This window comes from Clostridia bacterium, assembly GCA_017394805.1.
GTDB lineage: Bacteria > Bacillota > Clostridia > Christensenellales > CAG-1252 > RUG14300.
On sequence record JAFPXC010000012.1, the window covers coordinates 1 to 57,671 of the forward strand.

At 53.3% G+C, this 57,671-nt stretch carries 43 protein-coding genes (1 of these 43 running past the window's edge); 6 read left to right on the top strand and 37 right to left on the bottom strand.

Going from position 1 to position 57,671, the window contains the following annotated elements:
* The first annotated feature begins 409 nt into the window (after positions 1-409).
* Positions 410-1,201, top strand: a complete 792-nt coding sequence (locus tag II896_02845) for an HAD family hydrolase (GenBank protein ID MBQ4443583.1) — start codon at positions 410-412, stop codon at positions 1,199-1,201.
* A gap of 107 nt (positions 1,202-1,308) precedes the next feature.
* On the opposite strand, the gene II896_02850 is transcribed toward II896_02845, so the two are convergent.
* Both II896_02850 and II896_02855 read right to left on the bottom strand, forming a co-directional pair.
* Positions 1,309-4,719, bottom strand: a complete 3,411-nt coding sequence (locus tag II896_02850; GenBank protein MBQ4443584.1) for a UvrD-helicase domain-containing protein — start codon at positions 4,717-4,719, stop codon at positions 1,309-1,311.
* On the bottom strand, positions 4,716-7,982 hold the full coding sequence (locus II896_02855; GenBank protein MBQ4443585.1) for a PD-(D/E)XK nuclease family protein: 3,267 nt from the start codon (positions 7,980-7,982) through the stop codon (positions 4,716-4,718). The genes II896_02850 and II896_02855 overlap by 4 nt, the downstream gene beginning before the upstream one ends.
* Before the next feature lie 173 nt (positions 7,983-8,155).
* Here II896_02855 and II896_02860 point away from each other — a divergent pair, with 173 nt between their 5' ends.
* Entirely contained in the window at positions 8,156-9,034 is an 879-nt protein-coding gene (locus tag II896_02860) for a hypothetical protein (protein ID MBQ4443586.1), read from the top strand.
* Between the two features lie 193 nt (positions 9,035-9,227).
* Here the strand turns inward: II896_02860 and deoD are convergent, their stop codons facing one another.
* From deoD to uvrC, 28 genes are all read right to left on the bottom strand, one after another.
* Positions 9,228-9,935, bottom strand: a complete 708-nt coding sequence (deoD, locus tag II896_02865) for a purine-nucleoside phosphorylase (GenBank protein ID MBQ4443587.1) — start codon at positions 9,933-9,935, stop codon at positions 9,228-9,230.
* Positions 9,936-9,975: 40 nt separating this feature from the next.
* Positions 9,976-10,635, bottom strand: coding sequence for a deoxyribose-phosphate aldolase (deoC, locus tag II896_02870; GenBank protein ID MBQ4443588.1), 660 nt, complete (start codon positions 10,633-10,635; stop codon positions 9,976-9,978).
* A gap of 212 nt (positions 10,636-10,847) precedes the next feature.
* Positions 10,848-11,342, bottom strand: a complete 495-nt coding sequence (locus II896_02875) for an NUDIX hydrolase (protein ID MBQ4443589.1) — start codon at positions 11,340-11,342, stop codon at positions 10,848-10,850.
* On the bottom strand, positions 11,291-11,803 hold the full coding sequence (locus II896_02880; GenBank protein ID MBQ4443590.1) for a thymidylate synthase: 513 nt from the start codon (positions 11,801-11,803) through the stop codon (positions 11,291-11,293). The genes II896_02875 and II896_02880 overlap by 52 nt, the downstream gene beginning before the upstream one ends.
* A gap of 77 nt (positions 11,804-11,880) precedes the next feature.
* Positions 11,881-12,195, bottom strand: a complete 315-nt coding sequence (locus II896_02885) for a TIGR04076 family protein (protein ID MBQ4443591.1) — start codon at positions 12,193-12,195, stop codon at positions 11,881-11,883.
* A 28-nt stretch (positions 12,196-12,223) separates the two neighbouring features.
* Positions 12,224-12,661, bottom strand: coding sequence for a hypothetical protein (locus tag II896_02890; GenBank protein ID MBQ4443592.1), 438 nt, complete (start codon positions 12,659-12,661; stop codon positions 12,224-12,226).
* A 177-nt stretch (positions 12,662-12,838) separates the two neighbouring features.
* Entirely contained in the window at positions 12,839-13,129 is a 291-nt protein-coding gene (locus II896_02895; GenBank protein MBQ4443593.1) for a GNAT family N-acetyltransferase, read from the bottom strand.
* Between the two features lie 279 nt (positions 13,130-13,408).
* Positions 13,409-13,891, bottom strand: coding sequence for a GNAT family N-acetyltransferase (locus tag II896_02900; GenBank protein MBQ4443594.1), 483 nt, complete (start codon positions 13,889-13,891; stop codon positions 13,409-13,411).
* Between the two features lie 33 nt (positions 13,892-13,924).
* Positions 13,925-15,154 carry a HAMP domain-containing histidine kinase gene (locus II896_02905; GenBank protein ID MBQ4443595.1) on the bottom strand — a complete coding sequence of 410 codons (1,230 nt, stop codon included), beginning with the start codon at positions 15,152-15,154 and terminating at the stop codon, positions 13,925-13,927.
* On the bottom strand, positions 15,151-15,825 hold the full coding sequence (locus II896_02910) for a response regulator transcription factor (GenBank protein ID MBQ4443596.1): 675 nt from the start codon (positions 15,823-15,825) through the stop codon (positions 15,151-15,153). The genes II896_02905 and II896_02910 overlap by 4 nt, the downstream gene beginning before the upstream one ends.
* A 1-nt stretch (position 15,826) precedes the next feature.
* A complete protein-coding gene (locus II896_02915) occupies positions 15,827-16,417 on the bottom strand; it encodes a GTP pyrophosphokinase family protein (GenBank protein ID MBQ4443597.1) in 591 nt (196 codons plus the stop codon).
* Positions 16,418-16,818: 401 nt separating this feature from the next.
* Complete coding sequence (locus tag II896_02920; GenBank protein MBQ4443598.1) at positions 16,819-22,023, bottom strand: carbohydrate-binding domain-containing protein; 5,205 nt, start codon at positions 22,021-22,023, stop codon at positions 16,819-16,821.
* A 40-nt stretch (positions 22,024-22,063) separates the two neighbouring features.
* Positions 22,064-22,756 (bottom strand): DUF4956 domain-containing protein, encoded by a 693-nt coding sequence (locus tag II896_02925; GenBank protein MBQ4443599.1) that lies wholly within the window; start codon positions 22,754-22,756, stop codon positions 22,064-22,066.
* Between the two features lie 19 nt (positions 22,757-22,775).
* Positions 22,776-23,486, bottom strand: a complete 711-nt coding sequence (locus II896_02930; protein MBQ4443600.1) for a polyphosphate polymerase domain-containing protein — start codon at positions 23,484-23,486, stop codon at positions 22,776-22,778.
* Between the two features lie 10 nt (positions 23,487-23,496).
* Complete coding sequence (locus II896_02935; protein MBQ4443601.1) at positions 23,497-24,615, bottom strand: HAMP domain-containing histidine kinase; 1,119 nt, start codon at positions 24,613-24,615, stop codon at positions 23,497-23,499.
* A gap of 134 nt (positions 24,616-24,749) precedes the next feature.
* The gene (locus II896_02940) at positions 24,750-25,325 is read right to left on the bottom strand and encodes a response regulator (protein ID MBQ4443602.1); all 576 of its coding nucleotides are present in this window, start codon (positions 25,323-25,325) and stop codon (positions 24,750-24,752) included.
* Positions 25,326-25,338: 13 nt separating this feature from the next.
* Positions 25,339-27,096, bottom strand: a complete 1,758-nt coding sequence (locus tag II896_02945; protein ID MBQ4443603.1) for a carbohydrate-binding domain-containing protein — start codon at positions 27,094-27,096, stop codon at positions 25,339-25,341.
* Between the two features lie 185 nt (positions 27,097-27,281).
* Positions 27,282-28,553 carry a HAMP domain-containing histidine kinase gene (locus II896_02950; GenBank protein MBQ4443604.1) on the bottom strand — a complete coding sequence of 424 codons (1,272 nt, stop codon included), beginning with the start codon at positions 28,551-28,553 and terminating at the stop codon, positions 27,282-27,284.
* Positions 28,543-29,226 carry a response regulator transcription factor gene (locus II896_02955; protein MBQ4443605.1) on the bottom strand — a complete coding sequence of 228 codons (684 nt, stop codon included), beginning with the start codon at positions 29,224-29,226 and terminating at the stop codon, positions 28,543-28,545. The genes II896_02950 and II896_02955 overlap by 11 nt, the downstream gene beginning before the upstream one ends.
* Before the next feature lie 162 nt (positions 29,227-29,388).
* Entirely contained in the window at positions 29,389-31,191 is a 1,803-nt protein-coding gene (rlmD, locus tag II896_02960; protein ID MBQ4443606.1) for a 23S rRNA (uracil(1939)-C(5))-methyltransferase RlmD, read from the bottom strand.
* Positions 31,192-31,257: 66 nt separating this feature from the next.
* Complete coding sequence (gene galE, locus II896_02965; protein ID MBQ4443607.1) at positions 31,258-32,271, bottom strand: UDP-glucose 4-epimerase GalE; 1,014 nt, start codon at positions 32,269-32,271, stop codon at positions 31,258-31,260.
* A gap of 40 nt (positions 32,272-32,311) precedes the next feature.
* On the bottom strand, positions 32,312-33,556 hold the full coding sequence (locus II896_02970) for a 6-phosphofructokinase (protein ID MBQ4443608.1): 1,245 nt from the start codon (positions 33,554-33,556) through the stop codon (positions 32,312-32,314).
* Positions 33,557-33,590: 34 nt separating this feature from the next.
* Positions 33,591-34,550 carry a 6-phosphofructokinase gene (pfkA, locus tag II896_02975; protein ID MBQ4443609.1) on the bottom strand — a complete coding sequence of 320 codons (960 nt, stop codon included), beginning with the start codon at positions 34,548-34,550 and terminating at the stop codon, positions 33,591-33,593.
* A 331-nt stretch (positions 34,551-34,881) separates the two neighbouring features.
* Positions 34,882-38,634: a DNA polymerase III subunit alpha gene (gene dnaE, locus II896_02980; protein ID MBQ4443610.1), complete on the bottom strand. Its 3,753-nt coding sequence runs from the start codon at positions 38,632-38,634 to the stop codon at positions 34,882-34,884.
* Position 38,635: 1 nt separating this feature from the next.
* Positions 38,636-39,562 (bottom strand): DNA-binding protein WhiA, encoded by a 927-nt coding sequence (gene whiA, locus II896_02985; GenBank protein MBQ4443611.1) that lies wholly within the window; start codon positions 39,560-39,562, stop codon positions 38,636-38,638.
* A gap of 295 nt (positions 39,563-39,857) precedes the next feature.
* Positions 39,858-40,730: a UDP-N-acetylmuramate dehydrogenase gene (gene murB / locus II896_02990; GenBank protein MBQ4443612.1), complete on the bottom strand. Its 873-nt coding sequence runs from the start codon at positions 40,728-40,730 to the stop codon at positions 39,858-39,860.
* Positions 40,731-40,748: 18 nt separating this feature from the next.
* Positions 40,749-41,579, bottom strand: coding sequence for a Cof-type HAD-IIB family hydrolase (locus II896_02995; protein ID MBQ4443613.1), 831 nt, complete (start codon positions 41,577-41,579; stop codon positions 40,749-40,751).
* A gap of 48 nt (positions 41,580-41,627) precedes the next feature.
* The gene (uvrC, locus tag II896_03000) at positions 41,628-43,439 is read right to left on the bottom strand and encodes an excinuclease ABC subunit UvrC (GenBank protein ID MBQ4443614.1); all 1,812 of its coding nucleotides are present in this window, start codon (positions 43,437-43,439) and stop codon (positions 41,628-41,630) included.
* A gap of 480 nt (positions 43,440-43,919) precedes the next feature.
* On the opposite strand from uvrC, the gene II896_03005 reads away from it, so the two are divergent.
* Positions 43,920-44,210, top strand: coding sequence for a hypothetical protein (locus tag II896_03005; GenBank protein ID MBQ4443615.1), 291 nt, complete (start codon positions 43,920-43,922; stop codon positions 44,208-44,210).
* 124 nt (positions 44,211-44,334) lie between these two features.
* Positions 44,335-46,041: a DUF1508 domain-containing protein gene (locus tag II896_03010; protein ID MBQ4443616.1), complete on the top strand. Its 1,707-nt coding sequence runs from the start codon at positions 44,335-44,337 to the stop codon at positions 46,039-46,041.
* A 207-nt stretch (positions 46,042-46,248) separates the two neighbouring features.
* Here II896_03010 and II896_03015 read toward each other — a convergent pair whose 3' ends face one another.
* The 3 genes from II896_03015 to mscL form a co-directional block, all read right to left on the bottom strand.
* Positions 46,249-47,130 carry a hypothetical protein gene (locus II896_03015; GenBank protein MBQ4443617.1) on the bottom strand — a complete coding sequence of 294 codons (882 nt, stop codon included), beginning with the start codon at positions 47,128-47,130 and terminating at the stop codon, positions 46,249-46,251.
* Positions 47,131-47,322: 192 nt separating this feature from the next.
* On the bottom strand, positions 47,323-48,231 hold the full coding sequence (locus tag II896_03020; protein ID MBQ4443618.1) for a helix-turn-helix transcriptional regulator: 909 nt from the start codon (positions 48,229-48,231) through the stop codon (positions 47,323-47,325).
* A gap of 239 nt (positions 48,232-48,470) precedes the next feature.
* Positions 48,471-49,055 carry a large conductance mechanosensitive channel protein MscL gene (gene mscL / locus II896_03025; GenBank protein MBQ4443619.1) on the bottom strand — a complete coding sequence of 195 codons (585 nt, stop codon included), beginning with the start codon at positions 49,053-49,055 and terminating at the stop codon, positions 48,471-48,473.
* 133 nt (positions 49,056-49,188) lie between these two features.
* On the opposite strand from mscL, the gene II896_03030 reads away from it, so the two are divergent.
* The gene (locus II896_03030; protein ID MBQ4443620.1) at positions 49,189-50,808 is read left to right on the top strand and encodes a hypothetical protein; all 1,620 of its coding nucleotides are present in this window, start codon (positions 49,189-49,191) and stop codon (positions 50,806-50,808) included.
* Positions 50,809-50,835: 27 nt separating this feature from the next.
* A complete protein-coding gene (locus II896_03035; GenBank protein MBQ4443621.1) occupies positions 50,836-51,567 on the top strand; it encodes a sugar phosphate isomerase/epimerase in 732 nt (243 codons plus the stop codon).
* A gap of 97 nt (positions 51,568-51,664) precedes the next feature.
* On the opposite strand, the gene gltA is transcribed toward II896_03035, so the two are convergent.
* From gltA to II896_03055, 4 genes are all read right to left on the bottom strand, one after another.
* On the bottom strand, positions 51,665-53,050 hold the full coding sequence (gltA, locus tag II896_03040; protein ID MBQ4443622.1) for an NADPH-dependent glutamate synthase: 1,386 nt from the start codon (positions 53,048-53,050) through the stop codon (positions 51,665-51,667).
* A 2-nt stretch (positions 53,051-53,052) separates the two neighbouring features.
* On the bottom strand, positions 53,053-53,892 hold the full coding sequence (locus II896_03045) for a sulfide/dihydroorotate dehydrogenase-like FAD/NAD-binding protein (GenBank protein ID MBQ4443623.1): 840 nt from the start codon (positions 53,890-53,892) through the stop codon (positions 53,053-53,055).
* A gap of 138 nt (positions 53,893-54,030) precedes the next feature.
* Positions 54,031-55,689: an AMP-binding protein gene (locus II896_03050; protein MBQ4443624.1), complete on the bottom strand. Its 1,659-nt coding sequence runs from the start codon at positions 55,687-55,689 to the stop codon at positions 54,031-54,033.
* Positions 55,667-57,671, bottom strand: the 3' portion of a protein-coding gene (locus tag II896_03055; protein ID MBQ4443625.1) for a hypothetical protein. The gene runs 1,352 nt beyond the window's last position; the window shows 2,005 of its 3,357 coding nt (coding positions 1,353-3,357); the start codon falls outside the window, past its right edge — the gene reads right to left on this strand; the stop codon is at positions 55,667-55,669. The genes II896_03050 and II896_03055 overlap by 23 nt, the downstream gene beginning before the upstream one ends.

A 57,671-nucleotide genomic window follows, 5' to 3' on the forward strand; every position in this document is an offset into this window, starting at 1 on the left:
CATTCCCAAAATTGTTTGGATTGCACCCATAAAGTGTTGTCAAGCCATATCTCTGGCGGGGGATATACAAACCAAGGGACGAATGTTGGGCATAAAACAAACTGCAGTGTTTGTGGTTTTGATTACATAGAAGCCCATAGTTGGTTGTATAACAATGCATTCGGTTGCTATATTTGCCGCAAATGCCCCGCACGATCATACAACGGACAATCTCCTTATGGCTATCATGATAAAGAAATGCAATAGCCGTCGGAAACATAAAATAGTTTCGTTCCTCACACCAATGAGCACAGCTGTAAATAATGCATGTTATTGCGAAATAGAGGCGGCAAACGTTTGCCGTCTTAAAAGGTTTATGGTATAATGAGGCCGAAACCAAAAGTTCGCCAAGCGAGCAAAAGAGGATTGTATGGAAATCTTACGCAACCGCAAATACTTTATATGCGATATGGACGGCGTCATCTACCACGGCAACAAATTGTTGCCCGGCGTCAAAGAGTTCGTCCGCTGGATGAAGGACGAAGGCAAGGAGTTTTTGTTCCTCACCAACGGCAGCGGCAAATCCCCCAAGGAATTGCACATGAAATTGTTGCGCATGGGGCTGGACGTAGGCGAGGATCACTTCTACACCAGCGCGTTGGCCACCGCCAAATTCCTCTCCAATCAACTGCCCGGTTGCAGCGTCTACGCCATCGGCGAGCCGGGGCTTCTCAACGCCCTCTACAACGAGGGGCTCACCTACAACGACGTAGATCCCGACTACGTAGTGGTGGGCGAGACTTTCTCCTACAACTGGGACCACATCTGCAAGGCCATGCGCTTGGTGCAGAACGGTGCCAAACTCATCGCCACCAACTCCGACCTCACCTACCCCGAGGAGCAAGGCATCGCCCCCGCCTGCCGCGCCCTCTGCGCCCCCATCGAGATCACAACGGGCCGCCAAGCCTACTACGTAGGCAAGCCCAACCCCCTGATGATGCGCACCGCCCTGCACATGATGCACGCCCACGGCCACGAGACGGCCATGATCGGCGACAATATGAAGACGGACATCATAGCGGGCATCGAGAGCGGTCTCGACTCCATTCTCGTCCTTTCGGGCGTCTCCACCAGGGAGAATATCGCGGAGTTCCCCTATCGCCCCCGCCTCATCATCAACGGCGTAGGCGACATAGTCCCCGGCTATAGCGACCGCGACTGATACCGTTACCGCCAAAAACGACGGGCTGTTGAGAATCGTTTTCTCGACAGCCCGTTTTTCGTACATATGCGCGAATATTGCTTTGTATCCTATTTACTATCGCAAGATTATCTCGCCTCGTCCGTGGCGACTTCTATCACCGTTGCCCCGTTTATCTCCACCAAGTAGCAGGCTTTCACCTTGCGCCCGAAGGCGTTTGCCGCCGCCTTGGCGTACAGTTCGAGTTGCATTCGATAGGTCTCGGCGAGCTTGTCGGGGCGCGAGGACAACTTGAAGTCCACCACGGTCAACCCGTCGTCCTCCACCATCAACAGGTCGATAACGCCCTGCACCAGCACGGTTTCGTCCGCATCAAAACAAATATCCCGCGCGTTCTCGCCCGACACGAAGCGCAGTTCGTGGTACGTCTTCACGCTCTCCTCGTTTACCTTTTGCATGAGGGGCAGCACCAAACACCGCGCCACTTTCTCGGCGTCTATGCCCTCGGCCTCTTCCGCCTCCAGCAGGTGTTCATCGACCAATCGCGCCAATTCCTCTTTCACGGCGTCGGCGTCCACGGCGCGGTAGGATATATGCTGAAATACCGTATGATACGCCGTGCCGCGCTGCATTTCTTCCTTGCCTTCGAGGAAGGATGGCAAGGGCAACTCTTTTTCGTAATGCCGATGATTGAGGGCGGTGACGGTGTACTTCTTTTCCAACTTTATCGCGTTCTCGTATCGATACGCCCTATCTTCCCGCACGTCGTCGAATTTACCCGATTCGTCCACGACTTTCACGCTTTCCGACGCGGGCGTATAATCCAATTCGTACGGCCACATATAACCTCTCAAAGACGGATCGCAATCCATCGCGTAGTTCAACCAGGTCATGAAGTTGTCGGTCGTAGCGGGGAAGTGATTGATTTCTTGCGTTTTCTCCCCCGTTTTTTTGTTCTTTTTCAAATCGACTTTTGCGCCCGTCATAAACAGATAGCATTGCGCTCTCGTCATCGCCACGTACAGTAGGCGCAGTCTGTCCTCGTTTTCTTTTAGGCTCTTGTTCAGTTTGATCACCGCTTTGGCAAAGGTATCGCTTTGTGTGCGCTCGGCCTTGTCGTAGTACACCATTCCCAAGCCCAAATCCTTATCCAATTCGATGGACTGCGCGCCGCCAGTGCTCCTATCGTCGTCCAACGCGGGCAGAATGACCGCGGGATATTCCAATCCCTTGCTCGCGTGTATCGTGCTCACCATCACGCGATCCAACGACGCGTCGACCGACACGTTTTTCAACTCGGTCACGGGAAATTTGTTGTAATAGGAGCAGAACGAGGTCAGGTTTTGCCCGAAATTCTTGCCCTCGATACCGGCGATAAAGAGTTCCAGCGCCGCCATACGCTCGGGGCCGTCCGGCTGCGCGTAGAGATAATCGACGTACCCCATGTCCACGATGCAGTCGCGGAACAAGGTAGATAGCGGCGTAAATGAAGCCGCGAAGGTGTATCTCTTCACGTTTTCGAGGAATTTTCTTACCCGTTCGGCAAGGGCGTCGTCCTTTTTCGCATACGCCGCGAAGGCTTGCCAATACGGCGCATACGTATCCGCGGAGGCCTTGCGTATCGCGGCCAATTCCGCGTCCGAGAAGCGACCGAACGCCGAACGAAGCACGGTCAACAATGGATAATCCTGCATGGCGTTGTCCAACACGTTGGCCAAGGCGATGAGGACGTTGACGTCTTTGATGCCCGTATCTCCCGCGAACGTGTCCATATTGAGGGGAATGCCCATTTGCAATAGCGTAGGAACGATACGCTTGTGCAAATTGCGCTTTTTCAACAGGATGGCGAAATGCCGATAGCCCATATACACTTCTTTCCCCTTGATGAGCACCTTTTCGTGCAAGTGGTTGCGGATGAAGTTGGCTATCGCCACGCCCTCTTTGTGTTCGACCGTTTTTTCGGCAAAAGCCGCCTCTTTCACGCTATACGTGCCCGTGCTCGGCTCGTCGTCTTCTTTCTCCTCGTCGTAGAAATAGAATTGCACGGCGTCTTTGTTAAAAGGCGTTTCTTCGAGCAACTCGAACCGCGACTCTTTTTCGTAATCGACGCCGCCGAATTCCTCGGTCATCAAGCGATCGAACACGCGATTGACCACGGAAAGGATGCACCTGTCCGAGCGGAAGTTCCTGCCGAACGTAATCGCCCGCTCGCGGTCTTCCGCCGACCAAGTGCGGAGAAGCCGCAGGAATATCTCGGGTTCCGCCTCGCGGAAGCGGTATATGCTTTGTTTGCTGTCGCCCACCACAAAGAGCCGCCCTACGGGGGCAATATAGCCGATAATGACGCTCTGCACGTGGTTGGTATCCTGAAATTCGTCCACAAAGACGTAATCGTGACGGGCGCGTATTTCCTCGCGTATCTTCTCATCCGACAGTATTTTGGTGGCGTACAATTCCAAATCGGCGAAGTCCACCACGGACAACTCTTTCTTTTGTTTGGCGTACAGCGCGGCAAACTCCAAGGTCAAATCACACAACTGCTTCACGAAGCCCGCGCTACCCATGTGCCTTTTGACCAATTCTTCGTACGTCCCCAATTCGGCGACGCTTTTTACTCTCTCTTTCAAGAACGATACGTACGCCTCTTTCCACAAATTGAAATTCGGATACGGTTTGCACGGGTAGAATCTATGTGCCTCGTCGGCAATTTCTCTATACGCCGCCAATATTTCTTTTACGCTCGTGGCGTCGGCGTATTTTCGGACGTACTCGTCGAGGCGCACGACGTGCTTCCAATAGGTCTCCTTCTCATATTTGGGCACTTCGCTTTTGATTGTCAACACGAGGCTCTCCACGCCTTGGCGGATCTCCACGGCCTTGTCGTGGATCAACGCGTAAAAATACTTCGCCAAACGCGTGTTTTCAAAGTTCACCCCGTACTCGTCGTTATAGATATCCCACAACCACTTCTCTCGGTCTGGTTGATTGGTCATGCGCTCGTAGATGTTTTTCAGCAAATCGAAAAGGTCGTCGTCTTTACGCAGATTCACCATCATACGCAAATCGTAGAACGAGTCGTCCCCCGTTTCTTCGCGCAGTTTTTCCTTTTCCTCGATCAACGCGTCGAACGCCTTGTACATCAATTCGTTGGCCGCGTCCTCTTCGATGATCCGCACCGAGGGCGACAAGGGAATCTGCTCGAAAAACTCCCGCACCAAGCCGTAGCAGTAGCCGTGAATGGTAGAAATATTCGCATAGGGCAAATCGTCGATTTGCTCCATCAACGCGGCGCGCTCCTCGGCGGTAACCACCGTCTTCATCTCCTCGTACAGGCGTTTGCGCAGTTTTTCCTTCATTTCCTTGGCGGCGGCCTCGGTAAAGGTCAACAGCGTCATTCTTCGCACGGGCGTACCGTTTTTCATCAAGTTATACGCCCGCTCGATCATCGTGCTCGTCTTGCCGCAGCCGGCACTTGCCGTCACGATGACGTTGTCGTTCGTCTTTTCTATCGCCTTCTTTTGATCTATCGTCCAACTCATAATTTCACCCGAAAAGAGGTCGTGTCCACCTTTACGCTTTCTCTTAGGTCGCGCTCCGTATTGTCGCACATATACTTTGCGTTGCAATATTTACAATCATCGTATTCATAGGGTTTTGCTTCGATGTAGCCCGTCTTGATTTCCGCCACCGCGGTTTCCATCACGCGACGGACATAATCGATTATGGCGTCGAGTTCACCTTCTTCCAGCGTTCGATCTCCCGTCACCGTATTCTTGAAATACTTGGCGCGAGCACTCCATTCTGCGTTCCAGGTGCTGTCCATCTCCCGCAGCAGTTCCTCGTCGTGGGGCGCATATCCCCTCAGGCTACCGATGGGCGCCTTCTCTTCGTTTTTCTGATAGGCGCCGCTTATTTGCTTGTAAAAGCCGCCTACGGGCATTTCGTTTTCCTGCCGCAACGCGCCGAGATAGGCGTAGAGTTGCACTTTCAGCCCGACGTACGCGTCCACCAAAGACACGCTGATCTTCCCCGTCTTATAGTCTACGACGTAATACTTTTCGATACCTGCCGCGCCGTCTTCGTAGCGGTCGATACGGTCTATCTTTCCCTTCAGTTTCACGCCGCCCAACTCGATAGAGGGATAGACGCCTTTCTCGTCGTCAAAATTCACTTCGAACTCACGCGGGGTGTACTTGCTGCGCCTTATCAACGCCACTTCGCGCGGCACGACCACGTGGCTTTCGCGGCGGATGCGCTCGATCTGCACCTTCTTTTCCGACGCGCCTATGCTCTCGTACCGAGGCTCGCTCAACACGGTGTCGAGCGCCGCGTCCACGCGTGTATCTACTTCGTCGTCTTTCATTTCATCGATACAAGCGCGGACGGCGGTTACGTCCCCCTTCTCGTCTTCGTAGATTTTCTTGAAGAAGTTTTCCAGTACCGCGTGCAGCACGTTGCCCGTATCCAGCGCGTCCAAGCCCGCCTCTTTGCGCTCCTTGGCGTGCAACCCGTGTTTTACGAAATGCAGGTAGGGACACTTGAAGTAGGTTTCCAACTGCGAAATACTCGTCTTGCCTTTCGGGAAGAAAAGTTCGGCCGAATTTTCGATTTTCTCTTCGTCGTTACGGAAGAGCGCGTCGTATTCCACGCCTTTTCCCACCTCATCCAACAATTCCCGCACCTCGGCGAAACAGTCTTCATCCATTCTGTCGCGCGCACGCAACATCACCTTGTACGCATTCTTTTTCGTGGCGATCTGCTCGGCGATGGTGTGATCCAATCCGTCGTAAACGTCGGGCGCCTCTTGCTCGTTGCCCGCTTCGTCCGCGATTTTCGGTTTCTCGTACAAAGACGCCAGCGAATTGACCAAGACGGACGGATACGTCTCGTTGCCCGCTTGGTCGCGCACGCTATAACTGACGTACAGTTTTTCCTCGGGGACGAGCAACAACTGTTCGAGATAAAACATCGCGTAGCGGCCTTCTTGCTTGGGCGAGGGATAGATGACGAAATCACGCGCCTGCATCGCGCCGAAGAACGCGTCCGACAGGATAGATCCCGCTTGAGGTACTTCGGGCAGCACGCCGTCGGCGGCCCCTATCACGAACATGGCCTTCACGCGGTCATAACGGCTGTCCTTGGCTTCGCCCACGTACACGCAATCAGCGCTTTGGGGCAATAGACTTATCTTCACGCTTTCCAAGGCCGACCGCAGCAACAGCAGAAACTTTTCGATGGCTCTTTCTTCCGCCGCCTTGGACGCTTCCTCGCCGTCGTAGCAGAGTTCGTCGCCCAGAAGACGCTTGGTCAGCGTCAACAATTCCCGCAACCGCTTGGGCACCTGTTCGCTGCGCTTCGCCCCCTCGACGAAGCCCAACTCTTCCTGCTTGGCGTGGAATACAGCGAATTTTTTATCGATATCGTACGCCGCGAGGAATGCGAGAATGGCGTCTACGAAGTCGCCCACCGTCCTACACGCCGACGTATCGATCTGCGCGGCCATAAAGGCCTTGCGCACGCATTCGGCTCTTTCGGGTTGATCGCCTTCCTTGATGTCGCGGTAGGTGAGCTCTTTGCCGAATCGGCTATAATCGATGCCGAACTTGCGGCAATAATTTTCAAAGTAGTCCACTTCCTTCGTCGAGCAGTCGAAGAAGGCGTTTTTCACCACTTTCATCACGCTGTCGAAGGCGTATCTTTGACGTTTTGCTTCCAGCCCGTCCAGCAAAAACCGCACCACCGGCTCATCCGAAAGCGTCACCTTCGTATCGCGGAAATAGGGTATGCCGTACTCGGCAAACACCGCGCGCAACACGTCGTCGTAGGCGTCGGCTTCGGCGCAAACGATCGCAATATCCCTATAACGGTACCCCTTTTCTCGTACCAATTTGCAAATCTCGGCGCACACCTCGCGTATTTCGGCGGTAGCGTCGGGGCTGTGGAACAGGCGGAAAGGTTGCACGATGGGCGCGGGCGTCGTTTCATATCCAAAGAGATCGTTTTCCAATACGGCCTTTATAGGCGAAAGGGGCTCGTACACCCGCTCGGTATTCACGAACAGGCCGCTGTTTTTCGCGTACTTCACCAGTTCCTCGCGCAAATCGGCGGGGTAGATGCGGCGGTTGGATTTGCCGACGTCTTCTCCGATAAACCCCACGTGCACCCCCTTTGCGTATTGCATCAGGGACTCTATGACGTTGTACTGCATACGGTTGAAGCAGTAGAAGTCCACGACGAAGTACTCGGTCGCCGCCACGTCCTCGCTTTGGGGTATGGCATTCACCAACGCTTGCAGGCGCGACGTAGGGTCGAGTTGGTCGCCCAGCACTTGGATATAGCGGCTGTAAATCGTGGCCATATCCGTCATCTTGTCCTTCATTCGCCCGCCCGTTTTTTCTGCGGCGGCCAAGAGATTCTCGGCGGATATGCCGCTGTCGCGTATGGCCACCAACGCGCTGTACATCTCGTTGGCAAAGCCGTTCAACGCGCACGCGTTGCGAAAAAAGACCAATTCGTCCTTCACCTGATACAGCGCCTTGGACAACAGCATCGTACAGCCTTCGGGCGTCAAGCAATCTCGGGCGGCGTTGCCTAAAACGCGCACGGCGAGCCGCGCGAACGTCAGCACCTCGATATTGACGGTCGAGCCGAAGCGCTTCGCGATGCTCTCTTCCATAGCCAGCGTATCGCGGTCGGGCACCAGCACGACTTGTTTACGCCCTACGTCCGCGGACAATTTATTCAAAATGTGTTCGGACAACCCCCGCAAAGTATTTCCCGCATAAAAGGTTACGTTTCCCATTGTTTTCTCCTCAGCGTAACGGTTTTCAAAAGGACATTAGTATAAAAAGCAACTCGTTGATTTTTATACTATACATTTATATTAGTCTATCTTTTTTCAAATTGCAATATAATGATTGATATTTTTTCATTTGTTTGGTATAATAGGTTAAATCGCAAATTATGAGGATATCTATGAAAAAGGTTTTATTAGTCCTTGCCGTGGTCGTCATAGCCTTGAGCACCGTATTCGGCGCCATCGCATGCAGCAACGTCAACCAAATCAATTTCATATCGGTCGTTGCGCGTGATTACGAGCAATACACCTACATCGTCTACGAAGTCGTGTCCACCACCGAGAAGAACGCGATAGGCACCTTCACCTATTCCTTCAAACGCATCGTCGTCCCCGACGGCAACGTCACCAAGTACGTCTTGAACGACAAAGAATATACCTTCTCTTCGGGCGGCGTCATCAAAACCCAACTCAACGTCACCGAAGGCACCTACAAGGGCGAGAACGTCACGAGCGAAGTCCTTTTTCAAAACGCCTTCTCCCCCATCGCCTCCAAAAAGGTGTACAACGCGTTCTCAGACGGTGCGGCGGACGAGGCGCGTTCGTACGTCAGCGTCATCGACTATACCGCCAAGAAGAATATCAGCATCACCGTCAACGGCAAAGAGCAGACCTTCAAAAAGCCCAACTACTGCTACGACAACGACACCTTGTACAGCCTTGCCCGCGGTAGCGATATTTCCCGTCAAAGCTATTCCCTGTCCGTCGCCGGCGTAGACAATCTACAGGGCGGCACCCGCACGATAGTCATGGCCAAAATGGTCAATCCCGTTAGTCTGGACGTTCCCTTTATGAGCGCCGAACCGCTTTCGGCCACCTGCGTGGCCATCACCGCCGCCGCCAAGTACGGCTCGGGCACTTCGGGCTACGTCTACTTCGTGCCCTCCTATCGCCACACCGATTCCACCGGCAAGCAGATCGACCTCAACAAGGTCCCCGTCCGCATAGACGAAGGCAAATATATGTACGTCCTCACCGCCATCAGCACCGAGGAATAAACGCAGATTTTTTCCCTCAAAAACCATTAGCCCAAAACAAATATCCATCGGCCAAGCCGATGGATATTTTATGGATTTTTCCACAACTCGCGCTCTGCGCGAACTTCACGCAAGGCTATGCCTTGCACTTCACTTGCAATGCAAACTTCACTTCGCCGAAAGGCGAAACTTCACGTTTGCATAAAGCGTGGCTTTATGCAAGACGTAGCGCTATCTCCATCATCGCCGTAAAGGATTTTTGCCTCTCCTCGGACGTGGTTATCTCGTCGGGGTAGACGAAACTATCGCTCACCGTGCAGATACACAGCGCCTTTTTCCCCGCTCTTGCGGCGTTGCAATACAAGGCGGCCGATTCCATTTCCACGCCCAGCACGCCCATTTTGGCCCATTCCATACCCGACGCCGCGTCGTCGTAGAACACGTCGGACGACAGGATATTGCCCACCTTATAGCGGACGCCCGCTTCCTCGCACAACTCGGCGGCTCGGCGCACCAACCCAAAGTCGGCTATGGGCGCGAAGGTACCGGGCAAGCGATACTGCGCGGCGTAATTGCCGTTGGTACACGCCGCTTGCGCGATGATAATATCCCGTATATGCAAGTCCTTGTCGAACGAACCGCACGAACCGATGCGCACGATATTCTCCACACCGTAGAAGTTGAACAATTCGTAGGAATAGATGCCGATGGAGGGCTGCCCCATGCCCGACGCCATCACGGACACGCGCTTGCCTTGGTAGTAGCCGGTATATCCCAACATACCGCGCACCTCGTTCACCAACACGGCGTTATCGAGGTAATTCTCGGCGATAAACTTTGCGCGAAGAGGATCTCCGGGCATCAATACGGTTTGGGCGAAATCGCCCGCTTTGGCTTGAATATGGGGGGTAGGTATAGGCATAATTCGCTCCTTTCGCCCTTTCGGCGGTCTTTTCTCTCTGTTATTTTTCTTCCATTGCCTTGACGGCTTTGACCACGCGGCTCGTACCCAAGCGCGACGCGCCCAAGCGCAAAAACGCCTCCGCGTCCTCGAGGTTGGCGATACCGCCCGCCGCCTTTATTTTGACGCCCTCGTCCACGTTGGCGGCAAACAAGGCCACGTCTTCCTTGGTGGCGCCGCCCGTGCCGAACCCCGTCGATGTCTTGATATAGTCGGCTTTGGCCGCGCTGACTATGCGGCACGCCCGCACCTTCTCCTCTTCACTTAGGTAGCAGGTCTCCACGATGACTTTGAGCAAGCGCCCGCGGCAGGCCTTTTTGACTGCTTCTATCTCGGCTTGCACGTAGGCGTCTTCGCCCGCTTTCAACTTGCCGATATTGATGACCATATCGATTTCGTCCGCGCCCGCCTTTACGGCGTCTTCGGTCTCATACACCTTTACCGCCGTCGTATTGTACCCGTTGGGGAAGCCGATGACGGTGCACACCTTGAGCCTATCGCCCACGTACCGTTTGGCCTCGCCCACGTAGCACGGCGGAATGCACACGGACGCGGTGCCGTACTTCATGCCGTCGTCGCATATCTTTCGGATATCTTCCCAACCCGCCGTTCGACCGAGCAAGGTATGGTCGCACTTTGCCAAAATCTCTTTCACGTCCATCATATCGTCGTCCTCTCTCTACGCATATACTCGTTATACGCTTTTACGCACGCTCTCTTGCGCTGTCGGCGAGTTTCACCGCACGCGCAAACCTTTCGAGCGCCCGACCACTTTCTTTGTCCGCGCGCTCTACTTCCATTCTACCACGCTTCCCCGTCTTGTCAAGACTCGATCGCCAAAACAATGGGGCCCAAAAAATCATTTATCGACAATCATTCTGTCCGCAACGCCGCGCTCACCAATTGTTTCGAGCGCTCGGTCAACGCACCCTGCGCCTTCATTTCGCGCAAGGTATTACGGTCCACCCACCGATAAGCCGACGTCTCCCCTTCTTGCATGGTTACCGCCAGCTTATCGCAATCGGTTTTGCAATAATATTCGTAGTATATCGTATGATTCTGCGGGTTGACCGTGCGGGCTTTCCATTCCAGCACGTCCGCCGCTATCCCCGTTTCTTCCCGCAATTCGCGCTTGGCGCAATCCTCGGGCGCTTCCCCTCGTAGGGCCGAGCCGCCCGCCGTCACTTCCCACAGCCCGCCGAACCGCTTATTGGCGGCGCGTTGCATCGCAAGGTACGTCCCGTCCGCGTGCTCTACCGCCACGTCGCACACCAAGTGATATACGCCCTCGGGCATTCGTTCGCCGCGCACGAGCGTCACCCCCTCCACGAGGTTGCCGCATTCGTCGTAAGCGTCCCAGATTTCCATACAACGTACCCCCCCCTATTGGCTACAATCTCGGATCTCCGTGCAAGCGGTAGGGCACGAAACTTCGTCCATACCCTCGCCTCTCTCAACGCTTTTTCTATCTCGGGATCGATTTTGAAACTCCTCGCCCCCATCGGCGGCAGGACGGCGCGCCCTCTATCGGTCATCAGCCCCAACCGTTCCAATCGGCGTACGCGTTCCTTATTGAGTTCCGTCCACATACCGTCCGCTCTTCTCGGCGAAAAGCGTTGCCATCGCACACCGTCCACGGGCTTCACCGTGCTGTCTATCCAGCCGAAGCACAGCGCCTCCTCCACGGCGTCGAGATAATACAAAACCCCGTCGTCCGCTTGGGGTTGCCCCCGCTTTACGACCAACCAACACTCGGATTCTTTCTCTCCGTTTTCGGCAAGCCATGCCCGAAAATCCTTTCTCGACCGTATTGCCAACAAGTTTTGCATCGTCTTCTTTCCAATAAAGGTTTTTCGCATTAATTCCATCGGCGATTCAAGCAGTTATTCGTAGCGCTTGTCACCGCCTAATCCGCGTCCTCGTCCATGGTTTCCAGCAAAAAACTCACGGGGCGAAATCCGTCGTTGCACGAGATCATCGCCGACCGTCCGTTCTTCATCCAGCCGCCGTAAAAGTCGGATGCGCCGTGCGCCAATGCCAGTACGAAAGGAGACACCGTATCCCAGGCGCTATCGCAAAATCCTTGGGGCTTCGCCCACCCGTTCGCCACGAAAACTTGCCCCACGCACATTCCGCAAGCGTGCTCCAAGGGATTTTCGTATTCTTCCATCAAATCCTTGTATTCCGCCACCTTTTTGACGGTTATTCTTACTTTTTTCATAGTCTTATTCGTCCTCGTTCCGTCTTCCCTATTTATCTTCGTCCGTCTTGTCCTTGGGCTTGCCGGGGTGCGTCGGCTCGTCTATTTGCAGATAGCCGTCCACCTTGGCCGCTATCTGGTATTTGTCCTCGTACACGATCTCGCCCGGCGTATTGGTGTAGACGAGATAATACGGTTGGTGGTAGCGTTCCAGCAGCCACAACGCGGGGCGGATCATTTTTAGCATTTCGTCCGCGTTCTCGGTCTTGAACCAGCACACCACGGGCTCGCGGTTCATACATTGCGGCGGCCAAGGCAAATTCTCCGCGAACCAATCGTCTATTTCACGATAGAGGTCCTCGTCCTCTTTGTCCATCACCTCGTTTTGTATGAGTTGCCAGCACATACTGAACACGCCCTTTGCGTACATCGTATTACGCGCAAGGCTCTTGCCCTGTATTCTCACGTACTTAAAAGATACCGCCATACAATTCTCCTTCCTATCTACCGCAATGCACTATCAATCGTTCGGTTTCCGGTCTTATCATACGGTCCTCCTCTCCCGATAGCGCAACGCGTTTTGGGGTTTCACACTTCTTTTCACCCGATACACACGGCTTTTTTCGTCAAATTTTACGCTTAATTGCGTAGCGCCTGTGCATTATTACAAATCTTTATCCAACACGTAGTAGACGTGATCTTTGGGCAAATCGGACAACTCTCCCGCGACGTTATACCCGTTTTTCAAAAAGAACCCGACGTTCCAATCGTACACCTCTTCGACGATTAACTTGTGCGCGCCTTTTTCCTTGGCTTTCTTCTCGAAGCGCGTCAATAGCCTTGTGCCCACCCCGTCGTTTGGATAGATTTGAACCTCTTTTATGAGATATGACACCAAATACCGTCGTTCTTCCTCTGTCATTATATCATAGAATGCTCCGAATGTCTTTAACATTTCATAGATATTTTCTACCGTCACTCGTTCTTTTTCGATAGACTCCTTTCGCAAATTGGCGTCGTCAAGACAAGATTCGATTTCACTAATTGTATCGTACAACAAATCAAGCCGCTTTGTCATGTCCGCGATCTTTCGCTAGCGATGAGTTGCTTCCATCGGCATCGTGTCGATTTCGTGTTCCAACCGAGTTTATTGGCGATAACTTCTTTCGGTTTTTTCTCATAATTTGCTATCTCGGTATCAATCTGCGTAGTGTCGATCTCCTGCGATACGCTTCTAATTCGATGATTTCAACACCAATTCCAAATTGCTTGATTTCGGTTTCATTCCCAATCGTTCATAAAATGCGATGGCACCGTCGTTTCCTTCCCAAACATTCAAAGTTATTTCATAACAACTGAGGCGTAACGCTTCTTCTTTTACGTAATCAAACAAGGCTGTTCCTATATGCTTCCCTCGCGCCGATTCGTCCACACAAAGATCATCGATATATAAAGACCGAAAAGGCACAAGAAAAGGTTGGACGGTCGGCTCTCTAACAATACAAAGCGCATGTCCCAGAACTCTCTCGTTTTCATCCACAGCGACATAACAACGTCGGCTTTTATCGTTTATTATCTCAATCACTTCATCATAAGAATACTTCGTCGTTCCGGAGACGAACATATCGGGTCTGATCTTGGCGTGAAGTTCAAGGACTTGCTGCAACAAAGCAAGTATCTCTTCGGCATCTTTTTCTTGCGCGACTCTGACGGTTATCATTTTTCAAAACCTCTTTTTTTATTATAAGCTTTATCCTCGTAAAGCGCACGTGAAAGTAATGACACCGTTTTCCCATTTTGCCGAGATTTCGCCGTGATATTCTTTGCAGATGTTTTCCGCGATGGACAGACCTATTCCGTAACCGCCTTTATCGATATTATGCGAGGTGTCCTGTCGATAAAAACGATCGAAAAATCTTGTGTAGTCCACGGTCGCACCATCCTTATAATCGTTGGAAACAGCAAGCGTCATCGTTTCTTTTTTGCCTTTGGACAAATAAACGGTTATCGTACCTTTTTCATCGCAATACTTCATAGCATTGTCTAAAAGAATGGTGGCAAGTTGCCGTATTTTCCCTTCATTCCCTATCATAGAAAGGTTGTCTTCGATCTGTTTTACCAAAGACTTTTCTTGTTGCGTAGCGACGGCGATATAGGTATCCGTCGTCTGTTCCACCGCGACGGAAACGTTGAACGGTACCGCTTTCTCTTCGGCGTTTGCTTTTTCGTCTGATTTGGCGATCATGACGAGATTTTTGATAAGTCCGTCGATGCGATCCACTTGTGCGAGCGTTGACTGGGTCCACTCGTTTTCGCCCGCCGTCATTTCCAACAACTCGGTGTTGGCGCGAATAACGGCAAGGGGCGTCTTCAATTCGTGGCTCGCATTGGTAATAAATTCTTTTTGCCGACGATTGTTCTCGATCTCGGGGCGGATGGCATAGGCGGAAATCCGATAGATCAACAGAAACATTCCCATAAGAACGATGACGAAAATCGCTAAACTTAAAAAAAGAATACGATAGATCATGGATAATTCGCTTTCGCAATTCAAAAGCACGATCGTATAGCTTCCGTCGGCATTCGTCGTCTTTTGGTAATAATAGCTGCCTTCGCGACCGAAATCTTTGTTGCCGCTTTGCAGTATTTCGGCACGCGAAATAACCTCTTCGGACACCTTTTCCGGCGTATTGGTGCGAACGGTATAGCTCCCGTCCTCTTTGAAAACAAAGACATAAAAAAGATTGTTGCTTAGTTGCGGAGAGAAAATGTCGTCCATCGACGGCGCGGAAAAATTGTGCATTTGTTCTTGTACCGGTTGCTCGGAAAGTCCGTCCAACCGTTTATGAACGGACGATAAAGTAAAGAAAAATACGGACAGATTGATCGCCGTTACGATAAAAATCATAACGAAAAACAGGGAAAGCATTGCGATCCCAATAAATTTTTTTCTTAATCTCCGAATATCTGCCGCGTTCATTTTTCCTCCGTTGTCAGTAAAAATTCACCGCCTTTTGTTCCGTTTATGGTGACCGTTGAACCGACCGCTCTCAATTTTCCTTTCAGATACGATATATATAGCCATAAAGTATCGGCGTCGGCGTTTTCGTCTCTTTTCCACACCCTTTCCAAAAGTGTTCCGCTTGAAAGCGGCACGTCGGCGTTTTTCATCAAGACTTGCATCAATTCATATTCTTTAACGGACAATCGAATGGAATTCTTTGCCGAAAGTTCATAGTTATCCGGATCCAATTCCAATCCGCAAAAAGAGACTCGTTCCGTATTGTAATCCGAACTGCGTCGGCAAGCGGAGCGAATACGGGCAAGTAATTCTTTCATGGCAAACGGTTTTGGAAGATAATCGTCCGCGCCCGCGTCCAATCCCGCCACGCGGTCTTCGATCTCCGCCTTTGCCGTCAGCATAATGACGGGCGAAGTGATATGCCTTTTTCTAAGTTCGGTGAGTACTTCCAGCCCGTCTTTTTTCGGCATCATGATGTCCAGTATTATGCAATCGTACGCGTTTGTTTTCAGGCGTTCAAGCGCTTCTTCTCCGTCAAAAACGCTGTCCACGTCATACTTTTCAATCGTCAGGGCGGTCGAGACCGCCTTATTGAGATCTTTCGTGTCTTCCGCAAATAAAATTTTCATTCTACCATCCTCTGCTTTCTACTATCATATCGCGTATCGCCTGCATAGAAACGTCGGTAGACGCCAGTTCGTCCGCGCAACGTTTCAATTCAGCCTTGATAAGCTCCGCGTTTGTCACCACGTTCTTCTTGTATTTCAAGTGATGCTCGAGCGCCGCCCACGTGTCCATCGAGATCGTCCTTAGTTGTATTTCCACAAAATACCCTTCCGCCGTCTTCAGGATCATATGATAACTCCTGTATCCGTTGGGCTTTACGTTACGGATATAATCTTTTTCGGTTACGATCTCATAATCGGGGAATGATCGAAGGTATTCCGCTACTTTATAAACGTCTCCGACAAACGCGCAAACGATCCTGACACCGATGGCGTCGGTCAATACGCGAAGCGCGCTCTCCGTGTTTTCCGGTAAGCCGTTTCTTCTGCACTTTTCGCGCATACTATCTTCCGCTTTGATACGGGAAAGACAATGTTCGATCGGGTCCATACCGTAGTTTTCGGTCAGATTTTTACGAAGAGCCTCTATCCTATCAAGGATATCTCCCATCGTCTTTTCCATTTTCGGCAAATGATCTCCGTAGATAGACTGCATTCTTGTTGCTCCTTTTTCGATTTATGCTTTTATTGTAAAAACGTCGATTAATTTTTACCTAAAGAATAACATTCTTCATCAATAGTTTCCTTTCAAGGCTCTTTTCGGATCCTTTTGGTGGACGCTTGCTTATTGTACCTGCAGTACAACTACGCGCACTTTCACCAAAATGCTCTCGAAAATCCCTCTTTCAAGGTGCGTAGCATTTTGAGTAGCGAGGGGGCGCCTCGGAAGATAGGGGAACAAGGAAGACGTACTCGTTAAGGCAAGGCAAACGACTGAAATAATACTTGACGTATTATAAAGGAGTTTAACACAGCCTTAACCGCCCTATCGCCGCTCAAAAAAGCTGTTGATGGAGTATGTTATTCTAAAGATCACCGATATGTAGAATGGAACAATTAACCTACCGTGGTAGCGCGCGAACTCTGCGTCCACGTATAAGTAGTCGAACCGTTGGTGATCGTGTAGGTGCTACCGGTCGTAAACCCGGAATAACTCATCCACAGCCCTTTATACGTCGTGCCGAGCGTAAAAGTAAACAGCGTCGTACCCGAAGAATTCTTGACGTACCACGTCCCCGAAGAGAAGGAATACGCCGTAGAACTGCTGCTACCGGACGAGGAACTGCTTCCCGGTCTTCCGCCGCCTCCCGGACCACCCGATCCGCCTCCGCCCATACCGGACGAGCCGCAACTGAATTTCACATAACATTGCGATGAGCTTGAGGGTAATCCCGCAGGCGTACCGGCGCACACGAAGATACCCCCTGTGATCGTACAGGTACCGTCGATATCAAAACCGGACATATTGCCGCTGGTGTCACTCGTTGCGTCGCGAGTAATGACCGTACCGCCCGTCTGCGTATAATTACCGTTACTGTCAATACCGTCGGTATCGCCCGAAGGCACCGTTACGTCGAGCGTAGCTCCGGCGTAAACATAAATGCAAGGCGTATAAGAAGTCGTACCGGCAGAAGCGTTGATGCCGTCGTCATAAGCGTAGATCGTCGTCGTGCCGCCACGGAAATACAGGTAGACGGCTTGCATACCTTCGCGAGCGTAAGTAATATCGACCGTTCCGCCCGAGATCGTCGCCGAGTAATCGGCAAGAATGCCTTGGTCCATCGTATAGAGAGTTAAAGTACCACCGGAAACGGTGACCGTACCCGCGCCGTTGTCATTGTTTGCGTGAATGGCGTCGTCATACGATTTGATATAGATCGTCCCACCCGATATCGTGATATCGTCATACGATTTGATACCCTTGGTCGAATCGGAAGAATAGGACGTTTTCGTTACGGAAATCGTACTGCTCGAAACAGACAGCCTCAGCGCATTGTACGTACTCGTAAGGTAACTCGTCGAAGCAAGTGAAGAAGATTTTGCACTGTACGAACTCGTCGAGGGTTCCGTCACGCTGCTTGTAAACCGATACACGGTAAAGTAGGTATACTCGGACGCGTACGACTTGAACTTATAGTAATAATAGGACGACTCGTACGTCTTATAGGTAGGCGTAACCCACGCGTAATCGGAAGATGAGTTGTAGAAATACACGGCATACCAATAGCTCGAAGAGTAAGAAGAAATCGCAAGGTAAGCGTCGCTCGATACGCCCGTATTGGTATAGGAAGAATAAGAGGACGTGTAGACGGTAATGCTTGTCGAAGACCCGCTTATACTCACGCTGTCGCTTCCCGTAATGCCGTCGTACGCGGCGTAAACGGTAAGAGAACCGCCCGTTATGGTAACGTCACCGGAGGATGATTTTATCCCGTCGCCCGCATACGAACGAACGATGATTGTACCGCCGGAAACGTCTACGTCGCTTCCCGTAATGCCGTTGTCATAACTGTTGATTGTGATCGTACCGTCGGTGATCGTCGTCGTACCGTCCGCCGCAATTCCGTCGTCTTCAGCAAGTTCTACCGTGACTATGCCGCCTGCAATCGTAATGTTTCCGTCCGTTGACAGTCCGCTTTCGAGCGTACCGGCATTGGCGTGGATACCGTCTTCCACCGCTTTGACGACTACCGTCGCATCGGTCAAGGTAATATTATTTGCCGATTTGATCCCTTTTGCCGAAGCGCCCGCCGTAGCGTACGTTCCCGTTTTCGTCGTCGCATAATCTCCGGTATAGACGTAGACCGTCGTGTCGGAACCGCTGATATTGACGTCATAAGCCGAGTCGATGCCGTCGCGATTGGCGTAAATATACACGGTGCCGCTCTCGATATCGACCGTACCTTCTTGGGTTCCAGAACTCTTCGTTCCGTTGTCCGAAGTCTGCAATCCGTCTCCGTCTTTGGCAATTGCGGTAACGACGGCGGAAGAACCGATCTCTATGGATTTTTCCCCTTTCAATGCGTCGTTGACTGCCGTGACGGTCAAAGTCACTTTCTTAATGGTAAGGTCTTTCTTGGTGTGGATACCGTTTTTGTATGTGCTTGAAATAATAAGCGTACCGGAGTCTTTCGTCACGTTCAGATCGCAAGAAGAATACACCGCCGCCGAACCGTTACTGTACGTTCCGCTTGCGCTTCTCGTGTCGGAAAGCGTGTTCGTCGTACCGGCAACCGCCACCAAATAAACTTTGTCGGCGTTGTTTACGTACACGACGGAATCGGAGGAATTGGCGATGGAAACGCCGTTCAAGTACAGATAAACGCTGTCGTCGTCACCCGCGTTCACGTAGAGTTGCGCGTATTCCGCATCTCCGGAAATGTAATAAGAACCTGCGGTAGAAATGGTATAGACCTCGTATCCGTTCGTTTTGACGTAGGAGTACTCTCCGTCTTCGGTCGAGATTGTCAAAGAACCTTGCACCGCGCCGCAAACCGAGCAGACGCCGTTTTCGTAGTTATGTCCACTCGCCGGGATCGTTATATCGCCGACGGAAATATCTTCATGATCCACATCGAAATAACCGCCGCATACCGAGCAAGTATAATAGGCGATACTGCCGTCTTCCGTACAAGTCGCCGCAACAGCCGCATTCAACGAAGAATATGTATGTCCGGTCGCCGCGATCACGAGATCGTTTTCACTTACCGCGACGTACTCCTCGTTTTCATAAATAAAGAGGGTCTGACAGCCGGAACAAACGCAGAACGCTTTCGTACCCGTCGCTGTGCAGGTCGGAGAAACCGCGGCTACCATGTTGCTGTAATTGTGACCGTATGCGGAAAGGGTGACGTCGGCAAGGCTGTCGCCGAGATATTCGCCGTCTTCGTCGTAATAGCACTCACAGATGGTACAATAACGATAAGATAAGTTTCCGTCCGTCGTGCAGGTCGGCGAAATCGCCGCCGTCGATTCGCCCGAATAACTATGGGCAAGAAGAGCGATCAAAATACCGCCGACGACATACTCCGCGTCGTTTTCCGAATATAATTCGTCATCGAAGAAACACTTGTCGCAAGTAGCGCAATACCAATATTCCACGTTTCCGTACGAAGTGCAAGTGGCACTCGTCGCGTCGTAATGCGTCAGATCGTGCCCGAGTGCAGACAACGTTTCGGTTTTGTTTTCCGCGTCCCGGTTGCCATACGTAGCGGTATACGTCCTGACACCCGACAAAGTGCAAGTCGGTGCCGTCGTGATCGAATTCGTCACCGTTGCGTCATAGTAAGCGACGTGTGAAGCGTCATGCGAGCAAACGTATTTCACTTGCGCCGTGTAGGCGTCCGGCATTAGATCCCATACGTATGAATCGAATATATAGTCGTGTCCGAGAGCGTTGACAGCTATCGCCGTGCGAGAAACTTCCGCTTCGCATACAGTGCAATAGACAACGCTGTCATAGCTTCCACTCGAGGTGCAAGTCGCTTCCGCAACGTTTTCACGGACTGCCTCCCCGTTCATATGCCCGAGAGCATTGATCGTCATAGTTGTGCGGGATATTTCCTCCCCGCAAACGGTGCAATAAACGACGCTGTCGTAACTTCCCGCCGTCGTGCAGGTTGCGGCAACGATGTTTTCTTGCACGGCTTCCGCGCTTGTATGTCCTTTGGCTGAAACTTCGGTATAAACGGAAGAAAGAATGTCTCCGCAAACCGAGCAGTACGTCACGTAATCGTAGCTGCCCCCTTCGGTACAGGTATTTTCCGTCACGTTATCGTAGCGAACGGCTTGCGTATGAGAAGGCGCCGCCAAAACGGTATTTTCCTGCAAAATTTCGTTTTCGGAATAAGTGCCGTCGTCGGTAAAATACCTTTCGCAAACGGAACAATACCAATACTCGATATTGCCGTCGGCACCCGATCCCCGGCAGGTAGGCGCCGTATAGGGATAATGCGTGAACGTATGACCGAGAGCCGGTATCGTTTCCGTTGTATTTTCGGCATCTTCTTCGGCGCACGTGGCCGTATACATTCTGACGCCCGCTACGGTGCAAGTCGGTTCAACGGTGACGGAAGAAAGGACGTCCGCTTCGACAAAATAGAAATGTTCTTCGTCGTGTACGCAAACGTATTTTGCCTGCGCGGCATAATCACCCTCTATACTCATATCCCACACGTATGCGGAAAACTCATAGTCGTATCCGAGCATAGAAAGAACCGTCCGGTCAAGCGTCGTTTGATTTTCTCCATCCGCATCGGTAAAATATTTTTCGCAAACAGAGCAATAATAATAGTCGATATTGCCGTCTTCCGTACAAGTCGCTGCCACTCCTTCCGTCTTTTCCATCGTATGCCCGAGAGCGGGAATAATGGTTGCGCTTTGACTTGGGAAAGGCGTATAATTGCCGTCCATAAAGTACACGTCGCAACGGTCGCAATGACGATATTCGTAATTGCCGTCTTCCGTACAAGTGGGCGCGACGGCTTCTGTGAGCGTTACGTTGTGTCCAAGCGCGGCGATCACGACGCTTTCCGCGTCGGTATAGGCGGTCGAATAGGAGCCATCGTCCGTCAGATACTCTTTACACCGAGTACAATACCAATATTCCGTATGTCCGTCTTCCGTACAAGTGGGGGCGGTCTCGGTATAGTTGACAAGAATGTGCCCGGTTTTTGCGATTATTAGATCCTCTTCGCTGTTTCCGATCGTCTTTCCGTAGCTATCAATATAATATTCGCACACGGGACAAACGCGATAACCTTTGACGCCGTCCGTCGTACAGGTCGCAGAGACCTTCGCCACCCATTCTCCCGTGGCAACGTGACCGGTCGCAGCAATTTTGACACCGTCTGAAGTCGATTTGTTTTGAGAAAACGTTTCGTCGTCCAAATAATATCCGCCGCACGTTTCGCAGTACCAGTATTCAACGTTTCCCTTTTCTGTACAAGTCGGTTCGGCAGCGTCCGCGTGCGTCGTAAACGTATGCCCGGTCGCCGCGACGGTGACGGCAGACAGCGTCGTCTCATTTTTCGCGGTTTCGTCCGAATAATACTTTTTACAATCGGAACAATACCAATATTCTTTACTCCCACCCGTTGTGCAGGTCGCTTCTACCGCCTCGTGATGAACGAGGGTGTGAGTGTGCGATGAGGACGACGTACTCGTCGTCCCCAATTGACAGCCGTAGAATAAAAGCACGGACAGCAGTATCGTTACCGATAAAAGAAATACCGACTTCGGAGATATTTTATATTTTTTCATGATTGTTTCTCCTTATTATGTAACTTTGAATAGGATAAAATTACAGACTTTTTGCGTCATCTACGTACGGAAGTACACTGATCTCAAGGTTCCCGTTGCGAATGCGCAGTTCGTCGATCATTTCTTTTTCTTCCGCGGGATTTTTCATCACGATACGATACGATAGCCTGAACATACTTCCCATGCCGGTGGTCTTTACGCCCACCATCTCGTGTTCTTTGAGATAATGCGTAAAGGTGGCGTCAAAGACGTCGGAATAATTAAGCGTTTCGGGAATAGTGATCTTAAGCAGTTTTTCCCGCGCAAATTTCTTGCTTTTGAAGATCGGCAAATAAGACAATCCAACGTATAATCCGCCGAAGAGGAGCAAACTGATCGCGCCGTATGCGGCGTATCCCAACCCGAAAACAAGTCCCGCTACCACCGTGCCGAGCAAAGTCAGCATCTCTTCCGCTTTTCCGTTGGTCGAACGGAATCTGACAAGCCCAAGCGCAACGGCGATGGTCGCTATTCTCGATACCGTTTCCGTCGCTCCGGTAAGAAAAGTTCCCAAAAGGCAAATGGCAATGGATACCATCATCGGCATAAGCGCAAGCGTAATAAAAAATCCTTTGGATGATCTTTGCCTGCGTGAAACGATAAAAGCATACAACACGCCAAAAACAAGCGACAGCCCTACCATTAAAAACACCATACCCACGGTCGTTCCGTTTGTAAAAATCGAATTAAACATAATTATATCTCCTTTTTCTTTACTTACCAAGCACTCTGTATGCTTGTCTTTTGTACGCTTCACCGTATTTGGAAAAGCTTGCTTTGTATATCTTTCCTTCCGCTAAAATCGCGGACAGCCACAACGGCATGGCTTCTTGTACTTTGACCTCGAGAATGGTTTGTCCTTCTTTAAGAAGAGACGTTCCTTCCATCGAAGTCGTAAGGTTCAGATCTTGTACGCGATACCTCGGATTGTGATCGATGGTAAGACGCAAGTCGCCGTCCCGTTCAAAATAGGCGATGCGGTCGTAGATAATGAGACACGCCGGGACAAGGACTTTGTAATAATCGCGGAAATATGATATTTCCCTTGCTATCTGTCCGTCTGCGCAAATCTCACCGTCTCCCCGAAAAAAGGCTTCCACGTTGGGAATCGTACTGGAGACCCTACGCTTATAGACGATCTTGTCCGTTTTCCGCTTGAGTTCGAGAAAGACGGGGCTTTCATTCGTCGCAATTCCGTAAGACCGTAAGCGAATTTTCTCTTTGAACGGCGGTTTTTCGATGGACGCGCGTATCAGTCGATAATCGGACGTGTCGTAGTAAAGGGAAGCAATAGACGTCAAACCGTATTTATCCATCTCCATGTGTCCTACGAGTCGTTCTTTCAAAAACGCCGTCTGCTCGGCGGAAAGTATGTACTTCATCTCATATCGTTTCATAACGACGATGGGCTTTTCTTTTGCCATACTTACCTCCTTACAGTTCGATTTTCAATCGGAACAAACCGTCCTTTATCTCCGCGCTTATCCGTCCGCCGTGCAGCGTTACGATCTCTTTTGCCACGGACAATCCGAGTCCCGCTCCGTCCAAACCGCTTTCTCTGACTTCCGGACTTCTCCAAAATCTTTCAAAGACACTATCCAAAGGACCGTCTTCCAGCCCGACCGTGTCGTTGACGAATTCCATCACGACGCGGGCATCTTCTTTCTTCAACCGTACTTCTACTTTGCTATGCGCATAATCGACCGCGTTTTTCAAAGAAACGGATAGCAATCTTTCGACGGCTGCTTCGTCTCCCGTCAACGTCACGCCATTTTCAATATCTGCGTCGATTATCTTTTCTTGCTTTTGCGCTTCGCTTTGGTTCAAGGATACCGTTTCCGTCATCATTTGGGATAAATCGATTTCTTTCCATTGTGCCTTCGGCGACGCGTTCTCGATCAAAAGAAGCGTGTCCAATCCTTGTACCACTTTCGTCAGGTGCTTGGTTTCCCTCGCGATCATCTGTGTTTCCTGCGTCTCGCCTTGCTTCTTTTCCAAAGTAAGACGTAATGCGTCGATGGCTACGATGGGATTTTTCAGTTCAAACGCCGCGTCTTCGATAAAGCGTTTTTGCTTTCTGTCGCTCTTTTCCACGGGATCGGAAACGATCCTTGCCACGTATATAAGCACAATCAACGTGATCAGCATTCCCACGGCTTCGCCTATGCAAGAAGCAATCAATACCCGATACGAAGGCAGAAGTTCTCGTGATTGGTCTATGACGGTCACCGAGATCGTATCTCCGTTTTGCCACACGCGGTAGCGGTAATAGGTTTTCGTCCACCCGCTTTTCTTGTCTGTCAGCGACTTTGCCCATTCCACGGCGGTTTCCTCGTTGACGGCATTCATACGGATCGTTTCATTTACTACGTTACCGCCTTGGTTGAACGTGATCGTAAAGAAACGTGTCGTCTGACTCAGTTCTGGAGAATCGGGTCCTTTCGGTCCGCGCGGATCGAAATTATTTTCTTGCGGCGTCTGGGGACGATCTCCGTTTGACGTTTCTCCGCCCGGCACGCTATTATCCGAAAAAGTCCCGCCTTCTCCAACCATACGGTCGAGTATCCTGTCGGCGTCGGACGCGACCAAAGAGAAATTTACGAGATTGATGACGAGAAGGATTGCCGTCAGCAAGGTAAACACCGACAAAAGCGAGGTGATTATGAATTTTTTTCGCAATTTTTTTATCATACGCTCACCACCTTATATCCGTTTTCGGAATAGACGATTTTTTGTTTTTCCCCGATTTTCGATAGGCGTACATTCGTCGCCCGAACGAATGCCAATACACTTCCCGCGTCGTCCGGGACAAACTCCTTTATTCGATCGCCGGATAGAACACTCTCTTTTTTCAAACCGGCCATCAGTTTTCTTTGCTGAAAAAGAAGATTTTCATAGTCTACGGGTTTTTCATCTATCAACGCCTCGACAAGTGCGATCAATTTTTGCGCCGAAAAAGGCTTCGGGATCAAGGCGTCCATACCGTATCCGTCGGACAAGTCTTTTTCGTTTATTTCCGATTGGGGCAGGATACCGATCGCTTTGATCGATACCCCGCGTTGTTTTGCCAGATTTACAAGCGTCGCCCCGTCTATACGCGGAAGTTGGGTTTCGGCTATCAGCAAGTCATACGATTTATTTGCCAAACGTTCCAGTGCCTGCACGCCGTCGTTGGCGGCATCCGCTTCTATGCCATACTCCGTGAAAAGTATTTGCAAGGAAGTAGCAATCGATCGATATTGTTCTGCAAGTAAAATCTTCATGATTTTATCTCCTTTATCGCAAGGTCGCTTGTCCCCCGTCGCTGTAGACGACGCAACCGCCCGCACTGTACTTAAGCGTTACGGAATAACTTTCTTCTCCGACCGTTACCGTATGCGTGCCCGCTGATACGGTGGAAGAGGAACAAGTCGTTTTGGTCATCCCCGACGTAGTAGGCGTATTTTCCATTCCACCGAAAAGAATCAACGTACCGCCTTGCAACGTAATGCCTTTATCGGTATCCAATGCCCAGGAGCCTCCACCCATTCCGCCGGAAACGCTTCCCGGTCCGCAAGCAATCACAACACCGCCCGTTTGGGTATACGTTCCGTTTGAATCAATACCGTCGGTATCTCCGTTTGTCGGCACAGTTACGAACAAATATCCGCCGCTGACAACGATGGTCGGATTGTTATCAACGGACTTGCAAGCATTGATACCGTCGTCGGTTCCGAAAATGGTGCTGTTGCCGCCCGATATCAGGATATGATCGGCTTCAAATCCTTCGTATGCACTGTCCACATGGATAGTTCCGTCCGTGATCGTCAAAGTATTGTCGGCATGGACGGCGTCGCTGCCGCTGACCGACTGTTGATTACTCCATCCGCCGGGGCCCATTTTTCCGCTCGCCGTACTTTTTGCCGGAGAATAAACGCCGATCGTGATCGTGCCGCCGTTTATATTGATGTTACCGTTGCCCGTATTCCCATTTTCGAGTATCGTTCCGTAATCTGCGTGCAAGCCGTCGTCAAAGGAATAAACGCTGATCGTTCCTCCGTTTACCGTCAATTCGTTGGCGACTTTGATACCTTTATAAGAAGTCGTGCTTGCGTCGCTTGCGGTATAAGAACTGTAAGAGCCCGTATAGATCGACAGGCTGCCGCCGTCCATTACGAAGTCATAACTTGCCTGGATGCCGTCGCCCGCCGCATAAACCGCCAAGGTGCCATCCGTGATTGTTACGGTGCCGCGCTGCTTTCCTTTGGAAGACAGATCTGTTTTTTCGGTCTTGATACCGTCACCTTTGGTAGAAATCGCTACGATGTTCCCGCTCTCTACGGTCACGGAATTGTTTCCTTTCAACGCGTTATTTACCGCGGTCACTTTCAAGGACAAATTCTTGATGGTCAAATCCTTCTTCGTATGCACGCCGTTGTTGTAGCCGGCTTCGATAACGAGAATACCGTTACCTTTAAGTTTCAGGTCGCAGTTCGCGTAGATCGCGCCTTCTCCTTGCGATTCATCATCCGCTATTTTTGCGGAACGGGTATCCTTAATAACATTTTCGGTATTCTTCTTTGCCGATATCTCGACCTTGTCCGCGCTGATTGCCTTAATAGGGGAATCGTTGGAACATGTGATGGTAACGCCGCTAAGTTCGATCTCGATTTCGTCGTCTTCGCCGGCATCCACGAGTATTTGTCCGTTCAAAGAACCCGAAAGCGTGTAGGTTCCCGCTTTACTGATCGTATAGACGCCGTTTGATTCGCTATATTCGCCGTCCGCCGTTTCGATAATGAAATCACCCGTCGCTTCCGTCACACTATCGAACGTGGAATCGCTTGCCGCGTCTTCCGTGATGATTTCGACAGATGAATCACTTGTCGTATCGGTGGAATCACTCGTCGTATCTTTCACGACCGAATCATCGGAAGAACTTGTCGAGGTATTGGTTTGCGTATTTGTACTCCCATTCTGCACACCACAACCGACAAGCGCTACCGTACAAACAATCACCGTTATGATCGTTAAAACCCATAAACATTTTTTCATAGAACGCTCCTTCCGACCTTGATCGACCGATGCCGTTCAAGTCGTTAATAAGTATTTTGAAAACGCTTTTTCCGTTTTCCGATTTAACTTTACAAAGTGAAGATTGAAGAAAGATTGAAAAATCTTAAAGAATTAAAAATCCGCCCGATCTTTTCGGGCGGACCGATTTAAGCCTGTGATCCAAACTAATTTTTGTGAGGGAAGGTAACGATAAATGAGATTATTCCATTCTTGTATTCCGCACGTATATTACCGCCGTGTCCTTCCGCCACTGCTTTGGCAATGGATAGTCCCAGTCCGTAATGCGCCCCCGCTTCGTTTCGGGATTCATCCGTACGGTAAAATCTATCAAAGAGGTGGGACAGTTGTTCTTCGTCTATTTTGTCCGCAACGTTTGACGCGGAAAGAATGGCGGCGTGTTTTTCCGTTTTCAGCGATAACCGTATTGTTTCGCCTTTTCCGTGAGAAAGCGCATTGTCGAGAAGGATGGAAACGAGTTGTTTCAGTTGAGTGGCGTTTCCATGAATATGCAATCCTTTTTCTATAGAAAGATCAAGTTTTTTTCCTTTTTCAAAAGCAAGACTCTCGAAAGGCAAAGCCTCTCCCTCGACAAGCTGTGAAAGGTCGATTATATCTTTGGGCAGATCGCCGTTTTCCGCACGGGAAAGCGAAAGCAACTGTTGCACCAATTCGGACATTTTCTCATTTTCATAATCGATATTGGCGAGCCACTCGTTGCTTCCTATTTGTCGTTTCAATAATTCACTGTTGGCGGAAATAACGGCGATGGGCGTTTTCAATTCATGCCCGGCGTCGGAAACGAACCTCTTTTGTTTTTTGTCGTTTTCTTCCATCGGTCGAACGATCTTCCGCGCAATCAATATAGATATGCCTGCAAGCACTATCAATGCTCCGCCGCCTATACCCATCATCACCCACAGGAGTTTTTTCTGATTGTTTTCGCTGATCGTACCGTCTATCATCGCAACAAGCATACAGTCGCCTTTATCGGTGACGAGATAGTATAAACTACCGATACGACCGGTCTCTTTACCCTTCGAGCGCGCCGTAGCGGCAACCTTCAATAACTCTTCTTCACTTTGCAAATCGTTGCCACCGTTGTCGATAGAGAGAACTTCTCCCGATTCTGAATACGCTACCGAATAAAAAGTAGAAAGCCGAAAAGCGGGTTCGTTTTTATCAATTCTACCGTTATCACGCGGTTCGGGCGGGATCGTCGTCGGCGGTTCGGTATTGTTTTCGGGTTTGTCTCCCTTCTCGATACCCGGTTGATCTTCGAGAGAGTAACGCTCCGCGTATGTCCGTAGCATCTCTTCGTTTTCCCGTTGGATTGTCAAAAGATTGGAAAGGTAGATTGTTACAAGCGTTATCGTCATCAACGCGAGTAGGGAAAAGACTATGGCAAAAACGATTTTTCTTTTCGATTTATTGAACATCTTTGCACCTCAACTCGTATCCCACGCCGCGAATGGCTTTTATCTCACACCTCGAGCCTACAAAAGCGAGTTTTTTTCGCGCAAAGGACATATACACTTCCACATTGTTGTACTCGGCTTCGTTTTCAAATCCCCATATTTTGACGGCAAGCTGTTCGCGAGTCAGAACACGCCCTTGATTTGCTATGAGATATTCCAGTATTTTTAATTCTTTTTCGCCGAGGCGTACATTGTTGCCGTTTTTGCAACGTAACACGGCGTTTTTTACATCGAGAGTCAGATCGTCATACGTCGGATTTCCGTCGCTGGTCGGAACCCCGCGTCGTAAATGCGCCCGTACCCGCGCCAATAATTCCCTCGTCATAAAGGGTTTGGTCAAATAGTCGTCCGCGCCGCTGTCCAGGCCCTCGACCTTGTCGTCGAGTTCGCTTTTCGCCGTCAACATAATGATCGGCGTGCGCACGCCCGCGTTGCGCGCTTTTCTCGCCACGTCATACCCATTTAATCCCGGCATCATAACGTCGAGCACGATCAGATCGTATACGCCGCTCTCGATATAAGAAAGCGCGTCGTTCCCGTTTTCGACGGAATCAACGTCATACCCTTCTTGTCGAAGGATCTCGCATAACGCGCGATTCATTCTCTTTTCATCTTCTGCGATCAGTATTTTCATGATTATTCACCGTTCACTTCAAATTATAGGTAGAAACATTGAAGAAAGATTGAAAATCATACGGCAATTTCCCATTCCTTAAAACATTTTTTTGATCGTATCAAAACCATTTTTTCATTTCTCTTTTGGTTATGTCTTTTTCAAAAAACCGATCGGACAATATTAAAATGTTTGGGTACTATTGTCCTTGTCGAAGTCAACTTTAACTACGATATGACTGTCCGGAGTTTTGTGGGAAAGTTGAACCAGCGTTTCCACATGCCTTGTCTGCGGAAACATATCGTAGGGGCGCACTTCGTCGATTGCGTACGCCGTTTGGAGCGAGGCAAGGTCGCGCGCCAAGGTTGCGGGATTGCAGCTTACGTACACCACGCGTTCGATATAGGGCAAGGTCACCCAATCCCAACACTCGTTGCAGAGAGATTCGGCTTGTCCTCCCCGTTTGGCCAATTCCACCAAAGCGTCCACCACCGAGGCGGGGCACCCTTTCCTCGGCGGGTCCAGCACCACCGAGATACCCTCGGCGTTGACAGGTTCCACATTCAAGGCCACAGCGCCATGGGCGGCCTGCTTCTCCTCGGGATAAATGGTCGCCATACTTGCCGCGGCTTCTTCCGCACTCATATCCTCTCCGCAGGTCTCGGCGGTACCCAAGGCCGCGAACAGTTCGCCGAACGAAGCGAATTCGCGCTTTTCCGTCACGCGGCAATACAGTTGCCGCCCGTCCGCGGCGAACCGAACGAGGTCGCCCACGGCCACCGCCTTTCGTTTTTCGTCCGCCAAGCGCAATTCGTACTTTTTCCGCCCCTCGGCGATGGCGTCCCAATAGGGCTTTTGCAAATGCATATCGTGCACTCGCGGCGTTTTTTTGCGTATCTCGTCCAGCACTTGGGGCAATAGCACCGCGCTATCCCCCAAGAGGTTATGTTCCTCTACGCCGTTTTCTCGGGCCACGCGGTCGGCGTCTTCCACCGCCTCGGGGACGATCTCGATATTATACACGTCCGCACCCGCTTTGGCGAACGAGGCACCCAACGCCCCCACACCCGCGAAGGCGTCCACCACCGTCTTTCCCTTCTTCGGCTCGACGGCGCGGCGCACCGCTTGGTATATCTCGGCGCATATCTCGTCGTTGACTTGCAAAAAGCTCAGCGGGTTGACCGCCACCCGTATACCCTCCACGGTATGCGCGTACGGCTCGCCCCACCTCAAATATATCTCGTCGCCCATAATAACGTTGTTGTGAAGCAAATTGGGGGATACGTATAGGCAAAAATCCTGCCATTCCGCCGAGAGCGCGTTCACGTATTCCGTCCAATGCGGCAGGCTTCTGCCGTTGACGACCAGTACCACGTCGATATGTTCGCCCATCTTTCTGGCGACCAAATGCCGCAGTAGACCCACGCGTTTTTCGCCGTCGTACACGGTTAGACCGTAGGTCTCCGCGTACTGCAACGTGGCGGCGATGATTTTCTCCGCCCATTCCTCGTGCAAGGGACAGCGGCTTATGCGCACCACCTTATGCGTACCCTCGCGGTAAAAGCCCAAGGCGGTCTTCCCTTCCACCACGCCGAACGGCAAGGCTATCTTGTTGCGGTAGCCCAACGTCTTGGGCGAAGGGACCGTGGGCGCTACGTCCGCCGTCACGCCCGCTTTGGCAAGGGTGGTCGCCACCAGGTCGCGCTTGACGGTCAGTTGGTAGTCGTAGGCGGCGTGCATCAAATCGCACCCTCCACACTTGCCATACTTGGGGCACACGGGTTTTACCCGCTCGGGCGCAGGCTCTATCACCCGCATCAAAGTCGCGTACGCCAGGTTCTTTTTGACGTGATTGACCTTCACCTCGACCTCTTCTCGGGGCAAGGCAAACGGCACGAACATGGTATATTCCCCCGCTTTCGCTATGCCCTCGCCCGCGTACCCCACGTCGCGGATATGCACTTTCAACACGTCGTCCTGTTTCATACGTTCCTCTTCATATCAAAATAGGCGACTGTTGCGGCCGCCTATTTTTCCTTGTTTCCTTTCGACCTATTTCGCACCGATCTTCTGTTGGAAGTTCCAACTGTCAGCGCACATTTTCTTGAGGTCGTACTGCGCTACGAAGCCCAACTCCTCTTTGGCTTTGGTGGGATCGGCGTAGCACGCGTCGATATCACCGGGGCGACGATCCACGATCTTGTAGGGCAAAGGTCTGCCCAGCACTTCCGAAAACGCCTTCACCATATCGAGCACGCTATACCCCGTACCCGTGCCGAGGTTGTAGGTATACACGCCCGCGCCCGCTTGCTCCAACTTGCGCAATGCGCACAGGTGTCCTTTGGCGAGGTCCACCACGTGGATATAGTCGCGCACGCCCGTGCCGTCGTGGGTGTTGTAGTCGCTGCCGAATACGCGCAGATACTCCAACTTACCGATGGCCACTTGGGTGATATAGGGCATCAAATTGTTGGGAATGCCGTTGGGATTTTCGCCGATAAGGCCGCTCTCGTGCGCGCCCACGGGGTTGAAATAGCGCAGCAGAGCGATATTGAACTCCTTGTCCGCCACGGCGAGGTCTTTGAGTATCTCCTCGATGAAATACTTGGTCTTGCCGTAGGGGTTGGTGCAGCCGCCCACGGGGAAGTCCTCTTTGATGGGCACGGTGTGCGGATTGCCGTACACGGTGGCCGAGGACGAGAACACGATGTTCTTCACGCCCGCCTCGCGCATGGCGTCCAAAAGGTGCACGGTGCCCGTGATATTGTTCTCGTAATATTTGAGGGGCAACGCCACCGACTCGCCCACGGCTTTGAGTCCCGCGAAGTGGATCACCGCGTCGATGGGGTGTTTCTTGAAGATTTCGCGCAAACCGTCCGTATCGAGGATGTCGCACTTATAGAAGACGGGGCGCACGCCCGTAATGGTCTCGATGGCGTCCACCACCGACTCCTTGCTGTTGGACAAGTTGTCCACGATGACCACGTTGTAGCCGGCCTCGATGAGTTCCACCACGGTATGCGAACCGATATAACCCGTACCGCCCGTAACCAAAATATTCTTCATACTCTCATTCTCCTTTTTCGATTCTTTTATTGGCGCAACGCTATTTCACCGGCACCTTTTTGAGGTGTGCGAAGCGGGGCAAACCGTCCTCGAGGGGCGCTTTGCAGTCGCCCTGGATGAGGGGCAGCGCGTAGTCCACGTAGGCTTGCGTCAAGCCCTTGCCGGCGGGCAAAATCCACTCGGCGGGGATCTTCTTCTCGGTGTTGGCGGCCAACGCCACGTCCATCAAAGCGGGCTCGCACTTGTACTCTTTGGCGCTGTAATCGCGTTTCAAAATGACCATCTTGTCGGTCTCGCCCGCGATGGCGGCCTTCACGGCGTAAGCACCCGAAGCAAAGGCTTCTTCCACGTCCACCTTGCTGGCAAGGTGCGCGGCGCAGCGTTGCAGCAGGCTGAACTCGATGGCGCGCACTTTGACGCCCAACTCGTTCTTCACCATATCGGCGAGCATTTGGCCCACGCCGCCCAACTGCGCGTGACCGAAGAGGTCGGTCTTGCTGGCGACGAATTCGCCCACGTACTTGCCTTCGGCGTTCTTGATGCCTTCCGACACCACCACCATGCACTTGTTGTTTTGCTTGGCGCAGATTTCCTTCACCGAGGCGAGGAACTCGTCCACGTCAAAGGGCGTCTCGGGCAAATAGATGAGGTCGGCGCCCAAGCCTTTGTAGGTGGCCAACTGCGCGGCGGCGGTCAGCCAACCCGCGTTGCGCCCCATCACTTCCAGCACGCACACCATACCCGTATTGTACACGGTGGCGTCCAATTTCAATTCCATGATAGAGGTGGCGATATACTTCGCGGCCGAGCCGTAGCCGGGGCAATGGTCGGTGCCGAAGAGGTCGTTGTCGATGGTCTTGGGCACGCCCATCACGCGGCACTCGTAACCCGATTGCTGCATATATTTGCTCACCTTGTTGCAGGTGTCCATACTGTCGTTGCCGCCGTTATAGAAGAAGTAGCGGATATTGTATTTTTTGAACACTTCCAACAAGCGCTTGTAGTCGGTATCGTCCACGTCCGCGGCTTTCAGTTTATAACGCACCGAACCCAATGCCGACGAGGGCGTGTTTTTGAGGAGTTCCAACTCTTTGACGTCTTCTTTGCCGATGTCGTAGAATTGCTCGTCCAGAATGCCCTTGATACCGTGCGCCGCGCCGTACACGTTGGTGATGACGTCGCTGTGCTTGAGAGCCTCGAGGAATACGCCCGCTGCCGAACTGTTGATAACGCTGCTGGGGCCGCCCGATTGACCGAAGATGGCTGCGCCGACTAATTTACTCATAAAATACCTCCGTAATGTTTTTTGATTCTGTTGCCTACATACTCAGTATGCCGGCCAATTTGTATAATTGTTCGTCCACGCGGCGAGGCATCGCCAGCGCTTCCGTCACGTTTTCGTCGATGATTTTGTTGTCGCGGATGCCGACCACGCGGCCGCCCACGCCCTCCGCCAGCAGTTGCACGGCCCTATCCGCCAACCTGCTCGCCAACACACGGTCGGCCATCGTAGGCACGCCGCCTCTTTGGATATAGCCCAACACGGTGGACTTCACCGACAACTCGGTACGCGCTTTCAACTCATTGATCACCTGGTCGATGGGGCACGCGCCCTCGGCCAGCATGACGATGGCGGACTTCTTGCCCGCTTTCTTGTTGATGGTCAGGCGTTTGGCCACCTCTTCGAAGTCCACGGGATGCTCGGGCACCAATATCACCTCGGCGCCGCCAGCGATACCCGCGTAGAGGGCGATATCGCCGCAGGCTCTGCCCATCACCTGCACCACCACCACGCGCTCGTGCGAGCTCATGGTATCGCGCAGATTGTTGATGGCGGACACGACCGTATTCACCGCCGTATCGAAGCCCAAGGTATAATCGGTATAGGCGAGGTCGTTGTCGATGGTGCCGGGAATGCCCACGCACTTGATGCCGAACTCCTCGTACAAGCATTTCATACCCGTAAAGGAGCCGTCGCCGCCGATGACCACCAAACCGTCAATGCCTCTTGCGGACAGCACTTCGGCCGCTTGACGACGGTACTCGTACTCCTTGAATTCGGGGCACCTCGCGGTCATCAACATCGTACCGCCGCGCTGTACGATACCCGACACCGAGCGTTTGCTCATCAGTTGCAATTCGTTATTGATCAATCCCAAATAGCCGCGTTCTATGCCGAACACCTCGATATCTTCGTAGGCGGCGCAACGCACCACGCCTCGTATTGCGGCGTTCATTCCGGGGGCGTCTCCGCCCGAAGTCATCACAGCGATTCTCATATAATCCTCCCAAAACGGTCTATGCGACCGCAGTCGCCCTCATTATAGCACACTACGCGCGCATTGGCTACCTATTTTTTACAAAACACACAAATTATTATTTATCGCGACACGCGCGCTCACTCCGCGCAGACGGCATACCGCAAATCCCACGGGGATTTATCTCGCATCGGCTTTACGGTACATCATTCGCGCCTCGCGCCCACATCCCGACGAATGTCGGATTTCTCCCGCTCGCGTTTCGAGCGGATTTCACCCGTGCCTTGGCACGGATTTCTCCCGAGGCTGTGCCTCGTATTTTTCCGCGCCTTTGGCGATTCTCCCCAAGGCGCTATTTTTTCAACGCCTTCATCACCACGCCCGCTTCGCCCAACACGGCTTTGCACTCGGCAAGGGCCGCCGACGAGGGATACAACTTGTCGGGAGCGGCGTAATACTTGCCGCCGATCAGCATATACACGGCCATCTCGCCGTTGTAAGCTTTCAGTATCTCGCCGATCTTGTCCTGCTGTTGTTTGGTCGCCACCGTCAGCACCAAGGCGTAATCCTTGGCCGAGGGCACGACTTCGTCCTCTTCCTCGTTCTCCGCCGCGCTTCTTGCCGACTTGCGCCAATCCGCAACCGTCTGCACGTTGAGGCTGTAGCGGTTGTCGCGGTAGTTCAAACGCCCTTCCATCTTGACGATGGCGCGCTTTTCCAACAGTTGCTTATACTTAGCGTAGGTTCTTGCGAAGCACACGAATTCCACCGAGCCCGTCAAGTCCGCCAGCGTGCCCGACACGAAGTCGTTGCCGCTCTTATCGGGTTTTTTGACGAGGGCATTTATCATACCCGCCACCACGATGAACTGGTTGTTATATTGTCCGAGACCCGACTCGTCCACGAATGCGTCCTCATCGAGGCCGCCCTCGTTTTCCATCGCGCTCAGGTCTTCTTTGAGGTTTTCCAGATGGAAAGGAATGGTCTTGTAGTCTTCGCGATAGGCGTCCAAAGGATGACCGGACATATACACGTTCAAGAGGTCTTTTTCGTTTTCGAGCAAGAGATCCCGCTCCATTTCGGGCAGTTTGGTCAATTCGATATGCCCCGTCACCCCCAGGTCGAACATATCGTCGAACAAAGACATTTGTCCGCTTGCCGACTTCTTGCGATCGCTCGTAATGGCCGACGCGACGTTCTCGTAATTGGCCAACAAGGTGGCTCTCGTTTCGCCGAAGCAATCCATCGCGCCCGACTTGATGAGGCCCTCTATCATCGTCTTGTTGGGCATGGTCTCCTGCCGCTCCAACAGGTCTTGCAAGTCCTTATAGGGGCCGCCCCGCTTCCTTTCGGCCACCATTTTGATACTCGCGTCCTCGCCCACGCCTTTGATACAGCACAGGCCGTAGCGCACGCTCTTGCCGTCGGTATGGAACCAGGTGTCGCTGTGATTGACCGAAGGGGGCAATACGGGGATGCCGTGCTCGCGTAGATAGGTCAGATACTTCTCTTTCTCGTCGGGCTTGTCGATGCGGTCGTTCATGACGGCCGTGATAAACTCGTGCGGATAGTACAGTTTCATATACGCGGTCTCGTAGCTCAACACGGCGTAAGCGGCGGCGTGCGACTTATTGAATGCATACTTGGCGAAAGACGCCATACCGTCGAACAGTCGAATGGCGTTCTCCTCGCTCATACCCAGCTTGATGGCGCCCACCACGGGGGAGTTTTTCTTATCGCCGGGGTGTCCCACCAAAAAGATGTGCTTCTGCACTTCCATCTCTTTTTGCTTCTTTTTGCTCATGATACGGCGCAGGATATCCGCTCGTCCGTAGCTGTATCCGCCCACCGTTCTCACGATATCCATCACCTGCTCTTGGTACACGATAACCCCATACGTATTGCTCAAAATCGGTTCAAGGCGCGGATCGATATAGGTGATCAACTCGGGGTTTTTCTTGTTGCGCACATAGTCCGGGATGCTATCCATCGGCCCGGGTCTGTACAGCGAAATACCGGCTATGATATCTTCCATCGAGGAGGGTTGCAAATCGCGCATAAACTTCTTCATGCCCGGACTTTCCAATTGGAACACGGCGTCCGTTTCGCCGCGCCCGATCAGTTCGTACACCTTGGGATCGTCGTACCCCAGCACCGCGAAGTCCACGTCCTTCCCCGTATTTTCCTTGATATATTGCTTACATTTTTTCAAGTCGGTCAAGTTGGTCAAGCCCAAGAAGTCCATCTTCAACAGGCCGAGTTCTTCCACTTGGTCCTTGGGATATTGCGTGGTCACGATACCGTCGTTTTGTTGCAACGGTATGCAGTCGGCCACGGGTTTGGCGCATATCACCACGCCCGCCGCGTGCATACCCGTATTGCGCGGCATACCCTCCAACTTCTCGGCCATATCCACCACCATACGCACGGTCGAATCATTGTTATACAGTTCGATGAGGTCGTTGGAGCGCATAGGACCGTACTTCTCGGCTTCCTTCTTGTTGGTGGGATCGTACTTACCCATCACGCCTTTCAGACAGCACCCCGGCATATTGGGAATGGGCTTCGTAATCTTTTCCACTTCCGCAAACGGTATGCGGTACACGCGCGCCACGTCCTTGATGGCCTGTTTGGCGGCCAAAGTACCGAAGGTGATGATTTGCGTCACCTTTTCCTTGCCGTACTTATTGCGTACGTATTCGATGACCTGCTCTCTTCCCTCCGAGCAAATATCCACGTCGAAGTCGGGCATGGACACGCGCTCTTTGTTGAGGAAGCGCTCGAATATCAGGTTGAAGCGCAGAGGATCCACGTTGGTGATACCGATGGCGTAGGCCACGATAGAGCCCACGCCCGAGCCGCGCCCCGCGCCCACGGGAATGCCGTGCGTCTTGGCGTAGTGGATGAAATCCCACACGATGAGGTAGTATTCCGCGAAGCCCATATCGATCACCACGCCCAACTCGTATTCGGCGCGGTTTTTGATTTCCTCCGTCACTTCGCCGTATCGTTTGACCAACCCCTCCATCGTCATCTTGGTCAGGTATTCGCTGGGCGTACTGCCGTCGGGCGGATAGTAGGGGGGCAACAATTTTTGTTTGGTGGGCATCGTCAAGGTTATCTTGTTCGCTATCTCCACCGTACGGTCCAGAGCGTCCAAGTGGTCGGGGAACAAAGCCGCCATTTCCTCGTACGACTTCACATAAAACTCCTTTCCTTGGAAGCGCATACGCTTTTCGTCGTCGATATACGCGGCGGTCTGAATGCACAGGAGTACGTCGTGCATCTCGGCGTCGTCGCGGCTCATATAGTGCGCGTCGTTGGTGACGACCAGTTGATACCCCGTCTCCTTGGCTATGCGGATAAGGCCCGCGTTGCTTATCTTTTCGAGCGCTCTGCCCTCTTCCACGATGCCGTGGTCCTGCATTTCGAGATAGAAATCCCCCTCGGCAAACAAACTTCCGAGGCGCTTTGCGTAGGCTTTCGCGCCCTCGTAATCGCCCGCCAATATCAATTTGGGTATGCGTCCCACGATACACGCCGAGAGGCATATCAACCCCTCGCTGTATTGCGACAGGCATTCTATATCGATGTGCGCCTTGCCGCCGTAGTAGCCGTCCGTCCAGGCCAGCGAATTGAGTTTCATCAAGTGCTTATAGCCCACCTCGTTTTTGGCCAACAGGATGAGGTGGTCGCGCTGGTCCTTGCGTATGCCCTGCACCGCGTGCATATCGGGCACGACGTAAAACTCGCAGCCGATGATGGGCTTGATATACAGGTCGGCGTATTTTTCCCTATCGCCCTCTTTGATGACCATATCGTCCATCACGGGCTTGTCCCCCGCGTTTGCGGGGTCCTCGGCCAACCTACGCTCGTAGGCTTCGACGGCCTCTTTCAGTTTTATCTTCTTCACTTCGCCCGCCCAATCGTTCTCGGCGGCATGAAACATATCCATAGCGCCGTACATATTGCCGTGGTCTGTCATGGCCACGGCGGGCATATTCATCTTACGCGCGTATTGAAACAACTGTTTGATGCGCACCGCGCCGTCCAACAGGCTGTACTCGGTATGCAGATGCAAATGCACGAAAGGTTTATCGGACATACTATTCTCCTTTGTATTTTTCCGCGGCGGAAGTTATCGCCGACATACGCCGATATACGGCGGTGGCGTTCAGCCCCAACTGTTTGGCTATATCCCGTAGGGACGCGTATCTTTCTTTCAGGCGCATATCGCCCACCAACTGCACTTCGGGCGGCAAGCGTTGATATTCGCCTTTTTCTTTCAATTTCTCTATCGCCCACAACTGTTCGGTAGCCGCCGCGTAGGACTTGTCCATATTGTTGATACGGCAATTCATTTCACGCGTCAAGGAGCGATTGATATTGCGTTCGAGGTAGTATTCGGTCACTTCGAGGGAGCATTTGGTCGCCCCCACCAAGGTAAAGAAGTCGGCGACGGCCTCACGGCGAATGCTCAACCGCGTGGTCTCCTCGCTTTGCGTCACCCCAAAGCGCACGGGCGCAAGCATACTTTCCAGCTCGGCGATACGCCTATCCCCCACCGAGAGGGACAAATCGAAGCGGTATTCCTCACCGCTGGTGTACAACCGCCCCGCTTCGAGCGCCAAGGCGGCCAGATAGCGGCAGTCTTTCACCCAGCGCATACTCCCGAAGCCGAGGGTATAGATTTCGTTACCTTCCTCGTCCGTTTTGAGCATTTTGCAGTCTACGAGCAACTTCTTTCCCACGGCGGCCGGCAATTCCAGCGACACCCCGCGCGAGCGTTTCCGCTCTTTGCCGCCGTCTATGGACAATTCGGGGCGGTAGGCGTAGAGCGCCCACAGGCAATTCGCCGCCAAGATAGCCGAATCGGTATTGCGGAAAGATACGGTCACTTTGGGATTTCGGCCTATACTCAACTCGCCGCCCAGCACCAAAAAACCCGCCAAGAAAGAAAGGTTGTCCTTATTCTTGAGCGCTTCGGGGTCCATTCCCGCCAATTCTTCCCGCCATTCTCTATCGCCTATCATCTCGTATTCCTTTTACGCCTATCGCATTCGCCTTCGGCAACTATCTCGCGCCGACGGGCGTCTATTCCTACCACAACGCACCATAGGTGCAATTTACGGCGGCATAGCCGCCTATTCGCCCCGCCGTGGCGCTCGGATTTCACCCGCTCTCGGTATCTCGCGCCGACGGGCGTCTATCAACGCAACTTGCGCTTTGCGCAAACGAACGCAAGGCTGTGCCTTGAACTTCACTTGCTACGCAAACTTCACTTTCGCATAGCGAAAACTTCACCGATGCCGCCTTTGGCGGCGTCTATTAATCGTGCAAATGCACGAACTCCTCTTCGAGATACACCCCGTACCGCTCGTATACGGCGCTTTTCACCACGTCCACCAGCCGCAGGTAATCCCTTGCGGTCGCTCCTTGCATATTGACGATATAGTTGCAATGCACGCCGCTCACCTGCGCCTGGCCTATCTTGGTGCCTTTCAGCCCGCATCCTTGTATATACTTGGCGGCGGGCACGCCCGAAGCGGCCTTGAACACGCACCCCAACGAGGGTTGTCTGGGGCTGTTGGCCGAGCGCGATACGCGCATATTCTCCACCGTCGCCGCGATTTCGTTCTTATCTTTCGCCGTCAGGCGGAAGGTCACCGCGCCCACCACGCCTTTGATTCGGCTGTCCCGATAGCGCAGGCCGAGGGCGGCTTTCTCCACCACCTCGACGGTTTGGGCGGTCACCACGGTTGCGCTAGTCACCACCGCCGCCATATCCTGCCCGTACGCGCCCGCGTTCATACGCAGAGCGCCGCCCACGGTCGCGGGGATACCCGACGCGAATTCCAAGCCCGACAGCCCCCTTTCGGTGGCCGCCGCGGACAAAGCGGGCAGCATTTCGCCCGCCATCGCCCGCACGACGTCGTTTTCTATCTCGATACCCTTCATATCGCGGGTAGACAGCACCCATTCCAGGCCGAAATCGCTGATAAGGGAGTTGCTCCCCCCGCCCAGCACGTGATAGCGCACGGGCGCCAATATGCGTAGGCTTTGCTGCAATTCTTCTATCGTTTTGGGCATCACGAGGTTTCGCACGTCGCCGCCCGCCGCAAAGGTGGACAACTTGCGCCCGCTCACGTCGTGCTCTACGCGGATACCCGCCCTATTCAATGCGTCCGAGATGGTTTCCATACCGCCATTGTATGCCGCTTACGGCAAGGGCGTACCCTCGACGATGGCGGTCAGCACGTCGCCCACGCCCCCGTCGGCACAGGACGCGCATACGAGGTCGGCCGCTTCCTTGAGGGCGGGCACGGCGTTGCCCACGGCTACGCCCAACCCCGCGGCTTGCAACAGACTTATATCGTTGCTCTCGTCCCCGAACGCCACGGCGTCTTCGGGCTCGAATCCCAAATAGCGGCACATCGCCCTGAGTCCGTTCCCTTTGCCGCTCTCTTTGGACACCACTTCGATATAGCGCGGCGTGGAGCAGGTAATATCGAGGTTGGGGAAGCGTTCCCTTAGGGCCGCCACCCTATCCGCCGTCTCTTCGGCGGGCGACATCACGATCATCTTGTGCATATCCCAATGCTCGGCCTCTTTCCACCCGGACAGCGGCTCGCCCACGTAAACGCCCCGTATTTCGGTATAGCGGAAGTATTCTTCACTGTACGGGTTTTTGTCCGCCGTATACACGTCCACGCCGTGATAGGCCTGAAAAACCCACCCACGTTCCTCGGCAAATCGCGCCAAGGCGTGCCAATCCGCCGAGGCGAGATCGTGGCGAAACACCTCTTTCTCCGCGCGGAAATCGTACCCGACCGAGCCTTGCAGACACACGAGGTATTCGGGCGAATACGCCATTTTCGCCAACTGTTTGGCGATAGAACGGAACATTCTGCCCGTCGTCACCACGAAGACGCCGCCCGCACGGATATAGGCGTCGATGGCTCGTTTGGTCTTCGGGGGCACCCGATTCGACTTTGCGTCGAAGATGGTCGCGTCGTAGTCGCAAAATGCAATGGGATAACGTAGTTTCATAACCGATAGTATATCATATTCACCGCCGCGCGGTCAACAGCGGGACGGCTATTCCTCGTGGAAATAGGCGTAGATATTGTGCGCCGTCTTTTTGCTCAATTTGGGCACCTTTTCGAGGTCTTCCGGGGTGGCCGCGGCGATTCCCTCGTAAGAATGAAATACTCTATACAGGGTTTTCACGGTTTCCTCGCCTACGCCCGCTATGGACAGCAATTTGCTTTTGAGGGTGTTCGTTTGCCTGAGGTGCCGGTGGTAGGTGATGGCGAAGCGGTGCGCCTCGTCGCGGATGCGTTGCAACAGTTGCAGCGCCAGCGAACTGTGGGGCAGTTTTATCTCCCGCCCGTCGCGCAATACGATGGTCTCCTCCCGTTTGGCGAGACCGATGACGAAGGTGTCGTTATACCCCTCGTTTTGCATGGCGCGCAAGGCGTACTCCACTTGTATAATGCCGCCGTCTATCACCAATAGGTCGGGCACTTCGCGGAAACTCACGTCCACCCCCTCTTTCAGTCGTTCGAGCCGGCGGGACAGCACTTCCTGCATACAGGCAAAGTCGTTGTTTCCCTCCACGGTTTTGATGCGGAAATGCCGATACATTTCCCTATCCTTTTCGCCGTCCGTAAAGACCACCATACTGCCCACTTTGTTCGTGCCCGATATATGGCTGATGTCGTAGCATTCCATGCGGTGTATGGTGCCCGTCATACCGATGGTTTTGGCCAACTGCTCGGCCGCGCCCACCGTCATATTCTCGTGTCTGGTCACCGCCTCGCCCGACCGCGACAGGTACTCCTGCGCGTTATTGACGGCCATATCCGCCAACTGCTTGCGCACGCCCTGTTGGGGCGTATATACGCGCACTTTTTTGCCCAGTGTAGACAGCGCTTTTTCCAATCCATCGGGCGCGTCGAACGCCAGCACCAATTCGTCCGCCACCATAGGCGACGCGGTGTAATAGCGGTAGATAAAACTCTCGAGGTTGTCTTGGTCATCCAGCCCCGACGCCACGGGCACTTTGTCCACGGCCACCACCTTGCCGCCGCGCACCGCGACGACGGCGGCCACGTCGGCCTTTGCGCCGTAGGCCACGCCCCACACGTCCAGGTTGAAGTCCTTGGGAAGGGCCACCACCTGGTGCCGTATCATCTTCTCCAAGGTGGCCAATTTATTCTTGTATGCCAAGGCGGATTCGTAGTCTTCGCGCTCGCTGGCGGCCAGCATTTTTTCGGTCAGGATATCCTCTACTTTTTTGTCGTTTCCGCGCAAAAAGTCTATGACGTCCCCTATCATTTTGCGATATTCCTCTTTGGTCGCCTTGCCCACGCAGGGTGCCAAACATTGCCCTATGTGATAATTCAGGCACGGCCTATGGGAAGCGGGCAATTTGGCGAGATTGTGCCGACAATGGCGTATGGGAAAGGCCGAATGCAGTAGGTCCATCATCTCCCTCGTCGTTATGCCGATCATATACGGCCCGAAGTATTTTGCGCCGTCCGCTTTCAGACGCCGTATCACGGTCACTTGGGGATAGTCCTCTTTGAGGTCTATGCGCAAAAACGGATACAATTTGTCGTCTTTCAAGAGGATATTGTAGTGGGGCTTGTGCTTCTTTATCAGCGTATTTTCGAGCATCAGCGCGTCTATCTCGCTGTTGCAGATGATATAGTCGAAGTCCACCACCTTGTCCACCAACGCCATGGTCTTCTCGGTCTTCGTGCCCGCGTGAAAATACGAACGCACGCGGTTCTTCAAGTTGGCGGCCTTGCCCACGTACACCACGGTATTCGCGGCGTCCCGCATAATATACACGCCGGGCGATTCGGGCAATTCTTTCAGTTTCAGGCGGATGGTATCGTTCATGAGGCTATTATACAACTATACGAACGCCCATTCTTACGAATGGTATCTATACTGCGTATAGATTGGTCGCTACGCTCCCCGCGTTCGATTGCAAGGCGGCGCGAACGACGTGCAAATACTTCGTGCTTGCTCGTTCGCTTCTATTATACAACTATACAAACGCCAGCCTGTCGGCTGTGTCTATGCAGAGCATAGACGTTGCTGTCGCAACGGCGTTTTGTTGCAAGACGTCGCAAGCGTAACGCAAATACTTCGCTTCGCTTGTGCTTGCACGCTTGCTTCTATTATAGCATACAATCCTCTTTCTTCAACCCTCTTTGCGCACTTTTTCCCAAACAAATTCCGCCGCATTATATCGGGTGCGCCTTCCCGAAACAAAGACACGTATTGCCAAAACTCGACATCGCCCGCCAGTTCTCCTTTGGTACAATGAGCACTATCCGCCGACGACCGTCGGCAAACCGAACAACGAGGTACGTTATGAACAACAGCATCAAAGATTTGGCCAAACAAGCGAAGTTTCGTATGCGCGTTTCGGGCGCGCCCGAAAACAAAAGCACCCTCCCCGACGTAGCCCAAGAGGAAGAGCGCGTCTACCGCATCGTCTGTCGGCTGGAAGAGAGCGACGAGGTCGTCACCGATCCCATCATGCAGGTCGCCGATCCCGCCGTATGGCGCACGCTTTCGGGCGTGGGGCGCGAACGCTACGTTCTCAATCTATCCGACGTCTATCTCCGCCAATTGGAGCGCTATCGCCGTCAAAAGTCCTGAAATCCCTTCTCAAAGGGTGCAACTGACAAAAATAAACTAATTTTTGTACTAAAATACCCTTTGACATACGCTCGCGGGTATGCTACAATTCTAATATAGAACATATCGGTAGGAGTCATTTCTAATGGACAGTTTCAACAATTTCTTTTCGGATTTGGGTTCCCGTATGCCCTTCTCGTCCGATTTTTTCGCCCGTAACCTATCCATCGGCGGCGGCGAAATCAACGTATTTTTCTTGGTTCTTTTAGCGCTCGTCGTAGCCGTCGTCGCTATCGTGGTCATCGCCGTTTGCGGTGCCAAGGCGTCCAAGGCCAAGCGCAAAGCCAAACAAAAAGCGGAAGCCAAGCCCGTAGCGCGGCAAGGCGGCGCGGTTTCGTTGGGTGGCGCCAAGCAAGCCGACAAGGCGCAGGAAGAGTCGGCGCAACCCGCCGAGCAAACGCCCGAGGCCGAAGCGGTCGAGGAACAGCCCGCCGAGGAAATCAAGGAAGCCGAAGCCACGGAAGAAGCGCAACCCGTTGAAGAAGCGCAACCCGAGGACGAGAATATCGACGTGGACGTAGTCGCTCCCGTCGCTCAAGAGGAAGAACAACCCACGGAAACCGAGCAACCCAAGGAAGCGGAAGCCGCCGAAACGGCGCAACCCGTTGAAGAGGCGCAGCCCGAGGACGAAGATATCGACGTAGACGTGGTCGCTCCCGTCGCTCAAGAGGAAGAACAACCCGCAGAAGAGGCACGGCAAGAGGCCGAGCCCGTGCAAGTCGAGCCCGTGCAAGCCGAGCCCGCCGAACAAGCGGAACCCGTCGAGCAAGCCGAGCAACCCAAGGAAGCCGAAGCCGCCGAAATGGCGCAACCCGCCGAAGAGAAGAAAGAAGAACCCGCGCAACCCGCCGAGCAAGCCAAAGAGGCGGAAGTTGCCGCGAGCGTTGCGCCTGCCGCGGACAAGTTGGCCGCCAAGGGCAAGACGTCTGCCAAAGCGAAAAACAGCGACGCTCCCAAAGTCGCAATGGAGGTTAATCAAATGAAAAAAGAGGAAGTCAAACAAGAAGAGAAAGCCAAGAAAGGGTTGGTCGGCACGTTCGAAGTTTCCCTTTGCCTGGACGGCTATCGTTTCTGCCTGTACGCCAGCAACAAACAACTGATGTACGAGAGCGTGGGCTTCACCAGCAGTGAAGGCGCCGTCAAGGGTATCGAGACCTTCCGCAAGACCTTGCAAGAGAGTCCGTACATCATCACCCGCGACAAATACGGTCGTTTCCGCTACGTGTTCAACAAGCGTTACCAAGGCGAGAACTACACGTCCGCCGCTTCCGCGCAGTCGGCTGCCGAATCCGTCAAGCGTTGGGCCGAGAACGCCAAAGTCATCGTGCGCAATCCCAAACCCGAAGAGTTGGATGCGTACAAGAAAGGTCTGGAAGGTCTGCGTACCAAAGACGACGTAGATTGGGATCTGGTCGCCAAAGAGGAAAAAGAGGCTCGCCCGATGGGCAAATTTACGGTCGAAGAGGACGGCAACCAAGACGAAGTCATCGGCTATCGCTTCTACCTCATCGCCAACAACGCCCAAATCCTCTACACCAGCGCCATCTACACGTCGGCCTCGGGTGCGCTCAAAGCCATCGACACCTTCAAACGCGCCGTCTACGTGGGCAACTTCTACGTGGACGAGGACAAGTTCGGTCACTTCCGCTACATCCTGCGCGCCAACGCCACCACCACCTACGTGGGCGAATCCTACAAGACGCGTTCGAGCGCCGAGTCCAGCATCGAGTCCGTCAAGAAATTCGTCAAGTGCGCCGCCATCGTTCCTTTCAAGAAGGGCGCCGACGACTGATTTCTCTCCCGTATACGCCGAGCCGTTGCCTTCTTTGGCGACGGCTTTTTTTCGTCGTTTTCGCCGTGCGCCTATCCCGTCAACCACTTCTCCCTATCACGCTACGCCATTGGCTCTCTACTGCGCCAAAATACCGCGCTCAAGTATTTCTTTGCGGCACACGGCACTACGCTTTCTCGCGGGATATAACGCTCGTTTGTCGTTCGTCTACGGATTGATCTCCCGCACGTCCGCGATCACACCCTCGTCGCTGTCGAAGCGGAAGACGCGGCCCACGCCCTTCTCGTCCACCACGCCAACGTCCGCGAGGTCGCAGGCAAAGGGCGGTTTGCGCACCCTATCCACCGTGCCGACGTATTTTAGCAGCGCGTCGTAGTCTTCCGCGAGGTCGCCGCACAAATATCCCTTGGCCTCCTCGTGGTCACCCACCGCCACCGCTTCCAAAAACAAATACGGCGTCAACGCCGGTATGAACGTATGCCGATATGCGCAACTGAACGATTGTTCAATCAATCCGAATTTGCCGTCCTTGTACCCGAATACCCGACGACGTGTATGCCTTTTCATATCATCAAAGGTGCATTCGACCATCAACTTGTCACTCAGGGCATACCCGTCCACCCAGCCGTCGTACAGCGGCTCCCCCTCGTACAAAGAGGCCAACAGCAAATACGTCCTCTCCCCTCGCCGCACGGCCACCGCCACCGCGGACAACGGCGCGGCGAATTGCACCCCGACCGAGTCCCCGCTCGGCAATACGTACAATCTCGTGCTCGCGCCGTCCACCCATACTTGCGTTCTATCCCGTTCGCAAACGGCGGTCACCACGTACCGCACGCCGTCGATCTCCTCGCTTTCCTGCGCCGCCGCGTTCCATTCGGTCGCGTCTTTCGCCGCGTGCAGGACTTTCACGTCCCCCCAATCTTCCACCTCGAAGCCTTCCGCCGCAAAGCCCTTCTCCGTCACCTCGACGTACCCTATCCGCCCGTTTGCGCATATCCGACAGTACACGCGCCGTCCTTCCGACAGGTCCAAAAACGCCGTTTGCTTGCCTTCCGCCAACACCTCGTCTTCAAAAAACACGTTCATACCCCATCTTATGCCCCTTTCGACGAAATAATCTATTATTTTTTACGATTTTATACCCGTCTGTCACGCGTTTATCACATTCGTATGGTAGTCTATAGGTGTCAACAAGCGAAAGTTAGTTTCATATATAGATCCCTCCCTAAATAACAAAGCGCCCGTTCTTCAACGGGCGTTTTGTTTTATTGACGGTTTTTAATTATCTTTTTTCAATGATTCTAATGATTCAAGCCTTCTTTCCAATTCTTCTATTTTTTCTGTGTAATACAAATTATCGTTACATAGTTTATAGACCAAGTCCGTTCGTGCCCTATCGACTAATGTGCGATATCCGGCACACTGCTCATACGGTATGTGTATATGATATACAGCGCCATTGTCAATCAAGAATAATATTTTCAAATACACACGGTCATCACTCACATCCTCGATTCGCAGATTTTCAAGACACGCAGACAATTCCACGCCAATCATTTCCGGTCTCTTTTCATATTTCTTTTCCAAAAATGCTTTTACATTTTCATAAAAACCTATATCATTGCATAATTCAATATCTTTCAATGTCGGTTGATACGGGTGGCACAGTATTTCATTATGTGCCGAAACCGGCGACTCATCTAAAACACTTTGTCCTTCTCCCAAAGGTTTTGCCGGCACATATCGAATAAAACTAAACCGTTCGTTTACTTTGCAGAAGAAGTCATAGTCATCTAACAAGAGAATACAATCGAGAATAGCATAAGGCTTATTTTCAATAATAATGAACAAACTGCTACTTTCTATTTCTTGATATGGGCACTCGTTCTTGTAAAAATCATTAATTGCCTTAGATGCTTGACCATACTCTTTCGTATCTTGAATAAGTTTTAATGCCTTTTCATCATTTTCACACGACGGAACACCATTGAGAACCAAATCCAAACTTACCTCAAACACCTCTGTAATTTTTTTTATTGACGCAATATCAGGTTCGTTTTCTCCGGTTTCCCATTTGCTAATCGTTTTATCCGAAACATTCATTATCGTAGCCAAATCTTTTTGCGTCATTTTACGACTTTGCCGCAAATTACAAAGTCTTTCCCCTATAGATAGTGTTTTAAACATATTATTAATCCTCCGTAATCATTCTTATTGAATTAGTTCAGTTTGCCTAACTCAAATTAATTATATCACACTTTCCTCATTTCTTAACAAAAATAACTCTTATATGAAGTAGACGAAACAGAGAATCTCGCTCTTTAATAAAGATATTACTATCACCAATACTAACCAAAGCGTAGAATTGCAAAAACAACGAAAAAGCGCAACCCATATAGGTTGCGCCGTTTTCTCAACAGTTTGGTTTACTTCTTCGCCAACAGGTCGCGGATTTCGATCAGCAACGCTTCGGTAGTAGGCTTCGCCGCTTCCGCTTCGGCCTTTGCTTTGGCTTCCGCCTCGGCTTTCGCTTTGGCCGCCTCTTCTCTTGCCTTCTTAATCTTGGCGAGGTTCTTCTTGGTGAGTTTGCCGCCCACGGATGCTTTCTCCTCGTTGGTCAGGCTTGCCAAAAACTCCGCGTCTTTCTTCAGTCCGCCCATTCCGCTACGCAAACTGTTGATGGCTTTCACCAACACAAACAGCACGATAGCGGTGAGGAGGAAGTTGATGATGGCCATAATGAACGCGCCCCAATCGATAAAGTTGGTGCTCGCCCAGTCCACCACCATTTGACCGGTCGCCTCGTCTTTCATATACACGGCCTCGCCCAAGATGGTGCGCAAACCGCTGATATCGCCCATGGGGATCCAGTTGATGAGGGGCTTGAAAATGTGATTGACCAACGCGTTGACGATTGCCGTAAACGCGGCGCCGATGATCATACCTACGGCCAGGTCTACCACGTTGCCGCGGGTGATGAACGTCTTAAACTCTTTGAATAGTTTTTTCATACGTTACCTCCTTCGTTTTGCTCATTATAACACCATCCGCCCGCCAAGTCAAGCGGGCTTTTTGACTTGACAAAAATAGTTTATTGCCCTACAATATATTATTATATATCGCCTACGGGCACAAAGGGGCAGAATGAAGACGGCAGCCAACGCGGACAAATGGTTTCAAAGCAGCGTGGTATATCACGTATACCCACGTACGTTTTGCGACGCGTTGGGCGTAGGCACGGGCAACGTCGAAGGCATCATCGGCAAATTGGACTATATCCAGCGGCTCAACGTCAACACCCTCTACGTGCAGGACATCGACCGCGTTCTCCCCGACCTCGACAGCACGGACGACGACGAAGCGCGCCTTCGGTCCACGTCCACCCTTCTTTCTCTTTCCCGGGCGTTACACGAGCGCGGTATGCACCTCATCATCGACCTTCCCACGGCGTACACTTCGCCCGCGCACCCCTGGTTTTTGCAATGCACCAAGGGCGACGGCGCTTTCGCGGACTACTATATCCGCCGCCAAGGCAAAGGCGCCGAGGGCAAGCGTCTTCCCGATGGCCGCCGCGTCGCGCGCCGCAGCGTTTGGACGAGGGGGGACGACGGCTACTGGTATATGCACGCGGGCGATTGTCCTCTCCTCGACTGGGGTTCGGCCGCCGTGCGCCGTAGTCTATTCGATATGGCCGCACGCCGCCTTTCTTTCGGTGTGGACGGCTTCGTCATCAACGTCAAAGATATGCACACCGCCGCCTACGCCGACAAGAAGACCGCTATGGACAAAGACGCGGTGCGCACCGCGCTGTCCGCTTTCGTCGAGGCCCTTCGCGGCGTCTCCCCCGTCGCCGTCGTTCTGGACGTAGGCGCGGCGCCTCTTGCCGACGCCCAAGCGTTCACCTTTGCCGACGGCATTCGCTCGTCACGGCACCTGCCGCAAAAGGCGTTCGGCTTCGTCAAGCCCAATCACGTCCGCTTCAAGCGCACGTTGGGGCTTTGGCAGCAAGGCTCTTTCGCACGGTTCGCCCCCTCGCTCTATCTCGAGAGCGCCGACCTGCCCCGCTCGCTCGGCTGGTTTACGGGCGACTACGGCGCCTACCGCAAAGAGGCGGCCTGCATGACCGCCACCGCCACGTTTATGCTGCGCGGCACGCCTTTCATCTACCAAGGGCAGGAGATCGGCATGACCAACTTCCCCTTCAATCGGGTTTCGGACGTCACGGACGAGCGGCTCCGCTCCCTCACGAAGGTCAAGTTGCTGTCCGCCGTGCCCTTCCTCAATCGCGCGGTATTGGGCTACCTCGGCGATATCGCCTGCGACAACGCCCGCACGGCCATGCAATGGACGGCGCTACTGCCCAACGCGGGGTTTACCACGGACGGCACGCACCGCGTACCCGTCAACCCCAACTATATGCAAATCAACGTACAGGACGCTTTCGAGCGCGACGACAGCGTTTTCGCCTACTATCGGCGGCTTCTCGCTCTGCGCAATAGCGCGGAATACGCCAACGTACTCCAAAAGGGCACCTATTGCGAATACTATCGGCACAACAAGGACCTCATGGTCTATACGCGCAGTTACAAGGGCGTCACCCTCATCGTCGTATGCAACCTGCGCAACGCGGACGTGCCCTTCGTCCTTCCCGACCGCATCGCATTCAAGGACTGCACCTTGCTCGCCGCAGGCTACGATATGCCCGCACACCTGGGCACGGTGACCTTGCGCCCCTACGAATGCGTGGTATATCGACTCGACTGACAATATCCATCTATCAAGGAGAAAACTATGAATATTGCTTTTTACATCAATTACGGATTCTATCAAGACGCGCGCACCGCGCTTTCCCGTCTCAAAGCCCACGGCGTAGACAAAGTCGTCACATGGATCGACCACGACGTGGAAGCGACCGCCACCTTGGGCGAGCACGAGTTGTTTTCCTATGTCAAAGACAACGCCTTACAAATAGACGCCGCCATCGTTCCCCACGACAACTTGCCCTACCTGTCCAACACGCGCTACGGGCGCAAGGACGCCATCAAGGCCTACAAGCAAGCCGTCCTGACCGCGGTGGACAACCACGTTCCCCTGCTCGTGATGGACGCCGCGCCTCTCTCCGCGCCCTACGTAGAGGCGCTTCGGGAGATTTGCGCCTACGCTTCCGAAAACGGCGTTATCATAGCCCTTCGCGACGCGGCGGACGCGGACGTCATCGGCATTCTATCCGAGGTAGACGACCTCTATTATTGTCTTGACACGGCGCAATGCATCAAGCATCATTTGGACGTTCCCGCCCGCGTGGAGGCCCTCAAATCCCGCCTCGTTTACGTCATTCTCTCGGACGTGGGACACAATGACGAACGCTGTCTTCCCACCTACGGCAATACGGATTTCGCGCCCATTCTCGCCGCCGTCAAAGCCTCGGGCTACGTCGGCACCTACGCCGTCTACGCGTCGAGCGCCAAAGGTATCACGGATGCGGACGCCTTCATCGAAGCGGCCAAATCCATCGTCAAATAGCGTTTCGCTTTCTACCGAAAAGGCTGTTGAAAATCGCGTTTCAACAGCCTTTTTCGTTACGCCCGACCTTCGGTCGAACGCGAATATGCGTTCCTTTTTATTTGTTGCGCAAGAATTCGTCTATACCGACGGCGGCCACTTTGCCCGCGCCCATCGCCAAGATCACCGTTGCCGCGCCCGTCACGGCGTCACCGCCCGCGAACACGCCGTCCACCGTGGTCATACCCGTCTCCTCGTTGATAACGATACCGCCGTAAGGCCGCACCTGCAACCCCTTGGTCAAAGACCGTATAAAGGGATTGGGCGAGGTGCCCAGACTCATAATGACGGCGTCGGCCTCGATGGTGAACTCGCTATCGGGCTTGACGACGGGTCTGCGCCTTCCGCTTTGGTCGGGCTCGCCCAACGTCATCTCCACGCACTTCACGCCGCACACGTATCCCTTATCGTCCGCAAGGATTTCCACGGGATTGGTGAGCATACGGAAGTGAATACCCTCTTCTTTGGCGTGCACCACTTCTTCGTGTCTTGCGGGCAACTCCTTTTCCGAGCGACGATACACCACGGTGACGTCCGCGCCGATACGCACGGCGCACCTTGCGGCGTCCATGGCCACGTTGCCGCCGCCCACCACCACGGCCTTTTTGGGGCGGGGAATAGGCGTTTTGGAATCGGGCAGATAGGCTTTCATCAGGTTGATACGCGTCAAAAACTCGTTGGCCGAATACACGCCGTTGCAATTTTCGCCCTTGATACCCATAAACTTGGGCAAACCCGCGCCGCAACCCACGAAAATACTTTGATATCCCATCTCGTACAAATCGTCGATGGTCAAGGTCTTGTCGATCACCACGTTGGTCTGTATATCCACGCCCAAGGCCAGCAGATTGTCGATTTCCCTCGTCACCACGCTCTTGGGCAAGCGAAACTCGGGGATGCCGTAGCGCAACACGCCGCCCGCGACGTGCAACGCCTCGAATATGGTCACCTCGTAGCCCATTTTGGCGAGGTCGGCGGCGCAACTCAATGCGCTCGGACCGCTGCCGATGACGGCAACTTTTTTGCCGTTCTTGGGGATATCCGCCTTTACGGGAACGGTATGCGCGTTGTGCCAATCGGCGACGAAGCGCTCGAGATACCCTATGCCCACGGGCTTGCCGTTGATGCCGCGCAGACACTTGCCCTCGCATTGCGTTTCCTGCGGACAAACCCTGCCGCACACGGCGGGCAAATTGTTGCTCTCGGCGATGATTTGATAGGCTTTCTCGAATTCGCCATTGGCCACCTCGCGTATAAACGCGGGGATATTCACGCACACGGGGCATCCCGTACAGCACGGATGATTTTTGCAATCCAGACACCGCGAGGCCTCGGCGAGCGCCATCTCTTCGGTATAGCCGAGCGCCACTTCTTCAAAACTCTTATTCCGTTCCTCCACGGGCGCGGTCGGCATTTCGTTGCGTTCCATTTTCAAATTTGCCATAACTAATTCCCCTTTTTCAGCAAGTTGCAATTATCTTCGCGCTGGTGCCGCTCGAAATCACCGAAGCGGCGGTTACGGCTCATCACTTCGTCGAAGTCGATGAGGTGCGCGTCGAAGTCGGGCCCGTCCACGCAGGCGAACTTGGTCTCGCCGCCCACGGTCAGGCGGCAACCGCCGCACATACCCGTGCCGTCTATCATAATGGGATTCATACTCACCATGGTCTTGACGCCGTATTTCTTGGTGAACAAACTCACGAACTTCATCATGATCACGGGGCCGAATGCCAGCACTTCGTCGTAGTTTTCCCCGTCCAATATCAACTTCTCCAACGCCTCGGTCACGAGGGCTTTTTGCCCGAAACTGCCGTCGTCCGTCACAAAGACGCACTTATCCGAGACGGCCTTCATGTCCTCTTCCAATATCAAGAGGTCCTTGTTGCGGAATCCGGCGATGATATGCACCTCCGTCCCCTGCTCGTGCAAAGCACGCGCCACGGGATAGGCAATGGCGCACCCCACGCCGCCGCCCACGACGGCCACCTTTTTCAATCCTTCTATTTCGGTCGGCTTGCCCAAAGGCCCCACGAAGTCCTGTATATACTCGCCCTCGGCCAGCGAGTCGAGTTGCATGGTAGAAGCGCCCACCACCTGATACACGATACTGACGGTGCCTTTCTCCCTGTCGTAATCGTTGATGGTCAAAGGGATGCGCTCCCCGTCCGCGCCCGCCCGCAAAATGATAAACTGCCCCGCTTTGGCCCTTTTGGCGACCAAGGGTGCGTCGACCACCATTTTCACGACGGATGCGTTGAGTTGTTCTTTTTTCAAAATCTTATTCATAAAACCAACACCTTTGTATAAGTCTATATACCAATTATATAATTTTTTGCGTCCAATACCAAAAAAAAATAGCCCTTTTCGACTATTTTTTTCTCGAAACGAACTATTTTTTACGCGATTTCGGTCAAACCCGCCCGTTCAATCCCGTTCCGCCAACTTGCGGTAATCCACCTTGCCCATCGGCGTCACGGGCATTTCGTCCACCACTTCTATCTCGCGCGGCACGCAATACTTGGTCAGTTGCCGCTTCAAATGGTCGGCCACGGCGGATTTCACGCGCTCGCCGTCCCCCTCGTGGACGGTCAACCACAACTTGACCGACACCTTGCCGTTACGCCTTTTTTCGGTGACGGCGGCTTTTTCCACGCCCGCCACCTCGTAGGCGAGTTGCTCGATCTCCTGATGGTACACGTTGACGCCGGCGATGATGCTCATACGCTTTTTGCGCCCCACGAAGTGATAATAACCCTCTTCGTCGCGGTAGCCGCAGTCCCCCGTATGCAGCCAGATTTTATCCTCGTTACGGCTCAGCACCCCCTCGGGCGTGGCGTCGCGATAGCCGCCCATCACCGTCAGCCCCGACACGCATATCTCGCCGCGTTGGTCGGCGCCGAGCCTATGGCCGTCCTCGTCCATCACGCACATTTCCACCCCCACCACGGGCTTGCCGATACTGCCCGCCTTGTCTTGTATATGAGGAGAGTTAGCACAGCACACCGCCACGGTCTCGGTCAACCCATAGCCCTGATACAAGCGGCATCGACTGCCCGCCTCTCGGCACAGCGCGTCGAACTGCGTTTTGAGTTCGGGGCTCATGGCGTCGCCCCCGCAATAGGCGTTTTGCAATGTGGCGATATTCTTCCCCGCGAACGCCCCCGTAGCCAGCATTTTCTCGTACATCGTGGGCACGCCGACCAGCAGATTGATCTTGTTTTTGCGAATGATGCTCACGCTCTTCTTGGGGTCGAACGAGGCTTGCAACACCACGCGGACGCCGTAGGGCAACATCGCGTGCAGGCACACGCCTATGCCGAAGCCGTGGAAGATGGGCAGCACCATCAGCATCGCCGTCTTGCCCACCTCGGGCACGTCGGTCAGGTGAATGACCGCGTTGGCCTCCGCGTTCATCATGGTATTGGTAATGGGTATGGTCTTGGGTATGCCCGTCGTACCGCCGCTATGCAGATACATACATACGTCCTCGCCCCGCCCTTTCACTTGGGCGACGGGCGCCAAGGCTTTGCCCGCGTCGTACACCTGCACTTGGGCGCGAGGACTTGCGGCTATCGCCTTTTTGAGGGCGCTCTTCCTCACCTTGTTGACGGATTGAATGACCGCGGCCACGGGGCGGGCGAAATACTCGCCTGCGGACAACAAGAGGATTTGCACGTCCCCTTTGGTCAACACGGGGTATTGGTGCAAAAACAATTTGTCAAAGCACAGCAATACGCGGCTTCCGAGCCGCTCCATCTGCTGCAATACCGACTCGGGCGGCGTAAGGGGGTGCAATACGCTGCACACCGCGCCCAAATAATTGATGGCGTATATGGCGGCCACCGCCACGGGCAAATTGGGCATACAAATGGTCACCACGCTGCCCTTCTCCACGCCCATGGCCGCGAGCGTAGCGGCCATACGCTTCGTCGCTCGGTCCAATTCGCCGTGCGTCAGCGACTTGAACATAAATTGCAAGGAGATACGGTCGTCAAGGCCGCGCATACCGCGCCGCCAATATTCGTACGTCGAACAATCGAAGTCTGTCGGGTTGCTGTCGTTAAATGTCAATGTCGTCGTCATCGTCCCCATCGGGCAAAGTCGGGGCAAAGGTCTTTTGCTCCAGCACTTCGTCACTCCTTTCCAATATTACGGTCTTTTTCTCTTCTTCCGCCCGCGCTTTGGCTTCTTCTTCCTCGCGGCGGAGATCTTCTTCCACCTGTTTGGCGCGCGCTTCGTCCGCCTCTATCATCTTGGCGATGATCTCGTCCTCGTTGGCGTTATTGTCCAACCCCAATCCCGACAAGGTGTCTTTCAAGGTGCGGTCGGACGTGCGCAGACGCGCAAGGCGTTGTTTGTATTGTTGGTATTTCTCCTCTTTCTCGCGCAGAGCGATGCGCTCTGCGGGCGTCAATTCGCGCTCCACCGTGGTCTCGTCGAACGCTTCGATAAAGCTGTCCAACTCCTCGTCCTCGTCGGGTTTGGCCGTTGCTTTGGCGGTAGGCGCGGCCACTTGTTTGGTCGCGTCTTCGGCCAGTTTCTTGTTGCGGCGCGCCTTGGATACGACCACGACGACCACCACCACCACGACTGCCAGCACCACGCCGCCCGCGATGAGCCCGATCAAGAGCCAGTTGATCTCGCGTTGGGCGCATATCACGTACTTCGCGGCCATCGTGCGTTGCGTAAAGACGACGTACTCGCCTTCTTGCACGAAGTCCAACTGCACCCATTGATCGCCCTCCGCGTACAACACTTTGGTATTGCGCAGATTGGACGGCGCCGCCAAGCGGAAGGTGATATTGCCCGACTCTGCGCTCACGGGATTGGACACCTCGTACACCGTCACGACGTGGTAGCCCGACAAAGAGGCTACGGCGGCGCCGTAACGGCTGTTGACGCCCTTCTCTACGGTCAAGGTCTCGGTCGTATTGAAGCGGCCGGACACCTCGAACGCGCTGTCGTTGGTGGGCAAAGACAGACTCTTGATGGTCAATTTGACGGGCGCGTACTGCACCCTGTAATTCTTCAGCACGTCGCTTTGGCTTTGCACCAACTCTACGGTGTATACGCCCACTTCGGTCGGCGTACCCTCCACCGTTTTGCCCTCGCTGTCCTTATAGGACAGACCAAAGGCGGCGTTGAGTTGATTGAACTCGGCGTCCGACACGTCCATATCCAAGTTGACGTGAACGGTCAGGCGGGGCGAAGCGCCCTCGTATATGGTGAAATTGCCCGAAGAAGAGGTGACCGTAACGCGCAAGGGACGCGGATTGACGTACAACTTGCCCTCGCGCACCACGTTGACGGCGTAGTTGGCGTTGTCGGACGTCACCTTGAGTGGGTATCCTCTGTCGCTACACCCGAACGACGCGTCCAGACTATCCGTCCAAGTGCCGTCCGTTTTTTGCACGGACAGGGTCAGATTGGCCAAAAACGCCGTTATATCCGCGGTCAGCACGTCGCCCGCGGGCCACCACAAATGCGCCGTGCCCTCTTCGCCCCGCGTAATGCGCTCGGCAAAGGCCGCGTCGCCGTAGTTGACGTCGTAGTCCCACACCGAGAGCGCCACGTTCCGCTTGGTCACGGTCAGGCCGTTCTCTCCCGCAAAGGTGAGGTCACACGCGTACATAGAGTCGTTTTCCAAGGTGACGTGCACGTCATAACGCCCCACGTCGCCCACTTCCGCCACGGCGCCCGCTTGCCTGTATTCGACGCGCCAAGTGCCGTCTACGGTCTTATCGCCGACCGTGACGGGCGTAGCGGCCGCTTGCTCGCCGTAGGTGACCGAGAGGTTATCCAATCGCACGTCCTCGGCGGTCAACGCCACCTTCGCCACGTCTATCTCGGCATAGCGACGGGCTTGGCCGCAATACAATTCGCTGTCCATTATGACCATGGCACGGTAAAACCCGGGCATGGGCAATTCGGCGGACAAGGCGTAGGGCGACCAGTGCTCGCAATCTCTGCTGTATTCGTAGGTCAAGGTATAGGTGGCGGTATTGCCCTCCTCTATCCATTCGGCGAAATCGTCGCTATCCACGACGTACCCGTCGCCGAGGTCA

Excerpts from the sequence above, each read along its gene's own strand:
- II896_02845 (MBQ4443583.1), top strand. The coding sequence starts at position 410 with ATGGAAATCTTACGCAACCGCAAATACTTTATATGCGATATGGACGGC.
- II896_02850 (MBQ4443584.1), bottom strand. The coding sequence starts at position 4,719 with ATGAGTTGGACGATAGATCAAAAGAAGGCGATAGAAAAGACGAACGAC.
- II896_02855 (MBQ4443585.1), bottom strand. The coding sequence starts at position 7,982 with ATGGGAAACGTAACCTTTTATGCGGGAAATACTTTGCGGGGGTTGTCC.
- II896_02860 (MBQ4443586.1), top strand. The coding sequence starts at position 8,156 with ATGAAAAAGGTTTTATTAGTCCTTGCCGTGGTCGTCATAGCCTTGAGC.
- deoD (MBQ4443587.1), bottom strand. The coding sequence starts at position 9,935 with ATGCCTATACCTACCCCCCATATTCAAGCCAAAGCGGGCGATTTCGCC.
- deoC (MBQ4443588.1), bottom strand. The coding sequence starts at position 10,635 with ATGGACGTGAAAGAGATTTTGGCAAAGTGCGACCATACCTTGCTCGGT.
- II896_02875 (MBQ4443589.1), bottom strand. The coding sequence starts at position 11,342 with ATGGAAATCTGGGACGCTTACGACGAATGCGGCAACCTCGTGGAGGGG.
- II896_02880 (MBQ4443590.1), bottom strand. The coding sequence starts at position 11,803 with ATGCAAAACTTGTTGGCAATACGGTCGAGAAAGGATTTTCGGGCATGG.
- II896_02885 (MBQ4443591.1), bottom strand. The coding sequence starts at position 12,195 with ATGAAAAAAGTAAGAATAACCGTCAAAAAGGTGGCGGAATACAAGGAT.
- II896_02890 (MBQ4443592.1), bottom strand. The coding sequence starts at position 12,661 with ATGGCGGTATCTTTTAAGTACGTGAGAATACAGGGCAAGAGCCTTGCG.
- II896_02895 (MBQ4443593.1), bottom strand. The coding sequence starts at position 13,129 with ATGTTAAAGACATTCGGAGCATTCTATGATATAATGACAGAGGAAGAA.
- II896_02905 (MBQ4443595.1), bottom strand. The coding sequence starts at position 15,154 with ATGAACGCGGCAGATATTCGGAGATTAAGAAAAAAATTTATTGGGATC.
- II896_02910 (MBQ4443596.1), bottom strand. The coding sequence starts at position 15,825 with ATGAAAATTTTATTTGCGGAAGACACGAAAGATCTCAATAAGGCGGTC.
- II896_02915 (MBQ4443597.1), bottom strand. The coding sequence starts at position 16,417 with ATGCAGTCTATCTACGGAGATCATTTGCCGAAAATGGAAAAGACGATG.
- II896_02920 (MBQ4443598.1), bottom strand. The coding sequence starts at position 22,023 with ATGAAAAAATATAAAATATCTCCGAAGTCGGTATTTCTTTTATCGGTA.
- II896_02925 (MBQ4443599.1), bottom strand. The coding sequence starts at position 22,756 with ATGTTTAATTCGATTTTTACAAACGGAACGACCGTGGGTATGGTGTTT.
- II896_02930 (MBQ4443600.1), bottom strand. The coding sequence starts at position 23,486 with ATGGCAAAAGAAAAGCCCATCGTCGTTATGAAACGATATGAGATGAAG.
- II896_02935 (MBQ4443601.1), bottom strand. The coding sequence starts at position 24,615 with ATGGTTGGAGAAGGCGGGACTTTTTCGGATAATAGCGTGCCGGGCGGA.
- II896_02940 (MBQ4443602.1), bottom strand. The coding sequence starts at position 25,325 with ATGAAGATTTTACTTGCAGAACAATATCGATCGATTGCTACTTCCTTG.
- II896_02945 (MBQ4443603.1), bottom strand. The coding sequence starts at position 27,096 with ATGAAAAAATGTTTATGGGTTTTAACGATCATAACGGTGATTGTTTGT.
- II896_02950 (MBQ4443604.1), bottom strand. The coding sequence starts at position 28,553 with ATGTTCAATAAATCGAAAAGAAAAATCGTTTTTGCCATAGTCTTTTCC.
- II896_02955 (MBQ4443605.1), bottom strand. The coding sequence starts at position 29,226 with ATGAAAATACTGATCGCAGAAGATGAAAAGAGAATGAATCGCGCGTTA.
- rlmD (MBQ4443606.1), bottom strand. The coding sequence starts at position 31,191 with ATGAAACAGGACGACGTGTTGAAAGTGCATATCCGCGACGTGGGGTAC.
- galE (MBQ4443607.1), bottom strand. The coding sequence starts at position 32,271 with ATGAAGAATATTTTGGTTACGGGCGGTACGGGTTATATCGGTTCGCAT.
- II896_02970 (MBQ4443608.1), bottom strand. The coding sequence starts at position 33,556 with ATGAGTAAATTAGTCGGCGCAGCCATCTTCGGTCAATCGGGCGGCCCC.
- pfkA (MBQ4443609.1), bottom strand. The coding sequence starts at position 34,550 with ATGAGAATCGCTGTGATGACTTCGGGCGGAGACGCCCCCGGAATGAAC.
- dnaE (MBQ4443610.1), bottom strand. The coding sequence starts at position 38,634 with ATGTCCGATAAACCTTTCGTGCATTTGCATCTGCATACCGAGTACAGC.
- whiA (MBQ4443611.1), bottom strand. The coding sequence starts at position 39,562 with ATGATAGGCGATAGAGAATGGCGGGAAGAATTGGCGGGAATGGACCCC.
- murB (MBQ4443612.1), bottom strand. The coding sequence starts at position 40,730 with ATGGAAACCATCTCGGACGCATTGAATAGGGCGGGTATCCGCGTAGAG.
- II896_02995 (MBQ4443613.1), bottom strand. The coding sequence starts at position 41,579 with ATGAAACTACGTTATCCCATTGCATTTTGCGACTACGACGCGACCATC.
- uvrC (MBQ4443614.1), bottom strand. The coding sequence starts at position 43,439 with ATGAACGATACCATCCGCCTGAAACTGAAAGAATTGCCCGAATCGCCC.
- II896_03005 (MBQ4443615.1), top strand. The coding sequence starts at position 43,920 with ATGAACAACAGCATCAAAGATTTGGCCAAACAAGCGAAGTTTCGTATG.
- II896_03010 (MBQ4443616.1), top strand. The coding sequence starts at position 44,335 with ATGGACAGTTTCAACAATTTCTTTTCGGATTTGGGTTCCCGTATGCCC.
- II896_03015 (MBQ4443617.1), bottom strand. The coding sequence starts at position 47,130 with ATGAACGTGTTTTTTGAAGACGAGGTGTTGGCGGAAGGCAAGCAAACG.
- II896_03020 (MBQ4443618.1), bottom strand. The coding sequence starts at position 48,231 with ATGTTTAAAACACTATCTATAGGGGAAAGACTTTGTAATTTGCGGCAA.
- mscL (MBQ4443619.1), bottom strand. The coding sequence starts at position 49,055 with ATGAAAAAACTATTCAAAGAGTTTAAGACGTTCATCACCCGCGGCAAC.
- II896_03030 (MBQ4443620.1), top strand. The coding sequence starts at position 49,189 with ATGAAGACGGCAGCCAACGCGGACAAATGGTTTCAAAGCAGCGTGGTA.
- II896_03035 (MBQ4443621.1), top strand. The coding sequence starts at position 50,836 with ATGAATATTGCTTTTTACATCAATTACGGATTCTATCAAGACGCGCGC.
- gltA (MBQ4443622.1), bottom strand. The coding sequence starts at position 53,050 with ATGGCAAATTTGAAAATGGAACGCAACGAAATGCCGACCGCGCCCGTG.
- II896_03045 (MBQ4443623.1), bottom strand. The coding sequence starts at position 53,892 with ATGAATAAGATTTTGAAAAAAGAACAACTCAACGCATCCGTCGTGAAA.
- II896_03050 (MBQ4443624.1), bottom strand. The coding sequence starts at position 55,689 with ATGACGACGACATTGACATTTAACGACAGCAACCCGACAGACTTCGAT.